This window comes from Brevibacillus choshinensis, assembly GCF_001420695.1.
Lineage (GTDB): Bacteria > Bacillota > Bacilli > Brevibacillales > Brevibacillaceae > Brevibacillus > Brevibacillus choshinensis.
In genome coordinates, this window is the sequence record NZ_LJJB01000013.1 from 1,457,731 (window position 1) to 1,514,828 (window position 57,098).

Sequence of the window (57,098 nt, forward strand, 5' to 3'; positions counted from 1 at the left end):
AACGATTATCTCTGAAATTGGTGAGATAGAGCGGTTTAATCACCCTAAAAAACTTGTTGCCTTTGCCGGAATCGATCCCAGCGTGCATTCTTCTGGCAAGTTCACTGCAACAATTAATCGAATCACGAAAAGAGGTTCCAGCAGGCTGCGACATGCCTTATATATGGCTGTCCTATGCGGTATCAGGAGTTCACGCAATAAGAAACTAAAAGAGTTTTATGACAGAAAACGCGATGAAGGAAAGCCATTTAAAGTCACGGTCGTTGCTTGTGCGAACAAACTGATCCACTGGATTTTTACCCTCTTAAAGCGTAAAGAAACTTTCCTTGATCTTGCTTAATACCAATAAGCAACAATAGAGATAAATCCTTCCATCATTGCGACGGATGGTTATTTGCCATGCTCAATTTCAGTATAACAATTAAACATAAACACGTTTAATGAAAAATGTTGACATCCTATTAGCTGGTTTAGCTTAACAAGGCTGTCGAATTATTACCGGTAGCCTCGTTTGTGTTTGTTCCGTTATCTGATACCCTATAGCTTAATACGTAACCCTTTACATTCTATATTTGGTTCTACATTTCAAAGGATTATTTCCAAATAATTAAGAATATAAGTAATAAAATCAAAAAAATTGGAGAGCGATAACATGATTCATGATATTAAGGAATATGTAAATTATTTAGATGGTGTTCATAAACGAACGATGCAATATGTTAAAGCAATACCTAATGAACTCTTAGACTGGAAGCCCTCTGAAGATAAATTTTCTACAGGTGATTTATTGCGGCATATCGCATCATCTCGATTGATGTTTCTTGGTATATTTGAACATGGTTCGTGGACCTACACTGGACATGATACTGATAAAGGGGCCTCTCTTGAGGATATTTCAAAATATTTAGAGGCATGTCAGATTAAACTAACAGAGGGTCTATTAAAAGTTGGCAACGATAAGTTGACAAAAAGGGTTTTAACAATGCATGGTCATGAAGTTAGTGAGTGGAGAATACTTATGGCAATTCCGGAACATGAAATCCATCATCGTGGACAAATCTCTACATATTTACAAATGAACAAAATTGAGCCACCTCAAATTTTTGGATTAAAAATTGAGCAAGTCAAAAAATTATAATTTTTATGAAGGTGCTGTGGTCATCATCATCCAAAGCTATTTTGTCGTGTTACACTAAACTGCCCGTTACTTTAACAGACAAAAACGGATGCCGCCGCAGCACCCGTTGTATTACGCTATCGATACCCGTTAGCGGAATTGAAAGATCTATGCCTTTATCTGGCTTAGAATTAACGGTACAGATTATCTGCATCCTTTTTACCCACTGATTTGCCCGGAGCTACACGTCCTCAGACTCTAAATTATTGCGGTCGCCCCTCCTTGAATACGCCTCGATAGAGGTTTTCTTATGGAGTGGCTTTGGCGCGAATAAGATTGAGTCCCATCCCGATGAAAATGATCCCAGTCAGTTTATTCAGTAGGGTGGAAACTCTCGGGTTTTTGCGGAGCTTATCTGTTGCCAAGGACGAACAGATAGCCAAAAGCATGCACCAGACTCCACCAGTTAGCGTAAAGGTCAGTCCCAAAATAACAAAAGGCAAAGCTCCACTGTGAGAGGTACTTACAAACTGTGGCAGGAAGGCAATGAAGAATAAAGCGACCTTGGGATTAGTCAAGCTGGTCAAGATTCCTTGCACATAGATTTTTCCATATTTTCGTTCCGAGGATACGCTAGCAAGCTGGTCGAGCGCTGCAGTTTTTGCCATGATCATCTTGATGCCTAAATAGACCAAGTAAATGATCCCAACTATCTTGACTAACTGAAAAAGCAACACAGATTTCGTCAAGATGACGGATAAGCCAAATGCCGCCAGTAACGTGTGAATGACCGAACCCGTGAGAATGCCGCAGACCGACAGGATTCCCGAGCGTCTGCCCTGAGAGATGCTTCTGGAAAGAATGTACATCGTGTCTGTCCCCGGAATGAGATTTAAAAGGATACCAGTGAGCAAAAACACTTCAAAATTGACTATCCCATACATGACTTCACCCTCTTCAGGTCGTATTTAACAAAGAATTGAGTATAGCTCTTTATTTGAGCAAGTTCAATACAAATCAAATAAAAAACTTCCGCCAGTCTTTGCAAACCAACGAAAGTTCTTTTTGCTTTTATGAAGTTGCCTGGGAAGCCTCGATCCAGCCTTCTTTTCCGTCAAATTGGATTTGGCACCAGCCGTTCAGATCCGTGATTACCTGGATGACTGGATGTACTGAATGAAAAGATGGCGATCATCCCGCCAGAATCTTCGATGAATCTGTAGTGGAAAGGTAAATTTCTGTTATTCCCCACGTTTTCTGAGGTCTTTTCATTTTATTTATCGACTTGTTTATGTGCCCCTGTCTTATTACACTATCCTGCCAGTTAGTTTAACGTCGCCGCCAGTCTACAACTTTAATTTCTAGTCTATTACTTTATTTCCTCGGAACAGTATCGCCAATTATCGCTTCAAATGATCGATCGTCATCACCTCAGCTGGTTTCTTCGGTGGCGGCTTGTGGTGACGTTTGACCTATTCCAAGTGCTCCGCAAGCTGATCGTTTCATTCTCTTTCTTTTTTTGAACTCTAATAGGTCTCGTATCTTTTCCATGGCTTGTCCTCCTTTCAGGAAAAATAAAAAGGACGCCAGGACACACCCTTCCATAGGTGTGCAACTGACGTCTTCCCGTTTCTCGGTATCAGGCTACTTTTTAATTTTTGATCTCCTATTAACTACGATATAAAAAGTGATGAACGACAACGCTCCAAAAAATTGTGGAAGATACACAAACCATTGGTATATCGTTAGTGGAGTAGTTGATTGATTCGCGTAGTAAAATCCTATCAAAGTGAAGACAAGCATTAAACTAGCTGCTGTAATACCGATACCAAATCTTAATTTGGACATTAAAACAACTCACTCTCAAGTGAAGGCAGTCAACATACTCCTCTAGGAGTGGGTTATAGATTTGTTCTCCTTCGCCTTGGCACATTGGACACAACACACATTTCACACGAACCACGTTCAGCTACCGTGCGAGGTTCCTGGTTATCAGACCAATGCTTAAAACCACGCCATTCGTTTGCCAATTCCCCGAGCTCCACTTGTAGGGCAAGAATCTTGTTTTGTAGTAGGTCCTGCCCCTCCAACCCCTTCTTCTTGATAATGTATTTATCAAGCTGCCTCTGCTTTTCGAAAAATGCTTTCAGATTCATCCTGATTCCCCCTTATCAAACGTAATGTTGTGTTAAATCTTCCTTCGCTATCTTTGAAATCTTCAAGGATCTCAACTGAAAATCTGATACTTTTTATTTGATGCTCGATTCTCGTGACATCTTTCGGAGGTAAGTCTCGTTGTCCCAAAAGCTTTTCGAGTCTTGTTCTTTCCTCCCATAAAACAAGGAGTGCGTGCTCGACTTGTGCCATGCCTTCTCCCTCTTAACAAATCGTGTGGTTTGTTTAACCATTAAATGAAACCTTTTTACTTCTAAATCGTCTCACTATTGTGCGCTTGCTGTACCTAGACACTCAAAAAGTGATGGAGGACTGCATGGAGAAGAAGATAAGCATTGTTCTAGGTTTTCTTACAGGTGTTTTTCTGGTTAACTGGAATTTTGATATTAGTTTCCTGGATGATTTGGGAATCAACGCTTACTACATAATTATTGCCATTAGATGGATTGGTTTTTTAGGAGCTCTGCTCTGTGCATTAACATTACTCTTTGATGCGTTGAAGGCAATTCGCTCTAGTTAGCAATAAGGATGCTGCTGCACTCTTTTTTTTTCTTATCACGATTACCGTTGTGTTAAGATATCGTTTCTAATGCGGCCAAGCAGATTGTTTTTTCTTCACTTTGCTTTATGCTAATTTTGATGTTGATGAGAGGTGATGAATCATGAAGGTACACAATTGTCCTTCGTGTAATACCTACAGTAAAGAATGTATAATCGTCATCCAGAATGCGCCGCATCTTTCGGAAGAGAGTCTAAAGTGCAGTATCTGTTCCTGGAGCGGAAAGTGGTCGGACATGGAAGTAAAAGAGTATGACATCCCATTCAACGAAGGGATTACCGACTATCATGTACTTCATTCAGATAAAGATAGAATTACATATACGGGAGGTCTTTGCCCTCATTGTGGGGGAGATGATCCTTTATGCTGGTGCCAAACAATCTCGGTACTTGGAGCATCCTGCCCGTTAGATTACTGACGTATTGTCAGTCTACGACTGTAATTTCAGTGAACAATATTCCTTCTCGCTTTCTTCCTCAATAGGTGGGATTAGACATTCAACACATTGCCCAACCTGGAAAACTGCTTCTTTGCTGCAATATTTACATAGCCTCCGTTTTCTTCCCTAACTATTTAGTAAAATTAGACTTGTGACCGCTTACGTATTCTAGTCAAAGAACCAAAAATCAAAAATTGTGGTGATGCCCTTGTCCACTACGTCACTTCCTGCATATTTTGGTACAAGGAGGTGACGTAACATGGCAACACAGCCTATTACAATCGGAGCAAATAGCATTGCACAGATCGGAGACCGATTTTTTCTAATTGTTGAAGTAGAAGCAAAGGCGCCTGGTGTTGAGATTGACCCCGTTTTTGCCGTTCGTACAACGCCCCAACAAGCGAGGGCGCTCATTAATGCAGGGGTAATGCGTACTATTATTCAGAACACACGACCGCGATCTCGTCCTGGATTGAAAGTTGAATTTAAAGGTGTACTGTTCGCTAATGGTCGGTTTTTCTCAGTCTTCGACGTTGAAAACTCAACCGATATTTCAGTACTTGTAAGAATCAGCCGTGAACGAGCGCAAAGACTTATCCGAAATGGAGCTCGGAGAATTAAAGTTATTAGAAGACCTTTCTAAATAATTCGGTTGGATTCTTTCAGAAATGGTTACCCTGCGGAGAAGGTCGCTGCTGCAGGGTTTTCTTTTTACACATTGAGGATACCACCACCCCATTTTATGGTAATATTTACACATAATAACGGAGGTGTGCTTGTTGAAAGAGAATCCTAACCTCGATCGTTTCCATGAAGATCCACCAACTCACCCATTCAACAGTGTAATTTATCACTATCAAAAGATTGCGGGTATGTCCTTTAGACTTATTAATACTAAAAAACTGTCGAAGCCAATTAGATGGTTTGGATTTTTTGTTATTGCTTGTATTCTTGCAGGTGTATCAATGTTGTTCGCAAAATTGGTCTTACAATTTTTCAAATGAGCATTTATCAAATTGAGCTTGTGTTAAATACGTTCGTTTCCCCATAATCCTGCCCAATAGCATAACGAGGCTGCCGGATCATCTCCAGCAGCCTCTGATGTTTTTGATAAGCTATCGAACCCGTTAGCTCAATGACGTAATGTCAGTCAAATAATCTGTCCAAAACATTATTTTCATAGTCTAACACTATATTTTTCGAGTCTGATACTTTATTTTCAATAGCAAACTGGCGGCAATAGTACTTTGCGCCAGTTTGCCATCAATTTGTACGAAGCCTTCTGAGCCTTTTAAAAAACCAGCTTTTTCAGCTATCAAAAGGTTGAGGCATTCCATTGGAAAAAGCCGGTTGACTCATTGAGTCAACTGGCTTTCTTGCTGGCAGACATTCTTTTTCTACTTTATCTCTATCGTAATCTCCGGCATGGTCACTTTTTTGTTTTCCCTGGTGCCCACAGGCGTTTCTTTTTTCTCTTTTCCGTTCTCATCAAAAGAAACCCCGCCTTTATTTTCCGAGATGTAGATGATTGGCGTAATCGTAAGCTTCGAGGCTTTCTCCTCCAACTTTCTGAAGGTCATGCTCCAGTTCATGATCCCCGTAGAGGCATCGCCATGTCCCCCATTATCCTCGCCCTCATACACATTGCCCAAATCATCTTTGACAATCAGATGGGCACTTACATCCTGCAAACGCTCCCGGTATTCATCGGGTACTTGCTGTGTATAGTCCGTTACGAATGACATCGGGGTTAGCTTTATTTTGTCAATCGTTACAACGTAGCCGTCTTTCTCAGTACGTTTGTGAACAAGCTTTACATCGCTTTCCACAGTTTGCAGCGTAAAGGCAAACGACCATTTTCCGTTGATCTTTTCATGCTGATTGTTTTCGATCTTTAGGATGTCGTTGATCGTCAGCTGGCACTCTACCTGTTCCATGTCCCCAGCAATACTGTAGTTTGCTTGACCGACGTAAGTGTTCGGCGCTACTTTCTCCACATGATCGCTTCCCGCCAGTCCGCCGGTATAGTTTTGAATACGCAAGGAAGGCCCTACACCGATTAACGGCGATTCCCCGAGATCTTGAGGAGACTTTACTTCGTAGGTATAGGAAATGGTTTTGCCATCGAAAACGGCATCCTTTACTGTGATCTGAATCCCGTTGCTCTCTTTGCTCACATTCACCTCATTGGAATTCACCTGGTACAAATCATACACGCCTGTCCTACCGTTATCCAAAAAGCGGAAAATATCACCGATAACCGGAATTCCTGCGGCGTATGCTGGATTGTTGATTCCCAGATAAGCAGTGCCTCCGACCAGAAGACCAGCGAACGCTGCCGCGATCACTTTCGTTCCGGCACATCCCTTCTTCTTTCTAACCGACTTCAGCAATCGCTTTTTCACTTTTGCTTTTTCTAGCATGGTAACCTTCGTCGCTTCCTCGATTTCACTCATTTCCATCTCATCAACCTCTACTTCTTTCAATAACCGATAAATATCCCGCATGGCTCTCTCTCCTATCTGTTCATTGTCGCCTGTTCGGCCAACTTTTTCTTTCCGCGGAAAACTCTATTGTCCACAGCCGTCCTTGTAAGCCCTAACTGATTGGCGATATCGTCTGATTTGACGCCCAGAAAATATTTCATAGCGAATATTTTCTGATCAATCGGCTGCAATGTATGGATGAACGCCGCAAGCTCCCGCTTATTCTCCTGCAGCACAACCTGATCTTCCGTCGATAAACCCTGTGCGAGACTTTCGGCTTCCAAGGAGACCTCGTCGCGCTTCCCTATCTTCCGGTAGTAGTCAATGGCTTGATATTTCGTTATTTTGTAGAGCCATTTTTTAAAATCCTCTCCGTCTCCTTCGAATTGATTGGCATGGTTCCATACCGCCAGGAATACATCGTTTATGCATTCCTCAATCTCCCCGGACTGGTATGTCGGGCCTAATACTTTGCAAACCGTACCTTTCACCAGCCCCAAATATTTGTCTACGATATACTCCAAGGCGTCTTCTTTTTTCTTTTTTAATCGCTCGATGTAATTCCGTTCATCACATCTCATTTCTATAATTCCTCCCAGATGTTCGTAAAGGCCTTTACACCATAGACAACGAATAAAATCCGATTTTCTCTCGCAAATTGCGCCTTTTTTTTTAAAAAAAATCATGAAGTATCTTCTTTAAGACGGTTTCACTTGGTATCCCGACACACAATAAACCACTCCAGATCATTGGAGTGGTTGCACTTTGCATGTTTCAAGATATTATTTGAGAAATGATTAGGTTTATAGCAACCTCATTGGGAGTAGGGAACAGTTTAGTTTTTATCGCATCTTCCAAGTGCTATTTAATGTCGTGAGAAACTATTCAAACTTAATCTCCACCTCTAAAATGAGATAACTACGTTAATCTGCCCGTTCGTATTATGAGGTCAGCCAGTTTTTACTGGTTGACCATTTTTTATATAGTTCTACGATTACGGTAGCCGGGGTAGAACGTCCCTGCCCGTGGGGCATTGACCCCGTCCGCTAAACTGTTCACCCCCTACTTGTAGAAACATGTTTGAGGCTGGTTGGGACTTAGATCTCGTATAACAAGCGAAGCTATGATACTACAAGCAGGACTAGGGGTTACCGGCAAATTATCTTGGAAAAGGAGCGATACAATGAATCCAGTCGTTGGTCTGGATGTATCTAAAGGGGAAAGTCAAGTTCAAGCATTTTTAGACAAGGGTCAGCCATACGGAAAAAGCTTTAGCATTTCGCATACTCGCGAGGGACTAGATACTTTTCTTCACTTTCTCAAGAATGTAGAAAGTATAACTAGTAAACAACCTCCGGTTGTTTTGGAGTCAACTGGACATTATCAGACTCCAATTACTCAGTTTCTAGAAGAACAAAACTACTTATATATTGTGATAAACCCACTCATCTCTTATCAAGCGAAAAAATCAAGCTTACGCAAGGTCAAAACTGATGCAATCGATGCTTATCATTTATGTGAGCTGTATTACAAGGAGGAACTACAACCTCATAAGAAGAGAGGGTTACAGCTGTTAAACCTCCGTAATCTTACAAGACAGCACGAATCTCTAACCGATCTTTGCACGCAAGCAAAATTACAGTTCCATGCCATTTTAGACCAAGTATTCCCTGAGTTCAGAAGTGTATTTGGGGACTTGTTTTCAAAGGTATCCTTGCACATTTTACTAGAGTTCCCTACCTCGGAAGAGGTCTTAAAAGCTAGGGAATCTGAATTGACGGAACGAATCGCAGCTATATGTATCAGTCGTTCCAACGCTTGGGCCAAAGAAAAGGCGAAAAAAATAATGGATGCAGCAAGCCGCAATCCATTTCAAAAAGTTGTGTACGAAAGTCATTTGATTAGTCTTGAGATGTATATTCGTATCATTCTTCAATATCAAGAGCATCTGTCCAATTTAGAGCACCGAATTGATGCTCTCGCATCAGAAATTGAAGAATATAAGATTATCCAATCTATCCCTGGTATCGGAGAAAAAATCGCGGCAACGATTATCTCTGAAATTGGTGAGATAGAGCGGTTTAATCACCCTAAAAAACTTGTTGCCTTTGCCGGAATCGATCCCAGCGTGCATTCTTCTGGCAAGTTCACTGCAACAATTAATCGAATCACGAAAAGAGGTTCCAGCAGGCTGCGACATGCCTTATATATGGCTGTCCTATGCGGTATCAGGAGTTCACGCAATAAGAAACTAAAAGAGTTTTATGACAGAAAACGCGATGAAGGAAAGCCATTTAAAGTCACGGTCGTTGCTTGTGCGAACAAACTGATCCACTGGATTTTTACCCTCTTAAAGCGTAAAGAAACTTTCCTTGATCTTGCTTAATACCAATAAGCAACAATAGAGATAAATCCTTCCATCATTGCGACGGATGGTTATTTGCCATGCTCAATTTCAGTATAACAATTAAACATAAACACGTTTAATGAAAAATGTTGACATCCTATTAGCTGGTTTAGCTTAATGAAGCATCGTCAGTCTAATACATTATTTTCAGTGAACAAGTGCAGAAGCCCTTGGAATAAATAACCGATAAAAAATGTTAGAATGCTCCCTGTGTCTATTTGCTATGCGATAATCGAGCTTTAGTGGAGTGAAGGAAAAGGGCGTTTCGAAAAAAAGCTGTGCCCCCCTACGGAAGCACAGCTGTTTATCATCCTGTTTCCCCATTCGGTTCTGTCGACCGATTTCCTTTTGCCAAAGCCAGCACCAGCAGCAAAAGACCTGCGCTAATCACAGCGAGCACATATAGACATAGCTGAAAAGCATCCGTGTAATTTTGTGCGTTAGCAGATTTGATACTTGCCTTGAATACGCTTTGGATCTCTGGTCGTTCAGAGTTGATCTTGCAGCTTGCAGACAATACGGAGGGATCGTTCGTCCGTACGAAATCCGCATAACAGCTGCGGAATTGCTGCACCGCCATCTCGTTTTGAGCGTCTGCATGTGAAATCGCGGATAGTTGTTGACGAAGCTGTTGCGAGACCTCGCCACTTACCGTGTCCGCATGATATCTCATCGTATTTAGAAAAATGACACCGATCAGGGCAATCCCCAACGCAAAGGCAACTTGCATGCCTGTTGTCAGGATACCCGAAGCAGAGCCAATATCGCTGCTGCGGATTTTGGCAAGCACCGTATTGGTCAGAGGAGCGGCAATCGCTCCTTGTCCGATTCCCAGAATCAGTAAGGCGGGAATCGATTCATATCTTTGAAAGGCAACCCCTGTCGCGTGAACAGTGAGCGCGAGGGACAAAAAGCCGATGATGCTCAGAACCGCTCCAAAAGTAAGTACATGCGCACCGTATTTGGCGACCGCTTTGGAAGAGAAGAGCGAGGCCAAAAAATATCCCATGCCCATTGGCAAAATAACCAATCCCGCCTGGAGTGCGGTAAAGCCGATTCCCATCTGGAGAAAATAAGCCGCTACCAGAAAGAAGGCTGCCTGTGAGCATAGCAGCAAAAAAACGATGAGCATGCCTGCCGTAAACACTTTCTGTTTGAACAAATCAACGTTCATAAAAGGAATGCCGCCACTGCGTGCTATCCTTCGTTCATACCAGACGAAGACGGCTAACACCGGTAACGACAAGATCAAGCATCCATCAAGCCATAGCGGCCACCCTTCCTTCTGTCCCTGCACGAGCGGAAATATCATCATGAGTAAGCCTATCGCCACACTCAGTGCACCTATCCAATCCAGCTTTGCTTTCACAGCACTCTTGGATTCTGAGATAAAAGGGAGCATACCCAAGATGATGATTCCGAAAGGCACGCTAAAGAAAAATACCGTTCTCCATTCAAGCCCCAGCGGATTCCAATGCAACAGCAAGCCTCCGATGATCTGCCCTGTAGATGCCGCTAGTCCCTGTGCTGCCCCATATAACCCGAACACGGCACCCCGTTTTTCAGGAACGTAATTGATCTGGATTAAGGCAAGCACTTGTGGGGCAATCATCGCGGCACTAAGTCCTTGCATAATGCGAAACAGAATAAGCATATTCACCCCTGAGGAAAATCCGCTCAATAAAGACGTGATCGTAAAGCCCGCTACTCCGTAGGCCAGCATCCTTTTCCGGCCAAACCGATCTCCCAGGCGCCCCCCGATAATGAGCGCGACCGCGTAGGCCAAGGTATAGCCTGTAATCACAAATTGCACACCGGAAAAGCTGGAATGGAGACCTCGCTGCAGCGATGGCGTCGCTACATTTACGATAAAGATATTGGCCACTGTCATAAAGACCGAGAGAAGCATGACGGCCAGCATCACATTTACCCTCGTTTTGAGACCTGCCCTCGTGACCAGCTGATCCGAGGAAATAGATTTTGCCGCTGTAGACATCGAATAAACACCCTTTCGCCCAAGTTTTTCGCATCCAAAAGGTAGGAATGTTCATTGACAGAAGAAGAGCAACTTGACTAAAATAGAAGTAGACAGATCTGTCTGTCTCGTTGATAACCAAATGATACAGACAGATCTGTCTCGTGTCAATCCGATTTTTGGATTGATTGGGAATATTTGAGGCGTTTTCTACCATTCATGAAGGAGCGATTCATCAATATGGATAAAAAGGAGTCAGCCAAAGAACGGATTTTGCAGGTTGCTTCTGAATTGTTTTATCAAGAAGGGATACGCGCTGTCGGCATCGATCGCATCATCGCGGAATCCGGAGTGGCAAAAGCCAGCTTTTACCGCAATTTTGCTACGAAGGACGATCTGATCGTGGCTTTTTTGGAGCAGCGTTTTCTCAGAAGTTTGGAGCGGATCGAGGAAGCGCGACAGCGTTTTCCGAATCAACCAACCGAACAATTACGCTTTCTCTTTCAATCGATATCGGATCGCATGATGGAACCCGATTTTCGAGGATGCCCCTATATGAATACCGCAGTGGAATTTCCCGACATCGAGCATCCTGCCCATGCGAAGGCAGTTGCGAGCCGTCACATCCTGTGGTGCCACGTCAAGCAAATGGCGACGGAAGCAGGAGCCCGAGACCCTGAAGCACTGGCCTCACAATTGGAAATCCTCCATAGTGGCGCCATCATGATGGCCTACATGAAAAAATCTATGTATAACGCTGATCATTTCTACAATGCCGCCATGCTGCTGATTAAGGATCAGGTTCCTTTCGTGAGCACATGGTGAATCACTTAGACGTAAAGAAAAACCGCTAGGAATACACCCGCGGTCATGTAATAAAACAAACCCTTCTTTTACTTTTGTTCCCAAGCTGAACGAGCAGCGGCCTTCTTCCAAATTGCCCGGTTTTGATCGGTAGCTGGAGGTTCTGAGTCTCCGAAGATGGCGCGTATCCAATGTCCGTCAGTCGGATTCGGCATGAGTATAAACTTGCTTCCATAGAGATCCTTATCCTGTTCCATCAGTTTGGTACGTTCATCAACGTCCTTCACGTAATAAACTCGACGGAAATCGTTCAGGTTATCACCAAGGTACGAAATCACATTATATTTTTGTGCAATCTCATTTTGGCGGATCTCCTTGTTCGATGTTTCTCTGTTAACTGTCAGATGAGAATTGTCGATATAGGGAAAATTGAGTTTGTTCAGTTGTGTCATTGCGTATTCGTAGGTGTTTGGTCCCTGGTCACGGTTGGAGACATAGAAAACCTCCACCCCTTTTTCCTTGCAGTATTGAAAGAACTCCAGCGCCCCCGGAGAGGCGACCATTTTGTACTGCGGAATCCACTTGTCCCAGATGGCATCGTCGAAGAAGTCTTTATTATTGTTGATAAGATATCCCCAATAGTTGATTGGGAGAATAATCGTGTCATCAATATCCGTGATAATCGCTAACGGTTTATCGCCTGGTCTGTGGTAGGCAAGAGCAAGATCAACTTGCAATCGGGCCATATTATAGGCTTGGTGATATAGCGCCTTATACTCTGCCGCGGTCTGCTTCCACGCAACAGCCATCGTCAGAATGTTGTTCAGCCCATCTCCTGTGGGCCCTTTTACATTTGTTGCTTTATCTTGCTGTACCGTTCCCCCCTGCACCTGTGTGGAAGGTTGATTGGATACTGCTGACGCAGAACTTGCTATTGTACTAAGTGCAACAATACTGGCCAGGATCATTGTAAGGTGTCTTTTCATTCTTAAATCCTCCTCTTTTTTATAGCAGAAAATACGATAATTGGAGTCATAGTACTTTTTGCAAAAATAGTTGAGCCCGTTCGCTTTTGGGCGTGGTGAAAAACTGATTGGGTGGAGCATCCTCAGCCAGGCGACCACCATCCAGAAACAAGATCCGATCTGCAACTTCCCGCGCAAATCCCATTTCATGCGTCACAATGGCCATGGTCATTCCAGTATGGGCAAGCGACTTCATGACCTCCAATACCTCTTTGACCATTTCAGGATCAAGCGCAGAGGTCGGCTCGTCAAAAAGCATCACTTCCGGCTCCATCGCCAACGAGCGGGCGATCGCCACACGCTGCTTTTGACCACCTGATAATCGAGACGGATAGGTGTCAGCCTTGTCCGCCAATCCCACCCGTGAAAGCAGCTCCATCCCTTTTCTTACAGCATCCTCTTTTGAGATGCCTTTTACCTGAATCGGCGCATACGTGATATTCTCCAGTACCGTCATGTGGGGAAACAGGTGAAAATGTTGAAACACCATCCCGATCTTCTGACGGACTTGCATAACATTTTTTTTCGTGTTGGCGATCTCTGCTCCATCAATAAATATCTGGCCATTTGTTGGTGTCTCGAGTTGGTTGATACATCGCAAAAGCGTTGATTTTCCCGAACCTGATGGGCCGATGATGGCAACAACCTCTCCCTTTTTTATTTCCGTTGAAATTTCATGCAGAACGTGAAGATTCCCAAACGATTTGGATACTTGCTCAATTTTAATCACTGCGTCTCAACCTCCTCTCAAAGCGGCGGGCTACGGCGGTTAATCCGATTACCATGAAATAATAGAGCAGACCGGCTAGCAGCAATGGTTCAAAATAAACAAATGTTTCGGCCGCTACGATATTGGCACGTCGCAGCACATCCGTCACCCCGATTACGGAAACCAACGCAGAATCCTTTAGTAAGTTGATGCTTTCATTTACCAAGGCGGGCAGAATGTTTTTTAGCGCTTGCGGAAAAATGATGTCGATCATCATTTTTCGGTAGGGAATCCCCAAGGCGATGGCTGCTTCGCGCTGCCCTTTGTCAACAGCAAGAATTCCTGCGCGAATTGTTTCCGAAGTATAGGCAGCCGAGTTTAATCCAAAGGCGATCACCCCAGCCGCTAACGGGGAAATATCATATCCCGTCAACTGTGGTATGGAGAAATAGATAAGCGTCAATTGTAAGATCAATGGTGTGCCTCTGAAAATCGATGTGTAGAAGACAGCGAATCCCTTAAGCGGTTTATTGTCTGAGATTTTGATTAATGCAAGCAGAGCTCCTCCCAGAAATCCGACAAGCGCGGAAAGCAAGGTAAATTGAACTGTGTCGATAACCCCTAGTAAAATATAATCCAGCTTGTCGCTGATTAGTGAAAAATCAAGGTCCACGGTCTGTTACGCCCCTCCTAGCTTATTTGTCAAACCATTTTTTCGTCAGCTTATCCAACTCACCGCTTTCCTTCAGCTTTTTGATTGCCTGATTGAACTTTTCTACATGGGCGGAACCGATAGGCAGCGCGACCGCGTACGCATTTTCTCCATTGTCCGCCATTGCGTTCATTTCCAGATCCTTGTTCGACACCACATACCCCTTGGCAACGGTATCCTCAATAATCGTTGCCTGCGCACGACCCGATTTTAATTCCTGAATCAAGTCTCCAATCTTATTGAGTTGAGTTACCTCAATACCCTTGATTGTTTTTGCCGCCTCTTCAACAGCGTTCTGTTGTGTAGAACCCAACTGGACAACAACCTTCTTGCCTGCCAGATCCTCCATCTTCGTCAAATTGCTTCCCGTTTTCGCAACAATCGTGTTCTTCGCTTCATAGTAGGTTTCAGTAAAAGCCACACTCTTTTTCCGTTCCTCTGTCGGTGTCATGCCAGCCATGACAAAGTCTGCACGATTAGCCTGAAGGGCAGGCAAAAGTCCGTTAAAATCCATGTCCTTGATTTCTAGCTCTACTCCCATTTCCTTCGCGATGTACTTGGCAATGTCGACGTCAAGCCCCACAATTTCGTCTTTTTCCCCCGAGGTATCGTGAAACTCGTATGGCGGATAATCTGCCGAGGTCGCCATTACCAGCTTTTTGTTCTGTTTGGACGCTTCTGCTTGGCCGCTTTCCTTTTGCCCAGCGCACCCGGCAAGTACACTACTGACAAACAAACCCACAATGAGTGCTTTTGTTACCCATGACCTTCTTTTTTTCATTTCCTCTACCCCCATACTGATCATGAATACTATTTTAGGTGGTGATTCTGACATGATTCTGACATTAGGAATAATTAAGAAAATTAAATAATCGAAAATAAAAAAGCGACTTGAATCGGATGCAGCTCCTTTTCAAATCGCTTTTCATACTTTATAGGGTTTTGAGTAGTTTCTCGTAGTGCTGTTCAATTTTTAGAGAGGGTTTACAGCCCATTTCTTTCAAATGATATTGACTATACTGCTGGTATATCCTCATGAGTGCTGGTTTGTCTTTCAGTTTTTCGTAAATGTCCATAACCAAAATACATGCCTTTTCCTCATAGGGAAATAACAGCAATACCTTTTTAAGGTGTTCCAACTCTTGTTCGATGAGTTGATTCTTATGAAAATATTCTGCCATCCGATATACTAGCCGAATATACATCTGGTTGATGCCTTCACCGCGGGCAGCGCTCCAAAGATAGGCTTTATTTCCAAATAGCTCTCCACGATAGTATTTTTCAGCTTTCATAAACATCGTCATTGTTTTTTCGCCAGTTGACTGTTGATTACTCCTTAACAAATCCAAGGATAGTCTTTCAAATTCCTGATAATCGATAAGACATTCCTCTAATTCCACCCAGTAGCCATTACTGCTGCTTTTTATCTGCAGTGGCACCTGTTCATTGGAAATTGATTTCTTTAACCGGTAAATAGACGTATGGAGATTGGTTATTGCCTTCTCAGGGTCTAGGTGGGGCCAAAGCAGATCACAGAGCTCCCACTTATCTACGGGTTTCCCTAGATGGATTATAAGGTAGGCTAAAAGCTCCTCCACCTTTGCTGTCATCCATTGTACCTTTTGAGTAGAGTTTTTCCCGTAGACTTCAAAATCCCCCAGACAAAGAATTTTTCCCTTAGGCATGAACTCGTGAGCCTCTTTGGCTGATTCAGGACTTTTTTGGCTCGTACGCTTTACTATTTTTCGAACAACTCGATTTAGTTCCTGTCCATCAACCGGCTTCAAAATATAATCCAAGGCGTTAACTTTAAAAGCTTCTATGGCATACTGACTGTAAGCTGTGACAAATATGATTTGTATTTGCCCATACATTGCCAGGATCTTTTCTGCCAACTCCAATCCATTCATGTCCGGCATTTCAATATCCAAAAACGCAACATCTGGATTTAACTCATGTATTTTTTCAAGAGCCATTTCAGGATGGGTAAACTGCTGAACCACTTCTAATTGACCATTTTGTTCAATGGCTCGCTTTAGAAGAATATGGTTTGGCCACTCGTCATCTATGGTTATAGCACGCAGCATAGGCATATCCCCCTTGATCTATGAAGGCAGCGTTCGTCTTCTGGTTATTGAAGTAGGTGATTCAGTGAGCGGTAAATAAAAGGTGACGATTGTTCCTTGTTCTTCTTTGCTTTCGATGGTGAGTTTCTTGTCTGCAAAATGCCCCAGCCTTTGATTGATGTTGGCGATACCTACCCCTAAAACGGCCTTCTTTCGGGATAAAATTTCTTTGATTTTTTGTTCTGACATCCCGACACCATCGTCTTTCACAGTGACTTCAATAGATTCCCCTTTTGTTTGGACGGAAAGCCTTACCGTGCCACCCTGCGCTTTTTTCACAACCCCGTGCCGGATTGCATTTTCCACTAAAGGCTGTATCATCAATGGCATGATCTCATGCTGTAAACAGGTTTCATCAATTTCAAAAATGGTTTGGAGTCGTTTTCCATATCTGGCTTGCTCGATATCCACATAGGATTGCACCAGTTCTATTTCCCGCTGCACTGTCACCAGCTCCCCCCGGTTATCCGTATTAAATACGATTCTTAGGTATTTGCTGAGACTGTTTAATAATTCTCCTGCTTTTTCTGGATCCGTATAGCAAAAGGCCATAATCGCACTTAAAGCATTGTATAAAAAGTGAGGTTTTATTTGTGATTGCAAATAGGCCATTTCGTTTATTGCTACTTCTTTTTCAAGCTTTTTCGAGAACTTTTTGGTTCTAACAAAACCAAATACCACTAGCGATAAAACTATCAATGCTATCAGTAAAATGAAAGCGATCAGATTACGATTTCTCTTTTGCGCAATATACCTGTTCCTAAGATCAACCTCACCAACCGTATACTTCGTTACCAGTTCATTGACATCAAAATAATTCATGGCCCGATCCATAATGCTTATTAAGGATTCCATCTCATCCGATTTTCGAAAAAAATAGGAGTAATCTTTAGGGGACTCTACAATTCGATAAACAGTAGTCAAATCAAACAGCTCATTTTCATAATAATCTTCCAAAAACACATGTTCATTTTGGAATATATAGTCAACATCGCCATTTTTCAATCCGCGATACATCTTTTTATCACTATCAAAATATGTGATTTGTTCTTTAGGGATGATTGTTTCAATAAATTCTGTGATTGATGTGCCCTTTACGATGCCTACTTTTTCATGAAGCAGTTCTTGCGCGTAATTGATCTTTTTATAGTTATCAGCTTTCGCAATCACAGAATAATTCGTGGAATAATAAGGTTTAGAAAAGTGACCAAACTTTTGTCTGGGTCGTGTAATGCTTAGTGGAAACAGGAGGTCTATATCCTTATTCTTCACTCGATCAACCTTATCAGACCAACTGAGTTCTCCATCACGTATAAAGGTATATTGTAATCCGATCATGTCTGCCATGTTTTCAAAAAGTTCGACGCTAGCGCCTGCATATTTCCCTTTTTCTTTATCATAAAAGGATAGGGGAGAAAAGTCGTCATCCACCATAACTCGAATTTCTCCAATTGAACGTATCAATTCCTTTTCCTTCTCCGTCATAAAGAAGTGATGATACATATATGCTTTTCGTATTTCCTTCTCATATTCTGTCACGAGTTGACCTAATAGACTGGAAGCAGCTTTGTTTATGATAGATAGTAATAGCGGGTTTGAGCTGCTAGTAATTGTACGATAGGTTTCATCATTCCCAGGATTAGGGACAGGAATCGCCAAGAGACCACGTTTAATAAGACTTCTGTAATTCTGAGTATTCGAGTAAATAAAATCGATCTTATTTTCCGTTAATGCAGCATAAGCAACCGAAATATCTTTGTATGGATAGTATTTGATATCACTTACATGATTCAGCGGTTGACTGTTTTCCTCCAACATGTATAGAATAACGATTCTTTTCCCTGCAAGTGTGTATCCAAGTGTGTCATAATTTATTTTTTTGTCATTCGAATAAAATATGTAATTCATATTGATGCTAATGGGTGAACTAAACAGAATATCAGGATCGTTCATTGCACGCCTTTGAATCATGGGTGACAAATCCAAAGAACCATTCGATATTTTATGGATTACATCCTCTGAACTGCTTACTGAAACATAAGATAGCTTTAACTCTAATACTTTTTCCAGGCAGGAGTAGAAGAATGTATTGATCCCATATTCCTTGCCATTATCGTTAAATTCATAGAATCCCCCCATGAAATCAAGATCACGAGGAACTTTCAACTCTTTTTTTCTGATTTCTTTCAGGTACTCTATTTCTTCCTCTGTGAATGGAATCGATTCTCTGGAAAAGGAGTCTGTAATGACACTATATTTTTCATAGATTTCATCATATCTATTTTGGGAGGCCGCGAAACCCGACGAAAGAAACCAAACCATAATCAAAAGTACGATCACTCTTTTTCCATACATTCTCACAACTCCTCATGCGCTAACGCCATCCCTTGTTTTTTCAAAGATTACGCCTCGCCCTCTCCCGGAAGTGCGTAATAAAACGAGTGTACCACCCGGTTTGAACATGCGCTAGAGATTAAGAAGGACATCCAGATTTTTCCGAAAACAACGCTTTTGCCGAACCGGATGAAGGCTACTGTTCGTTGAAAATAATGTTTTAGACTGACTCCACTAAATGAAACAGCGGCCACCTAAGACCTGAAAATAAAGTCTTAGACTAACCGCTGTTTTTATTGAACTAACGAACCCGTTAGCGTAACCGCTTGTGCGAACTATAGAACCTTAACCGTGGCAATCTCTCTTCCAGCCCATAATCTAAAGGTGTACCCACTGACAAGATCTCCCCAAGGCGCATCATCGACTGAAAATCGTACATCCGCATATGTTTGCCATGTTCCTTCAATCTGACTTATAATTCTAACGGGTACGGTCCAAGTATCCCCGGTAAACTGTTCATCCTCAAGATCTCCGTAGTTCACGATTAGTTCTTGCAACCAAATATTACAGGGAAACTTACTAGGATCTTTATCCCATATAATGAGCGCTTTGACTGAACGTATTGCTTCCATAATCGACCCCCTTGTTCAGAACAACATGCATCACGGGCCGATTGTTAAAAGGCTTGACGGCTTCTTTAGAATGGCTTAAGGACCATAAGCACGGTTATGGCAATCATCAGCAGCTGTGACGCCGTCTCGATTGGTGCGATCTTTTTCATCAATCGACCGAGCTCGGCGGGTACTTCATCCCCTTTGCCTTGACTTATAGATGCAATCTGCATGATCTTTTTAATGCGCGGCCCGATCAATCCGTCGATCGTGGCGACCATGAGCAGCGATAAAAGGACCGATATATTTAGCCACATTTGGGACAACCCTATCTGGGTTATGATCATTAGCCAAACCCCAGTAATAATAAGTACGGCTCCGCCAATTTTAGGCAGGATGGCAAGCTTGTTCGTTACATCAAAAGCAAAGCGCAACTGGCCGGGGGTGCTAGCGGACCTTCGAATGACGGGTACCACGAAAGAGGGACCGATTACCGCGATAGAAGCCAATATATGCAAAACGAGGAGCCATCCAAACAAACTGATCATCTCCTTCTTGCTCTTAGCGAACCGGAATATCGCTTTGATAGGCGAGACCGACCCTTTTTCTCTTAAAAGGCCCTCCGAGCTCGATATGGTCCAGCATGCATTTCACGACATCATCATAAGCAACATCCAGCTCTTGAAGCCGGCTGAACAAATAACCGGCTATATCGGCCTCGGAAAATTCCTTAATCGTCTTCGGAATTGATATGGGTAAGGTTTCCGTTGTCACATTTAGATGAACCGACGCCGGAGGCTCTATCGAATCAATCATAGTTCCCGGACACATAATTGACCAATCGAGCTCAGACTGCAGCAGTCGTTCAAAATTCCGGTTGTGATTTTTATACGCGGGTGGGAAGCCGGGCAGATTGTTGCCAATGAGATCAGTATATGGAATATCCAGCAGGCCGGCACCTCCCATTACCCATACCCTCCCAGAAAAACTAGGGTGGACTTCACATTGGCTTATAATGTTATCAACGAGACGAATGAACTCATCTCCTTGACCTGCATGGCCGGCAGCAATAATAGCGGCGTCTTGATGCGAGAGCGCCTCGCCGACGCTTACTGGGTTTATGATATCGTCCACGATCACCTTCACATGTTTTGCGGAACGCTCGCCTTGCTGTTCATAAAACTTCTCAGAGTTTCGCACGAATGCTGTCATTTCATGTCCCATTTTACCCCCTTGCTCCAGTGCTCTTCTCCCTGTATTTCCCGTTGCTCCGAAAACAATAATTTTCATCATTTTTTCCTCCTTTTATAAATGCTCCCGATATTTCATTTTTGGATTGACTCAAGCGTAGCATCGTTTCAAAATCTTGATAAGAACCCACTTTAATGTAGGGTACTTACTTAAAAGTAAGCATAAGCAGAAAGGGACAGGAATGCTGACTGTAAATGAGAAAAAGCTGCCAGGTCAAATCCCGTGGCAGCTTTTGTTATGAGTGCTTGAATTAGTGTACAAATTAATTGAACCATCTTTAAGAAGCAGGTTCTTCATATTTCCGCTTATTATGGTTTTCTCCCCAAGCACACATGACTTCTGCTACAGGAATCAATGTTTTGCCATATTCACTAAGGGAATATTCTACTTTTGGAGGGACGGTGGGGTAGACCGTTCTATCGATAATGCCCTCTCGTTCCAAGTCCCGTAGATGTTGTGAAAGCATTTTTTGAGAAACATCAGGTATAAGCTTTTCCAGATCGTTGAATCGCTTATTGGATTGTATCAAATGCCATAAAATCATTGGTTTCCATTTGCCACCTAGAACATGAATGATTGTCTCCACTGGACATTCAAGCTGATGAATCATTGATAAATCATCCCCTTACCTTTAAGTAAGTTCATTACCTTAAAGTATACACTTAACAAAAATTTACAGGATGTTTGCAATCCGGTCAACCAAATAAAGTTAATTCGAAACAGATGTCAGCAGAAAATAAAGTGTTAGACTGGATGTCTTTATACTTTATTTTTCCGGAACAGCTATTGTTGAGTGTGTGAATGCAGCTTACAACCTGTACATTGATATAATGGGGAGAAGACCTGCCCCTATGCTTGCAGATTATAAAGAACTTATCTCAAATAATTTTGTATTTATAGTCACAGACAGGGATGAATTAAAAGGTCTGATTGTAGGTCTGATTGTGCTAATTCCGAAGGATAATTACTTGTTGATCGAAAATGTGGCAGTCCACCCCACTTTCCAAGGACAGGGAATCGGACGCAAATTAATTGAGTTTGCTATGTCCTTTGCTAAAGAGGCATTATTTCAGGAAGTTCGCCTATACACAAACGAGTTTATGACTGAAAACCTCGCGTATTATCCCAAACTCGGATTTTTTGAATTGGGTCGCCGAACAGAAGATGGTTATAGACGTGTATATATGTCAAAACCTCTAATTCCTTATTAAACTAAACTACCCATTAGCGTAGAAAAGGCAGCCTGTTGTTAACGGCTGCCTTTATGTTTGAATAGTTGAGCTATCGAAGCCGTTAGCGTAACGGCATTCACGATTTGACGCCTACTTCAAAAAAAGGGAACAGGCCACCCTTGGCAGTCTGCTCCCTGGTTCTCTTTATTCCCTATTACTTTGACATAAAGGAGTAATAGAACATCACTTCGCTGCGACTTAATACCTGCAAACATTAAGTTGCTTTCCGTTTGTACGCGCGCATTGCAAATATATAAGCTACGAGCATAATTCCGACGCACCACGCAAGTGCGATCCATATATTATTGCCCACAGGCTGACCTGACAGAAGCGCACGGATTGCTTCCACGATTGAAGTCACCGGCTGGTTATCGGCAAAAGCGCGAACTACCTTCGGCATCGAATCGGTCGGCACAAAGGCCGAGCTGATAAACGGCAGGAAGATAAGCGGATAGGAAAATGCGCTTGCACCTTCCACCGATTTTCCGGACAATCCGGCAATCACCGCGATCCAAGTCAAAGCCAGTGTAAACAGCACGAGTATACCGGTTACGGCGAGCCATGGCAGGACCCCTGCCGACGAGCGAAAGCCCATAATGAGCGCTACGATAATGATGACGACAAGAGAAATGACGTTGGATACCAGCGAGGTCAGCACGTGCCCCCACAGCACGGCGGAACGCGCAATCGGCATGGAGTGGAACCGCTCAATGATGCCCCGCTGCTTATCCATAAACAGGCGGTATGCCGTATAGGATATACCGCTTGCAATCGCAATCAGCAAGATGCCGGGCAACAGGTAGTTCACATAGTTATCCGTACCGGTTTGGATTGCGCCACCAAACACATAGACAAAAAGCAGCATCATCGCAATCGGAGTGATGCAGACCGTGACGATGGTGTCCATGCTTCGGAAAATATGACGTATGGAACGTCCAAGCATCACGCTTATGTCGCTAAAAAAGTGACTCTTTACCGTCTCCATTTACATTGCCTCCTTTTTACCGATAATTGCGAGGAAAATCTCTTCCAATGAAGGTTGTTTTTCCACATACTCCACCTTTGCGGGCGGGAACAGCTTTTTCAGTTCCTGAAGCGTGCCATTGGCAATTATCCTGCCTTCATGCAAAATGGCAATTCGATCGGCTAGTTGTTCAGCCTCATCCAAATACTGAGTGGTCAGGAAAACCGTCGTTCCACCGTTGGCAAGCTCTTTAACAATCTTCCAGGCTTCAATGCGTGCCTCGGGGTCAAGCCCGGTGGTCGGCTCATCGAGGAAAATAAGCGGCGGTTTTCCGATCAGGCTCATGGCAATGTCGAGCCTGCGGCGCATACCGCCCGAATAGGTGGACACCTTGCGGTCGGAGGCGTCGTTCAAGCCGAAGCGATTCAGTAAATCATCCGCGACATGACGCGGATTTTTAAGGTGTCGCAGTTTGGCGATCATGATCAGATTTTCCCGCCCGGTCAATATCTCGTCCACGGCGGCAAATTGCCCGGTCAGACTGATCGCATGCCGCACATTCTCGGGTCTTGACGCGACGTCAAATCCGTTTACGGTGGCGGTGCCTCCGTCATGCTTGAGGAGCGTGGTGAGGATTCTGACAATCGTCGTCTTGCCCGCGCCGTTGGAGCCAAGCAGGGCGAAAATCTCACCTCGCTTCACTTCAAAATCGACGCCCTTTAGGACTTCTATGTCCTTGAAAGACTTTTGCAGCCCTTTCACTTGAATTGCTTTTTCCATCCCGATATCCCCCCTTTTACTTTTTTTTATCCGTAACCTTTTTCATTGCCTTGTTAACTTCTTGGTTAACAGATTCTTGATAGATGTCAGCATAAGTTTTTGAATCTTTGATTAGTTCGTCGCAAAAAGCCGCTACGTCACTGCCCGTCACATCGAGCACGCCTTTCCCCAAGGCCGCGCCCTCTTCAAAAAGATCGACAATCCCCGAGAGCAAACCCGTGCCGTCGGTTAGATCAACAGGGCCGACCTTAAAAAGATATTTTTGAATCTCTTTATAAACAATCTGATAATCCTGAGGGAGCGCTTTGACACGCGCTACGTGCGCTCGCCACTCTTTTTTGCCTTCGATGATATCTCGTATTTTCATTGTATCCTCCTCCTATTTACCTAATTTTTTAGCGATATTATTGTTGAGTTGTTCGCGCCACTTGTCGCGAACAGACTTAGCCCCTTCTTCGCCGGCCAGGGCTGAACAGAACCCTTTGATATCGTCACCCAAAACCTCTTGGACACTCTGACCGTCTGCAGCCGATTCTTCCAGCAGGCCAAGCACACCGTCAAGAATTGACATGAGGTTGCGACCGGTGAAATCTGCGTGCGGCCAAAGATTTACATTAATTTTTTCCCATGCCGATTGATAATCAGCCGGCAGCTTTTTGACTCGCGAATCAAAAATCTTAAATTCTTTAGTCATGTCGCTGCCGGTGATTTTTTCCCAGAAATTCATTATTCTTTCTCCTTTAACTCGTTAATTTTTGATGATACGAACTCCCATTTTTCCCAGAACCTTCGCAGCTCCTCACGCCCTGCGTCGTTGATTGCGAAAAATTTTCGCGGCGGTCCCATGTCGGAGGGTTTCTTGGTGATCTCCACCAACTTGTTTTTTTCAAGCCGGATCAGGATGGTGTATACCGTCCCCTCAACAACATCTGTAAAGCCTAGGGCGTTCAGCTGCCGAGTGATTTCGTAGCCGTAGGTTTCTTTGCGGCTTATAATTTCAAGGACACAGCCCTCAAGCACGCCTTTGAGCATTTCCGTTAGGTTTTCCAGCACAATCACCCCAAGCTATTCTGTATGACAGGTATGCAGTATTACTTACTACCGCTATAAAGTAACACGCAGTAGCTGGTTTGTCAATGGCGTTTGCTCTGGCACGGATTTTACATTTTCACTATCCTGCCCGTTCGTATTATGAGGTCAGCCAGTTTTTACTGGTTGACCATTTTTTATATAGTTCTACGATTACGGTAGCCGGGGTAGAACGTCCCTGCCCGTGGGGCATTGACCCCGTCCGCTAAACTGTTCACCCCCTACTTGTAGAAACATGTTTGAGGCTGGTTGGGACTTAGATCTCGTATAACAAGCGAAGCTATGATACTACAAGCAGGACTAGGGGTTACCGGCAAATTATCTTGGAAAAGGAGCGATACAATGAATCCAGTCGTTGGTCTGGATGTATCTAAAGGGGAAAGTCAAGTTCAAGCATTTTTAGACAAGGGTCAGCCATACGGAAAAAGCTTTAGCATTTCGCATACTCGCGAGGGACTAGATACTTTTCTTCACTTTCTCAAGAATGTAGAAAGTATAACTAGTAAACAACCTCCGGTTGTTTTGGAGTCAACTGGACATTATCAGACTCCAATTACTCAGTTTCTAGAAGAACAAAACTACTTATATATTGTGATAAACCCACTCATCTCTTATCAAGCGAAAAAATCAAGCTTACGCAAGGTCAAAACTGATGCAATCGATGCTTATCATTTATGTGAGCTGTATTACAAGGAGGAACTACAACCTCATAAGAAGAGAGGGTTACAGCTGTTAAACCTCCGTAATCTTACAAGACAGCACGAATCTCTAACCGATCTTTGCACGCAAGCAAAATTACAGTTCCATGCCATTTTAGACCAAGTATTCCCTGAGTTCAGAAGTGTATTTGGGGACTTGTTTTCAAAGGTATCCTTGCACATTTTACTAGAGTTCCCTACCTCGGAAGAGGTCTTAAAAGCTAGGGAATCTGAATTGACGGAACGAATCGCAGCTATATGTATCAGTCGTTCCAACGCTTGGGCCAAAGAAAAGGCGAAAAAAATAATGGATGCAGCAAGCCGCAATCCATTTCAAAAAGTTGTGTACGAAAGTCATTTGATTAGTCTTGAGATGTATATTCGTATCATTCTTCAATATCAAGAGCATCTGTCCAATTTAGAGCACCGAATTGATGCTCTCGCATCAGAAATTGAAGAATATAAGATTATCCAATCTATCCCTGGTATCGGAGAAAAAATCGCGGCAACGATTATCTCTGAAATTGGTGAGATAGAGCGGTTTAATCACCCTAAAAAACTTGTTGCCTTTGCCGGAATCGATCCCAGCGTGCATTCTTCTGGCAAGTTCACTGCAACAATTAATCGAATCACGAAAAGAGGTTCCAGCAGGCTGCGACATGCCTTATATATGGCTGTCCTATGCGGTATCAGGAGTTCACGCAATAAGAAACTAAAAGAGTTTTATGACAGAAAACGCGATGAAGGAAAGCCATTTAAAGTCACGGTCGTTGCTTGTGCGAACAAACTGATCCACTGGATTTTTACCCTCTTAAAGCGTAAAGAAACTTTCCTTGATCTTGCTTAATACCAATAAGCAACAATAGAGATAAATCCTTCCATCATTGCGACGGATGGTTATTTGCCATGCTCAATTTCAGTATAACAATTAAACATAAACACGTTTAATGAAAAATGTTGACATCCTATTAGCTGGTTTAGCGTAATGCCCCATCGTCAGTCTAATACTATATTTTCTCAGTCTAAGACATTATTTTCTTTGAACAAATGGAGGATCAACTCTTAAGCCTTCTTTCTTACGTAGCTGAGCAAGAACGCAAAAAAAAATAGACAACGTCAGGTTGAAGGAATTGCGGTAGCAAAAAATAACATTGTAAGGTTCGGAAGGCGAAAACAAGAGATCAACGCTGATTTCATACAGGTATATGCTGAATGGAAATCGGGAGCAATAACTGCAACGGAAAGAATGCAACGTCTTTCTAAAAGGCCAAACACCTTTTACAGACGGGTAAAGGAATATGTGAACAAGAACCTGGATAAGAAATTATAGTCAAGAAGCCGGTTAACCCCTATGGGTAACCGGCTTCTTTATTTGTGTTGCATCAATAGAAACACGCCAGAAGTAACATTCTGTGACTTGAAACGATTATCACCAGTATAAAAAAGACGCCCATGGCATCTCTAACATTTTCAAAGTGTATGCCTGTTATCAACTAACGATCCTGTTAATGCAGTAGTTCAATTTCCTTCTCCTAGATATACAGAAACTATATTTGAGTGTCCTCCAAACTTCGCGAGCAATTGTTCACGCATCTGTAAAGGATAGATATGATAATTCATCACATCAGAAATAGGTAACCACTCAATTCCGATCTGGTTTGGATCTGGAATTTCACTCTTGATGTCTATGATTTTCCTGTGGGGAGTACACTCAAAAATGAATTCGATTTGGTGAATACACAGTTCTTCGTCGATCCACTCACGTACAAAAAGTAGTTCACCAATCTTGACATGGATCCCTAATTCCTCCTGACATTCACGTTGAAGGTTTATATGGAGTGACTCTCCTTCTTCCTGACCACCACCTGGTAACGCGTAATATACTCTGTCCTTCTCCTTGTATTTCACAGCAAGAAAATGATCATCTTGGATCAATAGCGCTCTAGCAGCACTTCTAATCATATGGTCTCCTCACCCCGAATCTAAGCTACCGGTCCTTTAGTTAAGTATTGGCTACGGTATTACTTCCGGCAACCTCTTATTGTTTTTGTTCCGCTATTGAACCCCGTTAGTTCAAAGCTCCTTGTCCTCTATATATCAGCCGCTACTGCATTATTTGCGTTTTCATGCTCACATCATTTAATGCGACTAACCTTGCCTGTAAGACCTCATGTCCGGATTTTCCCCGATTTCTTTCTCCAGATCTTCCTCATTTAGAATATTTGGTCTCCAAAGTGATAAACCTATGTCTCGGAAATGATAGGTCCAACCTAGTTCTCTATCATCCCGATCATACTTTGATATCGTGTCAATCACGGCAACAAGTTGTTCTGCTTTCGTGTTAAATACATCGATAAAGTTAACCTTTTCATTGGAGTCATATTCTACCATAAACATATGCGTGAAATAGTTTCCAAACCGATCAGTTTGATGATAATCCTTTTTGTATTTCGCGTCATACTCTTCGATACACTCATTCACTTCGGCTATGGACGTGCCAAGCTTTATAGTTCCAATTCCTTGCCCTGGTTCGATTATTAATTTGCCCACCGATATACTCCTATCAGATTTCCAGACAATTTCATTCATCCAATTCTCTTCTAAACATACGCCATTGTTATTAAGCTATCCTTCCCGTAACTTAAGGCGGGGCTTCGATCAAATAAATTCAATATAGGTAAACAGCATAAGAAAGGAGTATACTATCATAAATGGTAAGAAAAACCACAAGCTGAGTTTCGTACGTTTTTATCAATTAAAAAACGAATGATCAACTCATGAAAGAGAGAACGATATGAAGAAAAATCTCCTGATCGCAATAAGCTTGTTCATCATGATTAGTGTATTGACAGGTTTCGATTCTGAATCAACCAACACTCTGCAACAGTCAGTAAAATCTAATCTTGTTCCTGTTTCAGAAATGGAGCTTCCTTCGAAAACCATCATCGGGTTTGGAGAAGCTACACATGGTAACAAGCAATTTACTACGCTAAAGTCAGATATTTTTAAGTATCTGGTGGAAGAACAAGGATATCGAGTATTTGCCATAGAAGGCGATTTCGGCGGAGGACAAAAGGTCAATGAATACATTTTAGGGGGCAGCGGAACCGCCCAAGATGCAGCAAAAGCTATCGGATTTACCATTTACAATACGGAAGAAATGGCTGCCCTTCTATCCTGGATGCGCTCCTATAATGAGCAGCAGGAAGCAAAAGATAAAATTCATTTTTATGGATTTGACATGCAACGCTATGACCATAACAAAAACGGGCTATTCTCCTATTTAAAAAAGATTGATCCGGCACTTGCTTCCAAGTATGGAATTTCACTTGCGAATCTGAATGATAAAACCGTGTATGATCAAAAGCAGGCCCACGTACAGGAGGGGCTCTCCCATATTATCAACTTGATAGAACGGATGAAAGAAAACAAATCCGTTTATATTGCAAAAAGCTCTGAGAAAGATTATGAGTTGGCTCTAGCCTTTGCCGAGGCTATCAAGCAAAATGCTACACTGCGCGGAACAAACGCGAATTATAACAATACCCGTGATCGCTTTATGGCGGAAAAAGTGCTATGGATTCTATCATTTGAAAAGAAATATTACAGTCGCGAAAACATATTCATAGCAGGACATAATGGACACATTGAAAAAACCTCCACTTCCATGGGAATAACGATCTGCATGGGAGCGTATCTCGCAAAAACCTTAGGGGATCAATATTATTCAATAGGAAGTGAATTCTACGAAAGCTCCTTTATTGCCAATGATGCCACTACCAATGAGCGAAAAGAGTTTTATGTAAAAAATAGTGGGAACGATCGGCTAGCTTTACTGTTTGCACATGCAAACATGAAGGATGGATTCCTGGACTTTGCAAAGGTAAGTCATGATGAAAATTTCACCGCATATCTGAATAGAGCTCAACCCATTAGTGCAATAGGGGCAGTCTTTAGTGGGTTGTATGGGAAAATGGAAAAGATGTATACGCTGCAGATGATTCCAGCAAAAGCTTTTGATGCAATCATTTTCGTGCGGACAGCTACTCCTTCGGTCATGATAACGGATTAACGGTGCCAATTGTCAGGCTTATGGGCTGATGGACCGCCATCCACGCCAGAAACCGCCGTTTTAAAGTAAACAGGATCGTTGCCCACCTACACCACTTTTGGGAAAGTAGACACTTTCGATGAGCCGGTCCATCTTCTTTCTTGTAAAATTGTTCGGAACACTTCTGCTTGGCCTTTTGCTTTACGCCGGTTTTTATCTGCTTCGTCATGCGGTCTCGTACCGCCTTGATGGACACATGCTACTCGGGGGATCGTCCTGTTTCTTTTTTCCGCTTCACTTCTCCTGCTAATGTGGGTTCCGGATGAGAAAAAACGGTTTAAAAAGCTTCTTGGCTTCTTGGAGAATTCAGGCTTGGTCCTCTTTTTTCTCTTCGCTTCGATCTTGATGGGATCGGGCACCTATCTGGCGATAAAAGATGGATCCTACGGACTCGCTGGAGGCGCGGCTGTGTTGTTTTTGGGTTCGGTCGTGTTGTTCGCCATGGCTGTGCTAGGCTCCTTCCAGAAGAAAACCGACGAGAGCGCGAAAAAATAGACCCAGGCGTTTCCAATCAAGAAAAAACCGGCTACTCACTGAAGTGCACCCCTTATAGTGGACATTGGAAAAAACACGAGTGTTTTAAACCGATGATTCCTATAGGGGGTGTTTTTCGTTATGGCAAAAATGGGGCAAAAGTTTACGAATTATAGTCATGAAATCAAGATGGAAGCAATTCGCTTGTACATGGAGGAAGGATGGTCTAATCGAAAGATAATGGAACATCTAGGGATCCCAGACAGAGGCCGAGTCACTACATGGACAAAGAAGTTCAAGCAGTTGGGTGAATTCGGCTTATTGGATCAGAGAGGTCGACGTGACGAATACATGGATCAAAATCGATATGTCCAAAAATTAGAGAGGGAGAATTCGATGCTAAAAAAGTGTTTACAAATTTGGATGCGGGAGGTGTCCAAGAGAAGTACAATGCCATCGTGAAATTGACTGAGTGGTACCATGTAACAGAGTTATGTAAGCTATTCGGGGTCTCTAGAAGTGGATTCTATGCTTACAGAAAGCGGAGTTCACAAGACAAAGACCTTGTAATTAAGGAGTTCATTCAAAAGATCTATAGCAAATATGATGGGAAATACGGATATCGTCAAACGCAGCTCTTTCTACTTCAAGACTACAAGATATGGGTTAACCACAAAAAGGTCCTACGCCTCATGCAAGAGATGGGACTACGCTCCCGAGTACGCCGTAAACATCGATGCAACTATGCTTCTTCTATAGGGACACGTGTAGTTGAAAACTTATTGCAACGGAAATTTCATGCCAACTTACCGAATCAAAAGTGGGTTACTGACGTAACCCAATATCGTATCGGAGATACATGGTTGTACCTGTCTGCCGTCAAGGATTTGTTTAATAACGAAATCGTGGCCTACCATCTAGCGCAGCGCAATGACAATGATCTTGTTTTGCAGACTTTCAAGAAAGCCTTTCAAAATAAAGAGGACATGTCTGGACTGATCGTTCACAGCGATCAGGGATTCCAGTACACGTCCTATGCGTATCACGACATGCTGCCAAAGGTTGGAGCCCAAATCAGCATGTCACGCCGAGGCAATTGTTACGACAATGCCTCTATGGAGAGCTTCTTCTCGCATCTCAAAACGGAAGCGCTCTACCCTTATGATATCCGAACAGTAGACGAGGCACAAAGGAGAATTGAGGAATATATCCATTTTTACAACTCTACGAGGCCACAAAGAAAATTAAACAAGCTGACGCCGATTGAGTACCGGCGCCAGCTTGCTGCTTAGCTCTTTTTTTAGTGTCCACTAAATGGGGTCTTGACCACACGTGTCCGGTTTTTTTTCTTGCAGAGATTACTCGATCAAGCAATTGGTCTTTATTCAGCTATCGAACCGTTGCGTAAGCCTGCTACATGGTTGTTTGCTTATACTCTACGGATCACTTTTTTGTTTTTTCCATTTTTAATTATTTGATTGAGTGTTACCTGCGATCCAAAAAGGAGTTCGAATGAACGCAAAGTGAGGTAATATCTTAAAGTTTGATTATTTTATTTTCTCATCGAATATACTAATCATTTAATCCCTTGCCATTGAGAATCTGCTGCATACATTTTTCAACCCTTGACTCTCGAGTTTTGGATTGTTTGGGTTCAGAAAAATAATGAATGTATGCTCTTTGCCGTCCCGGCGTCAATGCTTCAAAAGCAGTTTTTAAGGCAGGGATTTCATCGAATTTATTTTGAAATTCTTCAGGAATTATGAATTCTGTCGTCTTCTTAAAATTCACTTCCAAACCAGCTTTTTCAACTTCAATGGCTTCATAAATATAGGCTTTAAGGATGGTTTCCATTTCAACTATTTCTTGAACATTGGTGAACCGAATCTGGCGCGCCGCTTGTACATTCTCCGTCTGTTGGATTAGAATCCCATGGGCATCCTGTAACAAGGCACCTTTGTGAAACAGAAGCGCACAATATTCTTTAAATCCATGTATTAAAACTATGTTTTTTTTCTCAAACGTGTAACAAGGATGCATCCACTTAAATTCTTCGGTCAGCTCACAGTCAAGAACAATATTTCTCAACTTCTCATATTCTACCTTCCACTTTTTGGATTTACTTAAAAATTCATCAACCTTAGGATTCATTCTACTATTTGTCATCAAGGAACACTCCTCTTCCATTTTTCGATCAGCTGACAGTCAAGAATGTCTAGTCCTATTAAGTCTTTATTTTGTTGCATCAATAACTTTGAAATCAATCCGATCCAAATAATCTTTTGATCTTAACTTGGACAGTTCTATCATTTTAGGACTATAATCAAATGCAATAACATGTTTGCCTAATTCTGCCCAACCTTCTCGAAAGTTTTTGTTTCCGCACACGATCCCTAATATCGTTTGGCCTTTAACAGGATTTAGTAATTTTTCGATTTATGGCCTTATTAGTTCTCGGTGGAATTGGTTGCTTTTGTCACCTATGTAATTATCCTAATATTCCGCAATTTCATCCCATCTGGTTGGCGATTCGTCCGTTAACTCTTTCCACTCAGCCAAAAATGATTCACTCCTCTCATTACGACGATGAGTCACTAAGTAGTGAATTTCAACAACCCTCCATTACTATCCTTCCCTTTAGTTGAGTAAATGCCGTTCTTAAGGACAAACTGCCATCACTCATTATTTCGAGACTCAAGAAGAGCCCTTTCCCTTAGCGAGTGAGGAATGCGCTTATCCATTTTAGGTTCGTGTCATTTCAGAGGAATTTGAGGTTAAATATGTTTCTTCATAGGCAAAGCGGAAGAGGGAACGAACAAAACGAATACGGTGTCCTAAGCTGCTCGGCTTCAACTTGCTCAGATTGATTCGCTAAGTATTCCTTCAGCAAAGTGAAAGTAACCTCTGAAATAACCAGGTCGCCAAGTTCCGTCGCTAGCATCTTGTGTTGTAGAGCATATTCTTTTAATGTATTCGGACTAAACCTTAGGATTCGTTTATCAGCTTCATACAGTCGCCACAACTTACTTAAAATCATGACAAAACCTCCCATTAGAGCATTCATTCTAGTTTGCTTCAAATGGAAGGTTTTCAATTTGTCTAAAATAAAGTTCTCCAATAATTTAGCATTGGGAAAGGAGATGTTTTTGTACCGAATGCGTTTTTTGTACCGAATGCGGTTATTGTTCCAACACCTTTTCAAGCTCGGCGCACCATTTACCCCAGCCATACTTAGCGCCTTCGAATCCTTGAGCATTTGAGAATCCGGTTTGATCGAGATGAAGGTTAACCTTTCCGTCCCCTAAATCCTGCAGCGTCCAAGTTACCGTGTGCTTCTCCCCTCCGCTGGCCCAAGTATAGGACAAACGGTTTGGTGCGTCCACGATGAGCACTTCGCCGTCAATAATCCCATTCCACCATTCGGTTGGCTGCGTGCGGAACTGAAAACGGTGTCCTACGACGGGCTTAAAATCATTATCCATCGGCTGACCCGTGTGGATGTTGGCTACCCACTTGGCAAGCTTGCTTGAATCGGTTAAGGCGGACCAAAGCTTCTCGATCGGTGTCGTGTACTGAAAATCCAAGGATAATGTTAAACTCATTCTTCTTCCTCCTCTAATAGTTGGTTCAAGCGCAGCATATTCGCACTCCAGAACTTGCTGTAGAAAGCCACCCAATCTTGAATTTCTCTGAGCGGAGAGGCGTTTAGCCTAAACCGCGTTTCTCTACCGACTTTTCGGTCAAGCACCAGTCCGGCCTCTTTAAGGATTGTCAAATGCTTGGAAACCGCTGTACGGCCCATTTGAAAATGTGCCGTTAACTCATGAAGCGGTATCTCCTCTGCCTCTGCTAACAGATGAATCAGTCGGCGCCTAGTTGGATCTGCAATCGCGTCAAACACATCCCGCAACTGGTTGTTCTCGCTCATGGCACCCCCTCCAAAATATTATTTTCTGTAGTAGGAATCTTTACGTGGTACGAAGGGACAGCCGTTAATTTCACCACCTCCTTAAAGTATACGGCTCTTCGGACGTAGCGCCCACGAGGCGATATTTAGTGCAGCATATGAAAGCGGAAGGATAATATGAAACCCGTAATCACCATAATCGTTAGCAAACGCATGAGATAAAGCCGCACCAGTCATTAAAAAGAAGATACCAGCGTGAACCCATTCTTTAAGCCGCGGAAAACCTGGCACGACGAGAGCGATGGCTCCAAGCACTTTCCAAATCCCGAGAATGGTCAAGACGTATAATGGGTAACCAAGATTCGTCACTAACTCGAGGTTTCCCCCATATTGCATCAGTTGCCCGATACCACTTAACATAACAGCTGCTGTGAGTAGTAATGTGACTGACCAATAGGCAATTATTTTTCCTCGGGGCTGGGTTTCTACTCTCGCGGTTGTATCCGCACCGATAATCTTACTCATTTGTTTCCCCCTCATAATTGTTTCAAGTGAAACTTATTCAGGTTCCAAACTTTCCAAATGACTAACTCCTAATTGGACACCATTTGGTGTTGCTTTGATAATACGACACCATTCAGTGTCCTGTCAACATCATCTTTTAGTACCACATGAAAACCTAAGTCAGTGTATTTGTCCCCTGACTACATGCTAAAAAGCCTCGGCGCGTTAATGCCGAAGCTTTACGATTGTGACTCGGTTTTCTTTCTTCGATTAACTTATCATCTTGTATAAGGCTAAGGCCTGTTTTGGGGGGAAGCACCCCATTTCCAAATTCCACTTAATAGCGCTATTGCTTTGTTCGGACAAGCTTTAATCGTCCAAGTTATGCTTGTCCTTTTTCATTTCGAAAAAGGAGGATTGTCTTACTGAAGTCAGCGAGACAACCCATGATCATTCGACTTTTTGCCAATTTAATCGCGAACTTTTATCCCGCTCCAAATCTCTAATTCATTCCTTTCTGTTCGGAATTGACATAACCTGTCGTGATGAACAGAATGGACGATCGCTCTGTATTCTCCTTTCTTGGTTACGGCTCATCGCACTCCTCTAGACTTTATCGCTCTTTTCGCACTTGGTTTATTTGCTGCATGTCTGTTCAATTTCTTGCTAGGTGCAGGAACCTTGGTGTACGTATGCTTGGTGTTGGACGTAGTCGTTTTTTTGGTTTTATTCCCTACAGCTACTGTTCGTCTCGTTGAATTCGCAGGTTGTTTGGCAGACGATGCATTCACCGCTTTAATAGCCTGCTTTGCGATCTTTGCTATTCGTTGTAGCAAAGATGTAACTTTAGAAGAAGTGACATTCCTTTTCTTTCGTGCCTGCTGTTTTATTTGTGTAAGTGGTAGCGTTTTTTTTCTGGCGGAAGTTCTACTCGTACTCGCTGTTTTCTTTCGTACAGCCTTCTTGTTCGGCTTGGTCTGTTTGGCAAGATAAGGGGTAAGATCAATGACATTTTGTATAGGCGTCCTACGAGTTCTTACCTTGCTTCCTTCCGATGAATTGTTTACTCCTACGTTTGGTGACTCAGTAGTTGTTCTGCTCTTCCCAATGGATTGAGGATATGCTGTTGAGGGGTTTGCTTTATGTGATGCAGATTTGGACTTATCTTTTGTTGATTTTGCTTCTTTGGCTGATTTTTCTTCTTTAGCTGACTTTACTTCTTTAGCTGACTTTACTTCTTTAGCTGACTTTACTTCTTTAGCTGACTTTGCTTCTTTGGCTGATTTTGCTTCTTTAACTGACTTTACTTCTTTAGCTGACTTTGCTTCTTTGGCTGATTTTGCTTCTGTGGCTGACTTTACTTCTTTGGCTAAATTTGCCTCTTTAACTGACTTTACTTCTTTAGCTAAATTTGCTTCTGTGGCTGACTTTGCATCTTTTGGAGCAGATTTAGATTCAACTTTTACCGCTTTCGTTTCGGTTCCAGAGGATTTAGTGTCTTTAACATTTCTCTCTTTACTTGTATTTTTATCGAATGCTCCAGAATCAACATGGGGCAGTCTTACATCTTTGACTGAGGTACGACCATCTCCATCTGATTTCGGCTGCTCCTTCTTTTTGACCCTGATCTTCTCCGTTCGTTTGGTTGATTCCTCAGAGGCTGATATCGCCTTTTTTGATGCTGATCTTGATTCAACTTTTACCACTTTTTCTTCTTTGTCAGATGATTTAGCATCTCTTTGCTCTTTACTTGTTTGTTTATCGGATGTCCCTGAATCGCTGGGGGTCTTGCTAGCATCTACAACTGGTGTATGATCTTCGGCAGTAGATTTCGACTGCTTCTTTTTAACTTGGAATTTCTCTGTCCTTTTTTCTTCGGTTACGATCGTTTCCTCGTAGTTGGCTTTCTTTTGCGGTTCCAGGCTCCAGCTGTTTGGATCCCACTTGCTCTCGGAAGCCACTCGCTCTGGTTGCTCGGCTGCGACTTTTTGCTCGTAATTGCCTGGCATGTATTTACCTATATCGGATGCAAGCTCTGCTAAGGCTTGCGCTTTTGATTGATCGGTCGCGACCACCCGCTGCAGGATTGCATCTGCTTCTGTATTTAAAAAGGTGATGGGGTCGAAAAACATTTCCTTTAGATGCTTATAAAATTCATTCGGTACGGCCATGTCGATAAGCAGGACCTCGTAGGACTCGGCATCAAGAGGATTAGCCTGGTGATACGCATCGATCATGCCGCGCATCCAAGTCAAATCCCAGACGCCCATATCATCCATCGTGCTCGTAATCAGCTTGCGTAAATCTCGAAATGGCAGGTCGTATGACACACCGTCCAGATCGATGACCCAAAGTCCACCGGGACCATTCTGCCCGTTTGACCATCCATAATCTTGGTGGACCAATCCCCAGTAAGGTTCTCCCATTGCAACCATTCTCGGGTAGGCTGAGGCCCTCAAGCGATTCAATGCTTCCGCTGCCTGTTGCTCGTACTTGTCGACGACTGCCAGGATGGATGGGCTTGCGACAGTATCGCGGTAAGCATTTGCCATTTCTCTCATCCAGCCGATTTTTTTTGTGATCTTTGAGTAGTAATTCGGCCATCGATACAGACGGGAAGAGTTTTTGGCGCCAAAAGGAGGCACGTATCCCTTGGTATGCCGATGAAATTCACCAAGCCCGTAACACAACTCTTGCGCACCTATCAAATCTACTTTCGTTGCCGGCGTAAGATTGATCCAATCCGTAACGATCCAAAGCTTTCCACCCATCTCTACAAATAGTTTACCGTCTTTGGCCGGAATCAGAGTTGGTACCCGAGCACCTTGCTGCACCACATACTCTTGCAGTCCCACACTGAACAAACTTCGCTCTGGATTACGATGCAAAAGCTTCAGACTGCGAGGTCCCTTATCGGTCTCGATCCGCCAAATGGCTCCTCCTTTATCTGGCTTGGACGTAATCAGTGTACGAGAAGTAACCGTCATGTCGTATTGCTGGATGACCTGCTCTGCAATCGCATCTACTTCAGTCGGTACCTGCATATCCCAATCCAAAGGAGTCGGTTCAGAACCCACGCGAGTATCCCACGGTGTAATCAGATACTGTTCCATTCCATTCCCCCCCGGTACAAGTGGAAATACCTTACGAATTCCTAATAAAATATTCGCGCTATTGTGAACACGATACGGACAAATATCGTTGGGGATAAGCCAATTAAATTTGGTTTATTGACCTATAGAACCCGTTAGTTGAATAACATACGTAGCTCTCTGCTTTTCTTAATTTCTCTTTTGATAAGACACACTAGGCTCAGCTTTAAGGAAAGCAAGAGATTGGGCTTGTCTTAATTGTTTTTTTTTGGCAAGCGCCCATTCGTGGTAATGGGCAAACGCATAAGTATAAATCGTGTTCAATTGACAGAGCCAGAGTCTATATTTTTGCATTCTTAAAATAACGCAGATCTGTCTGCAGATCTGTATTGTACACCCCTAAAACACTCAATTGGAGGTACTGTATGACAGATGAATCCTTCGAGGTAGCACTTACCACTACAAAGTAGTACCCTCTCTCATGAATGATTAATTGACATCCCCACACGTTGAGGAATGAAAATACGAAGGGGCGTTCAAGTTGAATGATAAACACAGTCATTCATTGCGTTTTTTGAGAATTGCCGATTACCCAAGCCATACACACAGTTATGACACTCAAACGACCGTAAGTGGTCATCATCGCCATCGATTGTTTGGAAGAACGTCGCTTCCACAAGGATTCGAATATCAACACACGCATTATTATGAAGGCACTACATCGTTTGACGACGGACACATTACGGCCAGGTTTTCGTCTTGAAAATAGATTAGCTTCGTGCCCCCGCTTTACATAATTTCATTACTGATCGACTCCTTTTTAGCAAATCGTGTGTTGTGTTAAATCAGCTGTTAATAGTGCGTCATACTATCACCTGATCACAGTTTGATTTCCTTAAAACTAGGCGATAATGAAAAAAGTGATCGGAATACTACTGGAGGAATTACCATGACTAACTATCAAGCTGGAAAAATTGCTTTTACGGATTTTGGAGGTCACTTGATCCTAAATATGTTAGAGTATGAAGACTGCTCCCCTCCCAAAAAGCCTATCAGCAAGACTCCTCCTGAAAGAGAACACAAGGGAAGTAATCGTGTTTCATCCGAATTACCGATGTGTTAATCTGTCGAAGCCCATCATAAGATTCCATCTTTAGTGGAATATCTAAATCAATGTCTTTACACCAAGGAGGTCAATGATGGGTACGTTTTACGAAAAATATGGTGGAGAAGATACAATCTCTAAGGTGGTTGACTACTTTTATGACTTGGTTTTGGCTGATGATACCGTGAACCATTTTTTTAAGAACACCGATATGGATAAACAGCGAAGGCATCAAACAAAGTTCATCAGCTATGCCCTAGGTGGTCCTAATAAATATTCCGGCCAGTCGATGGCAAAGGTGCACGAAGGAATGAATCTGCAGCCAGCTCACTTTGATGCAATTGTTAAGCATTTGCATTCGGCCCTTACCCACTTTGGTGTAAGTGAAGGAGATATTGACGATGCTTTAACCAAAGTCGGATCGTTAAGGGAAGATATTCTTTACAAATAATTCTTTACAAATAATGCTTTACCAATCATCAGGCCTATTTAAGGGCCTTTTTTTAATAACTACTGAGTTAAATACCGTTTTCAATGTGGTAGAATGCCGATATACCTTTAATAGAGTGATTAGTAATGATACAAAAACATGAGGTTATCGACTTATTCATAACTGCATGTCCCTCCTATAAAGAACGATGGCTCCAATATGTTAGTGAATCTTACGAAGATGTTGAGGAGCATCTACTATATGTCGATTACCTTGTCCTTTCTTCCATTGCACTCCATCTAATTTGGACATACTTCAAATAGTTAGGAGGTTGAACCATATGGAACAAGATGAGTCAAAGAAAACAATGCGCTTTTGGATATTTACAGGCATAGTTGCAATTGCAGCCTCTCAGATACCGATGTTATTGAAAAAGGGAAACCACCAGGAAGATGACCAAACACAAGAGCAACAAAAGAAAAAACCTAAATGGACGCTGATCCTAATTGGGGTAGTTTTACTTTGCCTTCTTCTCTGGTTATTCGATTACTTGATTTAGTGCTCAAAAGTCCATACGAAATTATAGTTACCCTCATACGTTGATAAAAAGCCGATTATAAGGAGATGTGGCAATGAGTGAATTTCTCCGTCAGCTAGATCTAATTACCGATATCAGCGTATTGGAAACGATGAGAGAAGAATTAGCCACTAAGGCCTACACTGCTGAATTGACTTGGCAAGATCGGATTTTTATTAATGAAAAAATTCAAGTAATAGTTTGTCGGTTAATGAATCTCGAACGAAATTAACGCTCATTACACTCGCCCTTGCATAAACAGCAAGGGATTTTTTGAAGATAACTTTGCTTTAACCTTGGTGCTCTTCGTCCTTTTAGTAATTGTTGCTTGTAGTTGCGAGTAATTTTCAATGTTTATGGGCGGCTTTATAAGCTGCCCTTTTTTTAAAACAGAAAAGTACTTGGTACCGCCTATTTAACATAATTTAGCTTGTGTTTAATACAAACGTTTTTCATTTGTCCTCGTTAGAGATAAGCAAAGGCTGCCGTAATAATACCGGCAGCCTCTGTTTGTTCCGCTATCGAACCCGTAATTTAAGATATAAGCAAGTAACCCTACCTATCAGATATGCCTGGTTTCCATCCTACTTCCTGAGACCAAGCATATGCTTTTTTTATAATACTCCAAACGATTGGCCCTTTTCCTTCAACATATTTCGGGCGTTCATTCCTATAAAGCTCCATTAATTGATGTTTTTCTTTAGCGTACGTTAAACAATCCGAAGGGTGTAACCGTAAATAATCTCTAAAGAGTAAAGTGATTTGTTCTGAAAAACTACCGGCTTGTCTTACGTGAATATGAGTTCTTCGATTGCCCGGTAGCTCCCGAAAATACCTCTTAGTTTTGTCCGGATTCTCTTCCCGTAAAATGAACCCTACTTTTTCAATATGGGTCTTATAAGCTAATATATCATCGTAATTCAATACAGATATTTGGATGTCAATGATTGGCTTTGCATCCAAACCAACAACCGAAGTTGAGCCTACATGATCAATTCGAATAGCCGTATCTCCCAAAGAAGATCTTAGCTTTGAAGCGATATCATTGAACAGACTTTTCCATTCAGGGTCATGCTTAGATATCCTCCATTGATCCTCCATAGTAATCTCCTTTGATTGTAGATGTTTTTAGAAACTCATATCAAATTTACCATAAATCGGTGAACCTTATTAAGCATAGCTGCCCGTTAGCGTAGAAAAGGCAGCCGGTTGTTAACGGCTGCCTTCATGTTTGGATTGTTGAGCTATCGAACCCCGTTAGCAAAATAAATGGCTATGTTAAACCTTAATGTTGATTTTGGGTATAAAGTTAACCGCCTTCTGAGGAGGGCGGTTAATTGAGCGTCTCGTTAGTTGAGTCCACAATGGCTTTCTATTGAGACAACTTCAGGATAAATTCTTCAACTTCCTCAGCTCGTGAATTGGAGTATCCCTTGTCTTCCCCTTTTATCTCAAAGCCACACTTTTCTAATACGCGAATGGAAGCAATGTTATCCTTCGCCGCACGAGCATAAAGGGGGCGAATGGTTATACAATCCAGAAATTGAGAGAGTGCTTCAGTCGCGACACCTTTCCCCCAGTATTCACGTCCGATCCAGTAGCTGACTTCCCGTTCACCGAACTGTTCAAAGCTTGAGACATGTCCAGCCACATTTCCACTATAAATTACCGTCTTTTTTATTATCGTCTCATTGTTTAAAATCTTCTCCCAATGTGCCTTAAAAGCGACCTTATCCGACGGGTCCTTAGCAGTAAAGGCGGCCATAAAATTTGCAGTCGTGTCCAACTGCTGTTCAAAAAAAATCGACAGGTCATCTTCGATTACGTCACGCAACATCATCATGATTTCCATATTACACCTCATTAAGGTAAAAATTTTTACAATCCACAGATTAATTTAGACATTTATATTGAAGTATTCTCCCGTTTGTTCAACAAGAAAAAGCCGACCGTCGAAGTTTGCTATTCGTTTCTTTCACTGTTAACAGGCAAGAAATGACCAACATATTTTTCTTATTCGACGTAGTATTCTCATATTCCTTGCTGTCCAAATAACGAAACCACGCTAAATAATGTTGCAAATACTTGGTTGCAACTCCATAAAATCGGTCAATCCAACGCTTCAATCGGCTATGATAGCTGTTTACATTTTGAATATGATAGACTCCTTTAACACGTTGTTTCCCATCGGACTTAAATCGGTAGTGGTCTAAACCTTTCGATTTTGCATAGGAGCTGAATGCCCGCCATGAATCGGTACAAAGCACATTTGATTCGGACAAATAATTACCAATTGAATCATTCAATTTGGGTGTACGTATACGTCCACGACCAAGTACGCCAGAGAAAGTCATCTTCTGACGGTCACGGGCAACCAATACACATATTTGATCGTTACTGATGCCGCGGTATTTAGCCTTGCCACCACGTTTACGGGGTTTACGGTCGGAGATGTTCCTTTTACCCTTTTCAGAAAACAAGATATAAGTTTCATCCATTTCGACGATTCCCTGAAACGGTTCTGTCGGAATTTGTTTCAATGCGGCAAGAATCTTATGCCGCCAGTAAAACAAATTTACATGTGTTACTTCATCATGCAATATCTCGGCACATTTTCTTAGCGAAAAACCCTCAATCATACATTCGATGAATCGAACCCAAAGGTGTGGTTTTCTGGTGCGTTGAAGAGGAGTGTTAGTAAAATCGTTAAACGTTTGTTGGCATGATTTACAACGGTAACGTTGCCTTTTGACTTCTCCAGTACGTGTTTTAATCACGTATTTTCCAAATCGCACAACCGAATGACTGTTGCAATGGGGGCAAATCAGACCTTCTTTATGTTTCTGTTCCTGAATTTCATCAATTACATGGATTGGTGTCGTCATTCCCTTGGTACGGGATTGCAGAAAGTATATAAGTTCTTGTTTGCCGCTATCGTCCAAAGCGTCAGCTAGTTTCTTCAATTGCTTTAGATCCAAAGGTTAATCATCTCCAAACCAAGATGTTAACCTATTATAGAACAAACGTTCGTAATTTTCAAATATCAACAGCGTAATTTAACATAGCCAAATAAATAAGACTTTTTGATACGTAAAACCGAAATTATTTCATTAGCACATTTCGAGGTCTTGTAATTGTTGGCATCAACAACCCATCGTAAAAATCCTCTTCTCCGAAAGCTGTATTCCACGGACGCAAAGCATAATATGCTTCTGCTAAATCAGTTAAAATACCTGTCGAAAACGAACGTGCACCCACCATACTTTCCCCACGATGAACGTCAGGAACATCAAGTTTTGTAATTTTCACAGGGGCATCCCCGATGATTTTCCATATAAAACTATCTAGACACTCGGAACCCACGTTTAGGACTGAAATAACAGGTGAAGAAATGACTTTTTCTATGGGGAGGTTTTCTCTGCTCTTGCAATCAAACAGAGCACAATTAGGACTTCTGTACTTTTCCCATAGAATTTGCCCGAAGGAATAAGTGTCGTCGGATAAGGGAATGGAAAAAACATCGCCCACTTTCCATTTCTGTGGTTTAGGTCGTTTCCAATTCAGCAATGTGTGTCTAATTTTATCTATGTATTCCTGGTCAATTTCATTGCGATTTTCGTCTATTGCAAGTTCATTGATAATAAGTGCTACTTGAAGAATTTCTTCTCCTCTTTTTGAGCTTGCGTGGATAAACACACAGCCACTTTCATAATCGGTTTTGACCTTTTTAGACAAATCATTATTCAAACCTTTTAGCCTTGCTCTAAGTTTTTTTATCGCTTGTTGGTTAGTCTCAACTCCGAATTCATCCGCCAAACTTTGTGCAATCATGAAAGTTGACATAGTATAATCAGGTAAATGAATCTTAACAAAGCCAATTTCAACAGATAATTCTTGAATTAACATCCTATCCAAATTATTTCCCACCTAATATTTAAGGTTTTCAATTATTAATATCCGAAGTGAAGTCAACCTTTATTCAACTCTCCTGCTAGTTAGCGTAGAAAAGGCAGCCGGTTATTAATCAGCTGCCTTTTCTCATTGATATTAAACTATCGAACCCGTTAGCGTAACAAGGTATTATGAATAAAATCCCTTATTGCTATTGCAATTTGTTCAGGCTGTTCTTCCGCTGAAAAATGTCCGCAATTTTCGATGATCTTGGCATTGATATTTAGCAGTCCGTTTTCTCTAAATCCGGCAAGGTATTTTTCAATATTTGTGTATTCATCCGATCCTCGCAAGTAAAGAACCGGCGTTGACACCATAACATTTTTTGACGCGGCATTATCCTTTTCATCCTCAAGGAAACTTCTGTATAAATCAAACCCTGCTTTCAATGCGTCTAAACGGGAATAGGCTTCGACATATGATTTCCTGCGGGCATCACTCATTCTCTTGCCTTTTCCGGCTAACACATCATAGAAAAAGGAGAAATAAGGGAGTTCTTTGCCTGAAATCAGTATCTCTGGCAATTCAGGTACGTTATGAAATGCAAAATGCCAGATGTAAGGATTACTTTTCACCTCGTTCCACGGATCAACACCGGGAATGGCAACATTCATAATCACCGCGCGAGCAAGCTTGTCAGGAAAGCTTTTTAAGAAAGCATACGTTACCTGGCCTCCAGCATCACACCCGACTAAAGTGACATCACGCAAATTCATATAATCCACAATCCCTCGAACATACTCGGCTATATTGCGTTTGCTGTATGACTGCAAAGGAATTACTGAATCCCCGATACCGGGGATGTCAATAGCGATAACATGATACTCTTCGGCAAGCCTATTCATCACGCCTTCAAATTCAAGCCAGCAAGTCGGCCAACCGTGGATAAAAAATACTGTCGGCTTTGATATGGAACCGGCTTCGACCACATGGATCGGGACCTCTTTGACAATTACTTCACGGTGTGTGAACAAACCTTCTCACTCCTTTTATATTTCCTGATCACCTCACGATCTTAGCATTCAAAATATGACAACAGAGTGTCATGGTATAGGTTGGGTATGGATTGTTTTTATTTCTTCTATTTTTTGAAGAAGATTTTCATTGACATATTGCGGTTCCAAAATGCGGACAGCCGTTCCAAAGGAAAGAAGAAAGCTATATAACCATTCGTCATCCGGCAATCTTGCGGATACAAGAAGAGATCCATCTTCATTTCGGATAATGTCCTTTTGATTAAATTCATCATAAACTCTGTACGCCACTTGTGAAGCAAAATGCATTTTCAAATGAATATGGGAGTACGCCGCGTCAGCCGAAAATTGAATGGGTGGAAGTTGAATTTGTTTATCCGCAAAGCTTTCTGGCAATATCTCAATATGTTGCATTCTGGTGATTTTAAAAGTTCTGTAGTCTTCTTTTGAAAGACAATATCCCTGCAAATACCATGACTTCGCTTTAAAGATCACTTTTAACGGATACGCTTTCCTTTTTGTAATGTCACCGTAGGGATTTAAATAGGAAAATGAGATGGCTTGCTTTCTGATTATTGCTTCTTTTAACGTTTCAAATCTTTCGTGGTCCGGTTCCCGGTTAGCCCAATGCGAGAAATCAATCTGAATCCAACTATTACTTGATTTATCAAATAGAGTACTGAGCTTCGAAAGAATACCGCTGACATCAATATGATCTGTGGATGACAAGCTTTGTAGTGCAAATAAAACGTGATGCTGTTCTTCCTCGGTAAGCATAGTCTTATTCAAAACATAATGATCAAGGATCGATATTCCTCCGCCCTTTCCCTGCAATGTATAAATGGGAATACCTGCCGCCGATAAAGTCTCAATATCGCGCAGTATCGTTCTCACAGAGACCTCAAAATGTTCCGCTAATTCTTTTGAGGTTGCTCGTTTCTTATCCAGTAATAGATATATGATTCCAAACAGTCTATCAATCTGCATGATGTTCCTCCAAAATTAGATGTTCTAAATCTCCTCCTCTAGAGAGAAACGAACGATTTTATGCAACGATTTAGTTCAACAGTTAACCGCGTTATTCTGCCCGTTAGATTAATCAGCTATTGTCATGCACGAATAAATAATTCAAGAAGACTGTCATCTTGTCACTCTTTCATATTTGATTTCGGCCATGCCCGTTGCAATGCCGGACCGGATCACGAGCTGCTGATCGTTTACTCTCATCGTGATGTTTTTGTTCGGATCTCCATACCCACCGTATTCACGGGCGATGCGGAAAAATTCATCCTGGTTGATAGTGATCCCGTGAATCTCCAATAATCGTACAGCAAAGCGTAGGCAATCGTCCGAAGTGGTTTCCCATAATTCCATATGTCCCTGTTCATGACCAAACGTAAGCATGGGCATTCCGCCGTTGTATATGGTAAATCGTTCATGTTCCTGCCGGGTATTATATTGAAGATCCTGTGCAACGATGATCAACTCATCGATGGACTGGGCCGTCTGCAAAGTGGGATAAGGGCCGTCCTCCTCGAAGTACCACTGTTCGGGGAGGCTGTCGCTTACCGTTTCATGAATATTTCCAATGTGATTGATACCACGGTACCACGCCGTATTCGTTTGGTTGTTCTCGCTTCGGTACGTCACTTTATAGACAGTGTTTGCTTTGCCTCTTCGCATAGGGTATTCATTGGACATAATCGCTTCAATATCAAGAACACTTCCCTCTCTGCTGGCGATCATTTTCTCGATTTCGGCCTCGTGTTCCGATCTCAAATTCAGCAACAGCGGCAAGGACAACGTGAACATGATCGCCAGTGATCCAACGAGGAGATGAGGGGTCCATTTTTTGCGGCCAGACAAATGAAAATAGATTGTCATACCAATTGTGCCGAGCAGAATGATTACGATGAGCGCCACGCATAAATTTTCGATGACTCCCATATTCACCCCTCCCAATAAAATATTAGGCTGACGATATGTTATTAAGCTAACGATCCCCGTTAGTTGAGTTCAATTAGGATCAATTCAACAATTCGTTTTATCTTACTCTTGCTGTACTTATTACAAAGATTAATGACTGCACGGTCCTGTTCACAATCCTCTAGTAAAAGAGTTTGTTTAATCTGTTTCGCCTCCAAGAGTAACTTAGACTTCATTGAATTTGAGTCCATCTTAGAAAAAAGTTGTATAAGTTCCACAAGTGTAAAAGTTCCACCACCGTTTATCTCGTCATGATAATGACTCATGAAATATTGAAAAGTGGGATATTCCATATTCTCATCCTTACTCTTTTATCGGTATTAACATATTCTTGCCAATATGAGGTCAGGCCTCTATTGCTATTGTACACTACACTATCCTGCCCGTTCGTATTATGAGGTCAGCCAGTTTTTACTGGTTGACCATTTTTTATATAGTTCTACGATTACGGTAGCCGGGGTAGAACGTCCCTGCCCGTGGGGCATTGACCCCGTCCGCTAAACTGTTCACCCCCTACTTGTAGAAACATGTTTGAGGCTGGTTGGGACTTAGATCTCGTATAACAAGCGAAGCTATGATACTACAAGCAGGACTAGGGGTTACCGGCAAATTATCTTGGAAAAGGAGCGATACAATGAATCCAGTCGTTGGTCTGGATGTATCTAAAGGGGAAAGTCAAGTTCAAGCATTTTTAGACAAGGGTCAGCCATACGGAAAAAGCTTTAGCATTTCGCATACTCGCGAGGGACTAGATACTTTTCTTCACTTTCTCAAGAATGTAGAAAGTATAACTAGTAAACAACCTCCGGTTGTTTTGGAGTCAACTGGACATTATCAGACTCCAATTACTCAGTTTCTAGAAGAACAAAACTACTTATATATTGTGATAAACCCACTCATCTCTTATCAAGCGAAAAAATCAAGCTTACGCAAGGTCAAAACTGATGCAATCGATGCTTATCATTTATGTGAGCTGTATTACAAGGAGGAACTACAACCTCATAAGAAGAGAGGGTTACAGCTGTTAAACCTCCGTAATCTTACAAGACAGCACGAATCTCTAACCGATCTTTGCACGCAAGCAAAATTACAGTTCCATGCCATTTTAGACCAAGTATTCCCTGAGTTCAGAAGTGTATTTGGGGACTTGTTTTCAAAGGTATCCTTGCACATTTTACTAGAGTTCCCTACCTCGGAAGAGGTCTTAAAAGCTAGGGAATCTGAATTGACGGAACGAATCGCAGCTATATGTATCAGTCGTTCCAACGCTTGGGCCAAAGAAAAGGCGAAAAAAATAATGGATGCAGCAAGCCGCAATCCATTTCAAAAAGTTGTGTACGAAAGTCATTTGATTAGTCTTGAGATGTATATTCGTATCATTCTTCAATATCAAGAGCATCTGTCCAATTTAGAGCACCGAATTGATGCTCTCGCATCAGAAATTGAAGAATATAAGATTATCCAATCTATCCCTGGTATCGGAGAAAAAATCGCGGCAACGATTATCTCTGAAATTGGTGAGATAGAGCGGTTTAATCACCCTAAAAAACTTGTTGCCTTTGCCGGAATCGATCCCAGCGTGCATTCTTCTGGCAAGTTCACTGCAACAATTAATCGAATCACGAAAAGAGGTTCCAGCAGGCTGCGACATGCCTTATATATGGCTGTCCTATGCGGTATCAGGAGTTCACGCAATAAGAAACTAAAAGAGTTTTATGACAGAAAACGCGATGAAGGAAAGCCATTTAAAGTCACGGTCGTTGCTTGTGCGAACAAACTGATCCACTGGATTTTTACCCTCTTAAAGCGTAAAGAAACTTTCCTTGATCTTGCTTAATACCAATAAGCAACAATAGAGATAAATCCTTCCATCATTGCGACGGATGGTTATTTGCCATGCTCAATTTCAGTATAACAATTAAACATAAACACGTTTAATGAAAAATGTTGACATCCTATTAGCTGGTTTAGCGTAATGACGTATCGTCAGTCTAATACTATATTTTCTCAGTCTAAAACATTATTTTCACGGTCTAACACTTTATTTTCTGAGCCTACAACATTATTTTCTTCGGACAAATATATCAACAAACAAGCAGGGCGATTAACCCTGCTGTAGATTTTTAAGATTTCGTCTTTTTATATTTTGCTTTTGTAGATTTCGTCTCTTTAGATTTCGTCTCTTTAGATTTCGTCTTTGTAGATTTCTTTTTTTGAGATTTCGTTTTTTTAGTTTGCGTCTTCTCTTTGTGGTTGCTCGATTATTCGTGCAGTTACACCACCCATTTAGACGCGCAGCCAGTCCTTGTGGACCATATGCATCATGTGGTCCATATGCTCCATGTGGTCCATATGCTCCATGTGGTCCATATGCTCCATGTGGACCATCTGCTCCTTGAGTTCCATATGGTCCTTGTCCTCCACATGGTCCTTGAGCTCCATATGACCCTTGTCCTCCATATGGTCTTTGTCCTCCACATGGTCCTTGAGCTCCATATGATCCTTGTGGTCCATATGGCCCCGGATATCCACCTACACTCTTATTGGCATATTGTGACGAACCACTATATGCATTGTTGTATCCCTGATTTTTCTTATTCAAGAAATACTGCCCCCCTTTCTTTTATGTAGACAGGTTATGAGAAGAAGTTTCCCACCGCTTGGACGTGTGTATGGAAGCGAGAAAAATGTGCGACACAATGGAGACAGCACTTATTTACTATCAATTGGCAATAATCGGGCGGTCGTTACAAGTGCTTTTTCTATGCTCCTGGGATTTGCGATAGAACTTTCCTTGTAGAAAGAACTAACTAGCTATGTAACCAGCCCATTCTATACTTGTCGACTAAGTTTTTTTTGTAACCCTTGGAAGTGCAATTTCATCTAAGGCTATGAGCATTTATCGTCTCACCAACAAATCGCAACAGGAAAGGGTGCACAATGAAGATGAACAAATTCAAAGCGGCCATGCTGGGAATCTTGGTGGTTTGCCTGTTCGCTGGGGGGACCGCCGCATTTTCCAAAACAGTTACGGAAAAAATTTCGGCCCGGTTTGCCAACATCAAACTGATCGTCAACGGCAATGTGATCCAGACCAAAGCAGAACCGTTCATTTACAACGGCAACGTCTACGCCCCGGTAGCCACGGTGGCAAATGCGCTCTCGATACGCCAGGAATGGGACAACAAAACGCCAGCCGTTCGCTTTTCCAATGGAGCAAGCTCGATACCGGACGCCATCGCGCAGCAGGCAAAGCGAACCTTGCCTCTCCCCTGTGACGGATCCGATCCAAAAGGCAGTGCATACTACTGCTCTCCGGATACCGAAATTTTAACCAAAGGCTATGTCAATCTGACAGGAGCCGGCAACCAGGAGTTTCTCGTTCTGTACCGCTATAAGTCGGTCGAAGGCATTCCTTTTGAAGCGTACCTGACGCTCTTCCGCCAAATAAACGGAAAAGCGGTTCCGGTCAACACCGTCGAGCTGTACAAAGGAGAATCCACCGCCGAGCCGGGCGACGCCGTCTACGATCCGGGGCTAAAAAAAGTGTACATGCACCGGTACGAGTTCAAGCTGATCACAGAAAACAACACGACCCGCTTCGGCAAAGGCGAACTGCTGGAAGCCGCCATCGTGGAAGTGCAAAACGGTAAGCTAGTCAAAACTGGACAACTCGCCAAAAAATAACCCTTTATGCGCACAAGAAAAACCGTCAGACTGGATTCTGACGGTTTGTTTCTTTAGGCTGTTTTAGGTTGCCAAGATGAAGGGATTACAGCACGAGACGGTCAACGAGCGACAAAGACAACGTGTAAAGAAAGGTATCTATCACATCCAACACGTTAATAACTTCCACAGCCGTTTAAAATCGTGGATGGAACATTTTCAAGGAGTTGCAACAAAATATTTGGATAATTACCTTTATTGGTTCCGTTGGCTTGAACTTGGTAAAAATCTGGCATTTGAGAATCGAGTTGAACAAATGCTTATTTCAGTGTGTCAGATATCGAATTATACAACAAGAGAAATGTTAAGAAGTGCATAATAAAAGACCCCCTATTGAAAGGTCTTGAAACACATATCTAATATTGTACCCTTTTTCTCTTGAAAAGCGACAGCATTGCTAATAGCAATAGCACAATTCCAATAATCAAATACCAGCCTTGACCTTCGTAAGACAACATCAAGGTAAGTTCCCAAAAGTTTGACGGACCAGAATTGGCACAACTATTACAGTACGGATAAGCAAATATAAAAGGCAGTATCCCAATAAATGTAACTATTATTCCTAAAAACAATAATAACATAGAGATTTTTTTCATGGTTTTTCCTCCTATCTTTATTTTATTATTTTGTTTTAAAAAGCAACAATTTTTTAGAAAACATGAAGGGCATTCAGGAAGAGTTTCTCTGTGCGGAGTCGTTGGCCAAATGACTGTTTTACTCAATTCTTCTGCTGCTCGAACTGTTCACAGCAATGATCGACTCATCCGTTACAGAAGATGGATACTACGTATTAGCAGGTCTTTAAAAATTGCCGGTAGGAATTGTGGTTTCCATGCGCAATGAATCGAGCAGGTAGTCTCCACTGACACGAGAAGCATTAGTGATTGAGTACACGATAATTTCGTTCTTAATAAAACGCAAATCGATTCTTGAACGGGGTTTTTAAATGCAAATGTTGCAAGCCATTCCAGCTTTACCAGTTAAGGACGTTACACTAAGCTTGGATTTTTACCGAGATAAACTTGGTTTCACAGTAGTCCACCAAGAGGGAGGTTTGGCCGTCCTTGTATGTCATGATGTTCAAATCCATCTTTGGGTCGCTAACGATGACAGCTGGAAAACTCGCAGTAACCCATCACCGGTTTGCACTGGAGCCGAATCGTTCATTGCTGGTACAGTAAGCTGCCAGATAAGAGTAGAGGGTGTGGACGAACTTCATGATCGTATGAAACCAATGGGTATAGTACACCCCAACGCCCAGTTATGTGATCAGCCGTGGGGAGTTCGTGATTTTGGTGTGCTTGACAGACAACAACTTGATTACATTTTATGAGCGCTTCATAAACAATGAGCCATTTTCATAATCTGTGGTATAGCTCTGCTGCCTGCATTACTAACAGGTTAGAATGGAGAAGTAAAAACGAGGGGTGCTGTCTAGTAGTTGTTTGACCATAGATAAATTACCAAATGAAAAAAGAGCGCGTATCAGCGCTCTTGAAGTGATAACCAAGACGTTAGCTTTGTAGAGAATGGGAGAACACATGTTAACCTTGTTGCATATTTTGTATCACAGGCCACGGGCTTTAAAGTGAGCAGGGAAGTGTAGGTGACACTACAATCCTTGCTTTCTTTTTACAGATCGATCTGGCTGCACAGTTCCCCATGCCTTTAAGCTTCTCCTGGCAGATGGATAGTTTTCAAATGCCGTAAATTCCATAGCAGGCTTTTCCCGTTCGCTGTTATCAATTTGATTGTGTTTCCCTCTATTGTTTCAAGTAGCCCAATTTTATTGTGATCTTCGCCCAAATCAAAGACCACTAAGTTGCCTGATAGCCTATTACATTGTTGCGCAAATGTGCGGGACAACGGAATCGCAGTTGGATTCACAGGGAAATGTTGATGCGCTAATGAGTAGGGAGTTACATTAGGTGGAGACGGTATGATCCATTTCACATGATCAAGAGATACGAAAAGTGATTTATAGACTGGTGAATAGAATAGGAAGTAATCATTCATGATACTTGTCACATATCCGTGGACAGATTTGTTGCCAGTTACGTAAATTTCCACGAATCGCCCTTTAGCATTATCCAGTACTTTTCGATAGGAGATATTTTCTGTTTGTTGATCGATTGGTACATCAGGGATAGTTGCAAGTTCATCCATTTGCTTGGAACTTAGTTCTAAATGTTGGACATTAGTTAATGTTATATAAACAAAGTCTGGGTCTTTGTAGATGACGATGATATCTAATCCAGCGTCAATAAGCACCCCAGTAAGCTGATTTCTTCCGGAAATCTCCACATCTATATATTTCCCCATCAATTGATTCAGTTGTTGCAATGGTTTGAACCTCCCCTAATTAGAAAATCCACGAAACCCAATAAGCCAGAATGACTAGCGTGAACACGACAGTGATCGGGATGATGAACCAAGTTGCCTTCAGGTAATCGCCCCAAGTGATTTTCACATTGCCTTTTTTGACGATATGCATCCACATGATGGACGCCAGCGTTCCAATAGGTAAGAAAAGGGAACCTATGTCGCTGCCGATGATACTTGCAAGATAAGCTACTTTAAGTGTGAGTGGATCAAGACCCATACTCGTTAAGGTAATGGTTCCGACCATCAAGGCAGGGTGATTGTTAAATAAATCTGAGAGGACGGACACCATAATCCCCATCATGAGACTGGCATTCAGCATACTTCCGTGAGCAATGGGTTGGAGGATCTGGATCAGCAATTGGGTTAATCCAATGTTGTGCAAGCCATAGATAATCACGTACATACTGAACGCAAACACAATGATATACCATGGAGTTTTTTTCAACATATCCACAGGTGAAATCTTTAAACGATACCAACGCCAACCAAGCAGGACTAGGGAGCCGAAAATAGCGGCGATGGCAACGGGAATTCCCAAGTAGGATGCGACGAACAAACCGACACGCACCGAAAACACAAAGATCAAGATATTGCGCATGAGTTTACCGCGATTTTCCTTGGGGATGGTTAAAGGTTCGGATTTCAATGGATGCTTTCCATTGAAGGCATTAGAGTTCCATATTCCGGATACGGTGGTAGGAACGGTGCGCGGCAAAGTCTTGCGGAAGTGGAAATACAACAACGTCACCATAAGCAACAACCCGATGGTAGCCGGAATGAACATCATTGCCGTGTGCATATAAAGGGTCATGTTTACGATTTTTAAAGCAATTAAATTTACGATATTACTAACCCCTATAGGTGCGCTGGAAGCTGTGGCAACTAAAGCACCAGATAAAAGATAGGGGATTTTTTGATGATTTTTTAGACCCATATGGCGGAGTAACATAAGCAGGATCGGTGTGGTAATTAAGATACTTCCATCATTATTGACGAACAGGGTCATGAGGAAACACAGAAGGTTTACCAGCCAGAAAAGGCGTATGCCCGATCCTTTTGCTTTTTCTACTACGATTTCAGCCGCCCACTGAAAGAATCCAAAACTCTCCAACACAATCGCCATGACGATCGTTGCCATGATAGTGATGGCTGCTCCTCCTATTGTGCTAGTGATGACCCCCAAATCGGAGAAGGTTACACTTCCACTCAAGAGCACTACAGCTGCACCCACCGTTGCAGGAATTGCCTCATTTACATTGGGTCGCCAAAAGATAAACCCAATGGTACAGAGGAAGGATAGGATGGTAAGCGGGATCATTAATTCGGCCACGCATAAAATCTCCTTTCTACACAAAAGCAATAGTTGATGGTTCGTGCTGAAATAAGTTGTGATTTATCCCCTCCCCCCTTTAGTAAACTAGAATACATGGTCACATCACCCTCCCTTACATATGTCATTGAAGTGCTTGTATAATGTATCAATACGCGATTCCAAACAATGTGGACCAAGCATTCGACTTATTTCTCTCAATTTCCACTGAAATGTAGCGACTGGTGTCGATGAATAGCAGATGTACCTTATCAATAAATAACTAGTTATTTCTTCGATGTAGTATCGGAACATATGACAAAAAACCGTCGAGGAAGGACTCCTGACAGTTTCTCTCCACACGTTGTGACAATTGGTGGGACGGGATGAAGGCATAAAATGCTGATTATTGGGACCAAAAGAGCTCTTATCAGCGCTCTCATTGATACCGTATCGGCTATCGACTACAACAGCCAAACGTCCTCAGGCATACGACTAGCTTTTCCTAAAAGGTTTCGTATGCCTACTCAATTAAGATAATGGAATAAAATGAGCGTTGATTCAAACGGGTTCCCGTTAGTTGAGCGATACCTCAGACCCGTTCCACTGGTAGCCTCGTCGGTTCTGCGAAAATAAAGACTTAGACTGATGTTATTAATTCTATGCGGTCTTGAAGTTACTTTACTGGCAGCTTCAGTTCAATAAAGTCCTAGACTATTGTTGTTGTCCGTGTTCAAATATCTTTTTAAGCTTTGCGGCGGCTTGATCAAATTCTTCTCGGGATATTTCCGGATCGTCGACGACACTCGGGAAATCGAGATCAAATTTGCTAAAGTACAAACTGCTCACTAGTATCATGAAGTATCTTTCACTACCGTTTTTTGCTTTGTTCCGTATTGTGAAATCAAGAAATGATTCCTGAAACTCATAAGTTATCTTTTCGTTCCTACGGTCCATATTAACAAGAGCTGAATAGTAGTTATAGGCATCGTCCAACATTACTTTTCTTATTTCACTTTTGACAGGTGGGATTGTTGGCGACTGTTCTGTGTCAACTTTGCCCGACTGAGTAAAGCTCGAGCCTGTCATTAAAGAAAGAACCATCCCAAGTGTTAATATTGCTTTAAACATTCTGCACATCCTTTATAAAGGGTTTTTACAAATTATAACAGATGCGCAGAGGTGTTGAGTTTGAACACATTCCAAAAATTGTATTTTTCATCCCTGCCGTAGAAGAATGTTAGTTAAATAGCTGATGGTCTAAGACTTTATTTTTCTGTCTACTACTTTATTTTCTTCGAACACCCACAATTTTGTTTAGCCTTTTGACCAAGCCTTGTACAAAGTATTAGCATCACATGTAAATACTTTTTTGTAACATATCCTGTTAATCATTTATATAATTCCACCTATTGGCTGGTATCGCATTCGTCCAGTGCCCAGCCTTTCGTAGTGCCTACTGCCTTTTTCCACCCCTGATAAATTGATTGGCTGGCTTCTTCACTCATTACTCTCGTAAAAGTCTGATCACCCTTCCAGCTTCGTTTGATTTCATCTACGTTTTCATAGAATCCGACCGCAAGACCAGCCAGATACGCCGCGCCCAACGCAGTCGTTTCCTTTATTTGCGGTCTGACCACTTTTCTTCCGAGAATGTCTGCCTGAAACTGCATCAAAAAATCGTTCATAACCGCGCCGCCATCTACGCGTAATTCCGCCAGTTTGATCCCAGCATCGTGTTCCATCGATGCAACAACATCCTTCGTTTGATAAGCGATTGCCTCCAGTGCCGCACGTACGATGTGTGCACGATTGGATCCGCGGGTTAAGCCTACAATTGTTCCACGGGCATAAGAATCCCAATATGGCGTACCTAGCCCCGTAAAGGCAGGAACGACATAGACACCATTCGTATTCTCTACGGTTTTGGCCACTGCTTCCGATTCCGAGGCACTTTGGATTAAGCCCAATTCATCCCGCAGCCACTGCACGACTGCACCGGCTATAAAAATACTTCCTTCCAGTGCGTATTCCACTCTGCCGTGAAGTCCCCAAGCAATAGTTGTCAGCAAGCCATGTTCCGAAGAAACCGGACGCTCTCCCGTATTCATTAACAGGAAGCATCCCGTACCATATGTATTTTTCACCATGCCCTCTTGAAAACAGCACTGCCCAAACAGTGCAGCTTGTTGGTCCCCTGCACTTGCCCCAATCGGTATTTCGCCGCCAAGCAACGTTGTCGTACCATATACTTCGCTGGATGGTCGGACGTCGGGTAACATACTTATAGGGATTGACAATTCTGCGAGCAAGTCATCATCCCACTTTAACGTATGGATGTTAAATAACATTGTTCGGGCAGCATTGGAATAATCCGTGACATGAACCCTACCATCGGTTAAATTCCAAATTAACCAACTATCAATGGTCCCAAATAATAGCTCCCCTGCGTCTGCTTTTGCTCGTGCACCGGGCACATGTTCAAGAATCCAGGCAATTTTCGTACCGGAGAAATATGCATCAATTAATAAACCTGTTTTCTCACGTACCATTGCTTCCAATCCCTTATTCTTTAACTGATCACAGATGCCTGCTGTTCTTCGGCATTGCCATACAATCGCATTTGCAATGGGTTTGCCCGTTGACCTCTCCCATACGACTGTTGTTTCACGTTGGTTGGTTATGCCAATCGCTGCGATTTCTGCTGTATCAATCCCCGTTTTGGTTATCACCTCTCGGGTAACTTCCAACTGTGTGGACCAGATTTCCAGCGGGTCGTGCTCCACCCAACCAGGTTCTGGATAATGCTGGGCAAATGCTCTGTTCTCTTGATAGAGCGCTGTTCCAGAATGATCAAAGAGGATAGCCCTTGACGTGGTCGTTCCTTGATCAAGCGACAATATATACTTTTCTTTCATCGGTATTCCTCCCACATCATCGGGCAATACAAGAAAAAATGAAAAGAACTCATCTGACTTTTCGCTGTGTACACACGATCTTTTAACAACCACAGCTAGCAGATTAAGTTCTTTAAGAAGCAATCGTATCTTATTACTGGTAACCTACTTCTGCCG

General features: G+C 42.3%; 65 protein-coding genes and 4 pseudogenes (1 of these 69 running past the window's edge). 24 read left to right on the plus strand and 45 right to left on the minus strand.

The genetic code is table 11. The features are described 5' to 3' along the window. A partial coding sequence (locus tag AN963_RS27320; RefSeq protein WP_152985658.1) for a transposase occupies positions 1–340 on the plus strand: 340 nt, incomplete at its 5' end. A 312-nt stretch (positions 341–652) separates the two neighbouring features. Next, positions 653–1,138: a DinB family protein gene (locus tag AN963_RS27325; RefSeq protein WP_055747636.1), complete on the plus strand. Its 486-nt coding sequence runs from the start codon at positions 653–655 to the stop codon at positions 1,136–1,138. 287 nt (positions 1,139–1,425) lie between these two features. Here AN963_RS27325 and AN963_RS27330 read toward each other — a convergent pair whose 3' ends face one another. From AN963_RS27330 to AN963_RS31280, 4 genes are all read right to left on the minus strand, one after another. Then, entirely contained in the window at positions 1,426–2,061 is a 636-nt protein-coding gene (locus AN963_RS27330) for a LysE family translocator (protein WP_055747637.1), read from the minus strand. A 127-nt stretch (positions 2,062–2,188) separates the two neighbouring features. Continuing rightward, positions 2,189–2,278 (minus strand): SH3 domain-containing protein, encoded by a 90-nt coding sequence (locus AN963_RS30630; RefSeq protein WP_083497114.1) that lies wholly within the window; start codon positions 2,276–2,278, stop codon positions 2,189–2,191. A gap of 740 nt (positions 2,279–3,018) precedes the next feature. Then, on the minus strand, positions 3,019–3,273 hold the full coding sequence (locus AN963_RS27335; RefSeq protein WP_055747638.1) for a dUTP diphosphatase: 255 nt from the start codon (positions 3,271–3,273) through the stop codon (positions 3,019–3,021). After that, positions 3,233–3,484, minus strand: a complete 252-nt coding sequence (locus AN963_RS31280; protein WP_055747639.1) for a hypothetical protein — start codon at positions 3,482–3,484, stop codon at positions 3,233–3,235. Before AN963_RS31280 ends, AN963_RS27335 begins: the two co-directional genes overlap by 41 nt. A gap of 124 nt (positions 3,485–3,608) precedes the next feature. Between AN963_RS31280 and AN963_RS27345 the strand changes: the two genes are divergently transcribed. Continuing rightward, positions 3,609–3,812: a hypothetical protein gene (locus tag AN963_RS27345; RefSeq protein WP_055747640.1), complete on the plus strand. Its 204-nt coding sequence runs from the start codon at positions 3,609–3,611 to the stop codon at positions 3,810–3,812. A 737-nt stretch (positions 3,813–4,549) separates the two neighbouring features. Then, positions 4,550–4,933 carry a hypothetical protein gene (locus AN963_RS27350; protein ID WP_055747641.1) on the plus strand — a complete coding sequence of 128 codons (384 nt, stop codon included), beginning with the start codon at positions 4,550–4,552 and terminating at the stop codon, positions 4,931–4,933. Positions 4,934–5,687: 754 nt separating this feature from the next. On the opposite strand, the gene AN963_RS27360 is transcribed toward AN963_RS27350, so the two are convergent. After that, positions 5,688–6,797, minus strand: coding sequence for a DUF4179 domain-containing protein (locus AN963_RS27360; RefSeq protein ID WP_055747643.1), 1,110 nt, complete (start codon positions 6,795–6,797; stop codon positions 5,688–5,690). Between the two features lie 11 nt (positions 6,798–6,808). Next, positions 6,809–7,357 (minus strand): sigma-70 family RNA polymerase sigma factor, encoded by a 549-nt coding sequence (locus tag AN963_RS27365; RefSeq protein ID WP_055747904.1) that lies wholly within the window; start codon positions 7,355–7,357, stop codon positions 6,809–6,811. 602 nt (positions 7,358–7,959) lie between these two features. On the opposite strand from AN963_RS27365, the gene AN963_RS27370 reads away from it, so the two are divergent. Beyond that, the gene (locus AN963_RS27370; RefSeq protein ID WP_055744536.1) at positions 7,960–9,162 is read left to right on the plus strand and encodes an IS110 family RNA-guided transposase; all 1,203 of its coding nucleotides are present in this window, start codon (positions 7,960–7,962) and stop codon (positions 9,160–9,162) included. A gap of 328 nt (positions 9,163–9,490) precedes the next feature. Here AN963_RS27370 and AN963_RS27375 read toward each other — a convergent pair whose 3' ends face one another. Beyond that, positions 9,491–11,179, minus strand: coding sequence for an MFS transporter (locus AN963_RS27375; protein WP_055747644.1), 1,689 nt, complete (start codon positions 11,177–11,179; stop codon positions 9,491–9,493). A 219-nt stretch (positions 11,180–11,398) separates the two neighbouring features. Here AN963_RS27375 and AN963_RS27380 point away from each other — a divergent pair, with 219 nt between their 5' ends. After that, entirely contained in the window at positions 11,399–11,983 is a 585-nt protein-coding gene (locus AN963_RS27380; RefSeq protein ID WP_055747645.1) for a TetR/AcrR family transcriptional regulator, read from the plus strand. A 68-nt stretch (positions 11,984–12,051) separates the two neighbouring features. On the opposite strand, the gene AN963_RS27385 is transcribed toward AN963_RS27380, so the two are convergent. The 10 genes from AN963_RS27385 to AN963_RS27430 all read right to left on the minus strand — a co-directional run bounded on the left by AN963_RS27385 (position 12,052) and on the right by AN963_RS27430 (position 21,340). Then, entirely contained in the window at positions 12,052–12,948 is an 897-nt protein-coding gene (locus AN963_RS27385) for a 5'-nucleotidase, lipoprotein e(P4) family (RefSeq protein ID WP_083497075.1), read from the minus strand. Positions 12,949–12,994: 46 nt separating this feature from the next. Then, positions 12,995–13,717, minus strand: a complete 723-nt coding sequence (locus tag AN963_RS27390; protein WP_055747646.1) for an amino acid ABC transporter ATP-binding protein — start codon at positions 13,715–13,717, stop codon at positions 12,995–12,997. Next, positions 13,710–14,369, minus strand: coding sequence for an amino acid ABC transporter permease (locus AN963_RS27395; RefSeq protein WP_055747647.1), 660 nt, complete (start codon positions 14,367–14,369; stop codon positions 13,710–13,712). Before AN963_RS27395 ends, AN963_RS27390 begins: the two co-directional genes overlap by 8 nt. A gap of 22 nt (positions 14,370–14,391) precedes the next feature. Then, positions 14,392–15,189, minus strand: coding sequence for a transporter substrate-binding domain-containing protein (locus AN963_RS27400; RefSeq protein ID WP_055747648.1), 798 nt, complete (start codon positions 15,187–15,189; stop codon positions 14,392–14,394). Positions 15,190–15,340: 151 nt separating this feature from the next. Then, positions 15,341–16,495, minus strand: coding sequence for a response regulator (locus AN963_RS27405; RefSeq protein WP_055747649.1), 1,155 nt, complete (start codon positions 16,493–16,495; stop codon positions 15,341–15,343). A gap of 18 nt (positions 16,496–16,513) precedes the next feature. Then, on the minus strand, positions 16,514–18,889 hold the full coding sequence (locus AN963_RS27410) for a histidine kinase (RefSeq protein ID WP_055747650.1): 2,376 nt from the start codon (positions 18,887–18,889) through the stop codon (positions 16,514–16,516). Positions 18,890–19,203: 314 nt separating this feature from the next. Then, positions 19,204–19,500 (minus strand): hypothetical protein, encoded by a 297-nt coding sequence (locus AN963_RS27415; RefSeq protein ID WP_055747651.1) that lies wholly within the window; start codon positions 19,498–19,500, stop codon positions 19,204–19,206. Between the two features lie 65 nt (positions 19,501–19,565). Continuing rightward, entirely contained in the window at positions 19,566–20,027 is a 462-nt protein-coding gene (locus tag AN963_RS27420) for a DUF2269 family protein (protein ID WP_055747652.1), read from the minus strand. A gap of 13 nt (positions 20,028–20,040) precedes the next feature. After that, positions 20,041–20,769: an NAD(P)-dependent oxidoreductase gene (locus tag AN963_RS27425; protein WP_055747653.1), complete on the minus strand. Its 729-nt coding sequence runs from the start codon at positions 20,767–20,769 to the stop codon at positions 20,041–20,043. A 238-nt stretch (positions 20,770–21,007) separates the two neighbouring features. Then, on the minus strand, positions 21,008–21,340 hold the full coding sequence (locus AN963_RS27430; protein WP_055747654.1) for a winged helix-turn-helix transcriptional regulator: 333 nt from the start codon (positions 21,338–21,340) through the stop codon (positions 21,008–21,010). 241 nt (positions 21,341–21,581) lie between these two features. Here AN963_RS27430 and AN963_RS27435 point away from each other — a divergent pair, with 241 nt between their 5' ends. Beyond that, positions 21,582–21,941 carry a GNAT family N-acetyltransferase gene (locus AN963_RS27435; RefSeq protein WP_055747655.1) on the plus strand — a complete coding sequence of 120 codons (360 nt, stop codon included), beginning with the start codon at positions 21,582–21,584 and terminating at the stop codon, positions 21,939–21,941. 235 nt (positions 21,942–22,176) lie between these two features. Here the strand turns inward: AN963_RS27435 and AN963_RS27440 are convergent, their stop codons facing one another. From AN963_RS27440 to AN963_RS27460, 5 genes are read right to left on the minus strand one after another with little or no spacing between them, the layout of a single operon-like run. Beyond that, positions 22,177–22,947, minus strand: a complete 771-nt coding sequence (locus AN963_RS27440) for an ABC transporter permease (RefSeq protein WP_055747656.1) — start codon at positions 22,945–22,947, stop codon at positions 22,177–22,179. Next, complete coding sequence (locus AN963_RS27445; RefSeq protein WP_055747657.1) at positions 22,948–23,706, minus strand: ABC transporter ATP-binding protein; 759 nt, start codon at positions 23,704–23,706, stop codon at positions 22,948–22,950. Between the two features lie 16 nt (positions 23,707–23,722). Next, positions 23,723–24,073 carry a DUF1048 domain-containing protein gene (locus AN963_RS27450; protein ID WP_055747658.1) on the minus strand — a complete coding sequence of 117 codons (351 nt, stop codon included), beginning with the start codon at positions 24,071–24,073 and terminating at the stop codon, positions 23,723–23,725. A gap of 12 nt (positions 24,074–24,085) precedes the next feature. Then, entirely contained in the window at positions 24,086–24,433 is a 348-nt protein-coding gene (locus AN963_RS27455) for a DUF1048 domain-containing protein (protein ID WP_055747659.1), read from the minus strand. Further along, complete coding sequence (locus AN963_RS27460; RefSeq protein WP_327980569.1) at positions 24,433–24,738, minus strand: PadR family transcriptional regulator; 306 nt, start codon at positions 24,736–24,738, stop codon at positions 24,433–24,435. Before AN963_RS27460 ends, AN963_RS27455 begins: the two co-directional genes overlap by 1 nt. 104 nt (positions 24,739–24,842) lie before the next feature. On the opposite strand from AN963_RS27460, the gene AN963_RS32185 reads away from it, so the two are divergent. The 3 genes and pseudogenes from AN963_RS32185 to AN963_RS32610 all read left to right on the plus strand — a co-directional run. Further along, positions 24,843–25,004 carry a hypothetical protein gene (locus AN963_RS32185; RefSeq protein ID WP_236708108.1) on the plus strand — a complete coding sequence of 54 codons (162 nt, stop codon included), beginning with the start codon at positions 24,843–24,845 and terminating at the stop codon, positions 25,002–25,004. Positions 25,005–25,137: 133 nt separating this feature from the next. Further along, positions 25,138–26,340 carry an IS110 family RNA-guided transposase gene (locus tag AN963_RS27465; protein ID WP_055744536.1) on the plus strand — a complete coding sequence of 401 codons (1,203 nt, stop codon included), beginning with the start codon at positions 25,138–25,140 and terminating at the stop codon, positions 26,338–26,340. A 200-nt stretch (positions 26,341–26,540) separates the two neighbouring features. After that, positions 26,541–26,823, plus strand: a pseudogene (locus tag AN963_RS32610) (recombinase family protein); the annotation flags it as partial. A 188-nt stretch (positions 26,824–27,011) separates the two neighbouring features. Here the strand turns inward: AN963_RS32610 and AN963_RS27470 are convergent. Together AN963_RS27470 and AN963_RS27475 are read right to left on the minus strand one after the other, a co-directional pair. Next, a complete protein-coding gene (locus AN963_RS27470) occupies positions 27,012–27,455 on the minus strand; it encodes an NUDIX domain-containing protein (RefSeq protein ID WP_055747661.1) in 444 nt (147 codons plus the stop codon). Positions 27,456–27,641: 186 nt separating this feature from the next. Further along, entirely contained in the window at positions 27,642–28,082 is a 441-nt protein-coding gene (locus tag AN963_RS27475; RefSeq protein WP_055747662.1) for a hypothetical protein, read from the minus strand. A 205-nt stretch (positions 28,083–28,287) separates the two neighbouring features. Here AN963_RS27475 and AN963_RS27480 point away from each other — a divergent pair, with 205 nt between their 5' ends. From AN963_RS27480 to AN963_RS27500, 4 genes are all read left to right on the plus strand, one after another. Beyond that, positions 28,288–29,565 (plus strand): erythromycin esterase family protein, encoded by a 1,278-nt coding sequence (locus tag AN963_RS27480; RefSeq protein ID WP_055747663.1) that lies wholly within the window; start codon positions 28,288–28,290, stop codon positions 29,563–29,565. A gap of 351 nt (positions 29,566–29,916) precedes the next feature. Next, positions 29,917–30,099, plus strand: coding sequence for a hypothetical protein (locus AN963_RS27490; RefSeq protein ID WP_055747665.1), 183 nt, complete (start codon positions 29,917–29,919; stop codon positions 30,097–30,099). Between the two features lie 168 nt (positions 30,100–30,267). Next, positions 30,268–30,540, plus strand: a complete 273-nt coding sequence (locus AN963_RS27495; RefSeq protein ID WP_269084401.1) for a helix-turn-helix domain-containing protein — start codon at positions 30,268–30,270, stop codon at positions 30,538–30,540. After that, entirely contained in the window at positions 30,537–31,370 is an 834-nt protein-coding gene (locus AN963_RS27500; RefSeq protein WP_161827248.1) for an IS3 family transposase, read from the plus strand. The genes AN963_RS27495 and AN963_RS27500 overlap by 4 nt, the downstream gene beginning before the upstream one ends. 280 nt (positions 31,371–31,650) lie before the next feature. On the opposite strand, the gene AN963_RS27505 is transcribed toward AN963_RS27500, so the two are convergent. The 7 genes and pseudogenes from AN963_RS27505 to AN963_RS32620 form a co-directional block, all read right to left on the minus strand. Continuing rightward, positions 31,651–32,244 (minus strand): YdeI/OmpD-associated family protein, encoded by a 594-nt coding sequence (locus AN963_RS27505; protein WP_055747666.1) that lies wholly within the window; start codon positions 32,242–32,244, stop codon positions 31,651–31,653. Positions 32,245–32,310: 66 nt separating this feature from the next. Next, the gene (locus AN963_RS32615) at positions 32,311–32,466 is read right to left on the minus strand and encodes a methyltransferase domain-containing protein (protein WP_161827309.1); all 156 of its coding nucleotides are present in this window, start codon (positions 32,464–32,466) and stop codon (positions 32,311–32,313) included. Between the two features lie 400 nt (positions 32,467–32,866). After that, complete coding sequence (locus AN963_RS27510; protein ID WP_236708109.1) at positions 32,867–33,115, minus strand: integrase; 249 nt, start codon at positions 33,113–33,115, stop codon at positions 32,867–32,869. Between the two features lie 142 nt (positions 33,116–33,257). Then, a complete protein-coding gene (locus tag AN963_RS27515; protein WP_055747667.1) occupies positions 33,258–33,680 on the minus strand; it encodes an SRPBCC family protein in 423 nt (140 codons plus the stop codon). Continuing rightward, the gene (locus AN963_RS27520; protein WP_055747668.1) at positions 33,677–34,006 is read right to left on the minus strand and encodes an ArsR/SmtB family transcription factor; all 330 of its coding nucleotides are present in this window, start codon (positions 34,004–34,006) and stop codon (positions 33,677–33,679) included. The genes AN963_RS27515 and AN963_RS27520 overlap by 4 nt, the downstream gene beginning before the upstream one ends. An 81-nt stretch (positions 34,007–34,087) precedes the next feature. Next, entirely contained in the window at positions 34,088–34,510 is a 423-nt protein-coding gene (locus AN963_RS27525; protein ID WP_055747669.1) for a DoxX family protein, read from the minus strand. A gap of 1,966 nt (positions 34,511–36,476) precedes the next feature. Continuing rightward, a pseudogene (locus tag AN963_RS32620) lies at positions 36,477–37,602 on the minus strand (CotS family spore coat protein); the annotation flags it as partial. A gap of 520 nt (positions 37,603–38,122) precedes the next feature. Between AN963_RS32620 and AN963_RS32405 the strand changes: the two are divergent. From AN963_RS32405 to AN963_RS30640, 6 genes are all read left to right on the plus strand, one after another. Beyond that, positions 38,123–38,344 carry a YmaF family protein gene (locus tag AN963_RS32405; RefSeq protein WP_330218859.1) on the plus strand — a complete coding sequence of 74 codons (222 nt, stop codon included), beginning with the start codon at positions 38,123–38,125 and terminating at the stop codon, positions 38,342–38,344. A gap of 186 nt (positions 38,345–38,530) precedes the next feature. Continuing rightward, a complete protein-coding gene (locus tag AN963_RS31285) occupies positions 38,531–38,704 on the plus strand; it encodes a hypothetical protein (protein ID WP_161827310.1) in 174 nt (57 codons plus the stop codon). A gap of 76 nt (positions 38,705–38,780) precedes the next feature. Next, the gene (locus AN963_RS27535; protein WP_055747670.1) at positions 38,781–39,137 is read left to right on the plus strand and encodes a group I truncated hemoglobin; all 357 of its coding nucleotides are present in this window, start codon (positions 38,781–38,783) and stop codon (positions 39,135–39,137) included. Between the two features lie 319 nt (positions 39,138–39,456). Further along, positions 39,457–39,675 carry a hypothetical protein gene (locus tag AN963_RS27540; RefSeq protein WP_055747671.1) on the plus strand — a complete coding sequence of 73 codons (219 nt, stop codon included), beginning with the start codon at positions 39,457–39,459 and terminating at the stop codon, positions 39,673–39,675. Positions 39,676–39,748: 73 nt separating this feature from the next. Then, positions 39,749–39,925 carry a hypothetical protein gene (locus tag AN963_RS31290; protein ID WP_161827311.1) on the plus strand — a complete coding sequence of 59 codons (177 nt, stop codon included), beginning with the start codon at positions 39,749–39,751 and terminating at the stop codon, positions 39,923–39,925. A gap of 22 nt (positions 39,926–39,947) precedes the next feature. Next, complete coding sequence (locus AN963_RS30640) at positions 39,948–40,037, plus strand: YjcZ family sporulation protein (RefSeq protein WP_152985745.1); 90 nt, start codon at positions 39,948–39,950, stop codon at positions 40,035–40,037. A 211-nt stretch (positions 40,038–40,248) separates the two neighbouring features. On the opposite strand, the gene AN963_RS27545 is transcribed toward AN963_RS30640, so the two are convergent. The 7 genes from AN963_RS27545 to AN963_RS27575 form a co-directional block, all read right to left on the minus strand. Continuing rightward, entirely contained in the window at positions 40,249–40,794 is a 546-nt protein-coding gene (locus AN963_RS27545; RefSeq protein WP_055747672.1) for a GrpB family protein, read from the minus strand. Between the two features lie 271 nt (positions 40,795–41,065). Further along, complete coding sequence (locus tag AN963_RS27550) at positions 41,066–41,545, minus strand: GNAT family N-acetyltransferase (RefSeq protein WP_236708110.1); 480 nt, start codon at positions 41,543–41,545, stop codon at positions 41,066–41,068. 79 nt (positions 41,546–41,624) lie between these two features. Continuing rightward, positions 41,625–42,671 (minus strand): IS1595 family transposase, encoded by a 1,047-nt coding sequence (locus AN963_RS27555; protein WP_055747674.1) that lies wholly within the window; start codon positions 42,669–42,671, stop codon positions 41,625–41,627. A 124-nt stretch (positions 42,672–42,795) separates the two neighbouring features. Continuing rightward, complete coding sequence (locus AN963_RS27560; RefSeq protein ID WP_236708134.1) at positions 42,796–43,599, minus strand: Imm26 family immunity protein; 804 nt, start codon at positions 43,597–43,599, stop codon at positions 42,796–42,798. 158 nt (positions 43,600–43,757) lie between these two features. After that, positions 43,758–44,618 (minus strand): alpha/beta fold hydrolase, encoded by an 861-nt coding sequence (locus tag AN963_RS27565; protein ID WP_055747676.1) that lies wholly within the window; start codon positions 44,616–44,618, stop codon positions 43,758–43,760. A gap of 69 nt (positions 44,619–44,687) precedes the next feature. Beyond that, positions 44,688–45,605 (minus strand): helix-turn-helix transcriptional regulator, encoded by a 918-nt coding sequence (locus AN963_RS27570; protein WP_055747677.1) that lies wholly within the window; start codon positions 45,603–45,605, stop codon positions 44,688–44,690. Between the two features lie 153 nt (positions 45,606–45,758). Next, on the minus strand, positions 45,759–46,565 hold the full coding sequence (locus AN963_RS27575) for a hypothetical protein (RefSeq protein ID WP_055747678.1): 807 nt from the start codon (positions 46,563–46,565) through the stop codon (positions 45,759–45,761). A 673-nt stretch (positions 46,566–47,238) separates the two neighbouring features. Here AN963_RS27575 and AN963_RS27585 point away from each other — a divergent pair. Beyond that, complete coding sequence (locus tag AN963_RS27585; protein ID WP_055744536.1) at positions 47,239–48,441, plus strand: IS110 family RNA-guided transposase; 1,203 nt, start codon at positions 47,239–47,241, stop codon at positions 48,439–48,441. 449 nt (positions 48,442–48,890) lie between these two features. On the opposite strand, the gene AN963_RS27590 is transcribed toward AN963_RS27585, so the two are convergent. Continuing rightward, positions 48,891–49,118 (minus strand): hypothetical protein, encoded by a 228-nt coding sequence (locus AN963_RS27590; protein WP_055747680.1) that lies wholly within the window; start codon positions 49,116–49,118, stop codon positions 48,891–48,893. A 432-nt stretch (positions 49,119–49,550) separates the two neighbouring features. Between AN963_RS27590 and AN963_RS27595 the strand changes: the two genes are divergently transcribed. Further along, positions 49,551–50,291: a stalk domain-containing protein gene (locus tag AN963_RS27595; protein ID WP_161827312.1), complete on the plus strand. Its 741-nt coding sequence runs from the start codon at positions 49,551–49,553 to the stop codon at positions 50,289–50,291. A 70-nt stretch (positions 50,292–50,361) separates the two neighbouring features. Then, a pseudogene (locus tag AN963_RS27600) lies at positions 50,362–50,649 on the plus strand (IS1595 family transposase); the annotation flags it as partial. A gap of 37 nt (positions 50,650–50,686) precedes the next feature. Here the strand turns inward: AN963_RS27600 and AN963_RS27605 are convergent. Beyond that, positions 50,687–50,926 carry an LPXTG cell wall anchor domain-containing protein gene (locus AN963_RS27605; protein ID WP_055747682.1) on the minus strand — a complete coding sequence of 80 codons (240 nt, stop codon included), beginning with the start codon at positions 50,924–50,926 and terminating at the stop codon, positions 50,687–50,689. A gap of 350 nt (positions 50,927–51,276) precedes the next feature. Between AN963_RS27605 and AN963_RS27610 the strand changes: the two are divergent. Continuing rightward, a pseudogene (locus AN963_RS27610) lies at positions 51,277–51,694 on the plus strand (bleomycin resistance protein). Between the two features lie 304 nt (positions 51,695–51,998). Here the strand turns inward: AN963_RS27610 and AN963_RS27615 are convergent. The 5 genes from AN963_RS27615 to AN963_RS27635 all read right to left on the minus strand — a co-directional run. Then, positions 51,999–52,673 carry a DUF2642 domain-containing protein gene (locus AN963_RS27615; RefSeq protein ID WP_152985731.1) on the minus strand — a complete coding sequence of 225 codons (675 nt, stop codon included), beginning with the start codon at positions 52,671–52,673 and terminating at the stop codon, positions 51,999–52,001. Positions 52,674–52,692: 19 nt separating this feature from the next. Then, on the minus strand, positions 52,693–54,033 hold the full coding sequence (locus tag AN963_RS27620; protein ID WP_055747907.1) for an arsenic transporter: 1,341 nt from the start codon (positions 54,031–54,033) through the stop codon (positions 52,693–52,695). Positions 54,034–54,738: 705 nt separating this feature from the next. Next, on the minus strand, positions 54,739–55,155 hold the full coding sequence (locus AN963_RS27625; RefSeq protein ID WP_055747684.1) for a hypothetical protein: 417 nt from the start codon (positions 55,153–55,155) through the stop codon (positions 54,739–54,741). Between the two features lie 278 nt (positions 55,156–55,433). Further along, positions 55,434–56,942 (minus strand): glycerol kinase GlpK, encoded by a 1,509-nt coding sequence (gene glpK, locus AN963_RS27630; protein ID WP_055747685.1) that lies wholly within the window; start codon positions 56,940–56,942, stop codon positions 55,434–55,436. Positions 56,943–57,075: 133 nt separating this feature from the next. Beyond that, a protein-coding gene (locus AN963_RS27635) for an ABC transporter ATP-binding protein (protein WP_055747686.1) crosses the window boundary here: on the minus strand, positions 57,076–57,098 show its 3' end. The gene runs 976 nt beyond the window's last position; only the last 23 of its 999 coding nucleotides appear in the window; the start codon falls outside the window, past its right edge — the gene reads right to left on this strand; its stop codon occupies positions 57,076–57,078.

Coding starts and splice junctions, on each gene's coding strand:
- AN963_RS27325 (WP_055747636.1), top strand. CDS start 653: ATGATTCATGATATTAAGGAATATGTAAATTATTTAGATGGTGTTCAT.
- AN963_RS27330 (WP_055747637.1), bottom strand. CDS start 2,061: ATGTATGGGATAGTCAATTTTGAAGTGTTTTTGCTCACTGGTATCCTT.
- AN963_RS27335 (WP_055747638.1), bottom strand. CDS start 3,273: ATGAATCTGAAAGCATTTTTCGAAAAGCAGAGGCAGCTTGATAAATAC.
- AN963_RS31280 (WP_055747639.1), bottom strand. CDS start 3,484: ATGGCACAAGTCGAGCACGCACTCCTTGTTTTATGGGAGGAAAGAACA.
- AN963_RS27345 (WP_055747640.1), top strand. CDS start 3,609: ATGGAGAAGAAGATAAGCATTGTTCTAGGTTTTCTTACAGGTGTTTTT.
- AN963_RS27350 (WP_055747641.1), top strand. CDS start 4,550: ATGGCAACACAGCCTATTACAATCGGAGCAAATAGCATTGCACAGATC.
- AN963_RS27360 (WP_055747643.1), bottom strand. CDS start 6,797: ATGCGGGATATTTATCGGTTATTGAAAGAAGTAGAGGTTGATGAGATG.
- AN963_RS27365 (WP_055747904.1), bottom strand. CDS start 7,357: ATGAGATGTGATGAACGGAATTACATCGAGCGATTAAAAAAGAAAAAA.
- AN963_RS27370 (WP_055744536.1), top strand. CDS start 7,960: ATGAATCCAGTCGTTGGTCTGGATGTATCTAAAGGGGAAAGTCAAGTT.
- AN963_RS27375 (WP_055747644.1), bottom strand. CDS start 11,179: ATGTCTACAGCGGCAAAATCTATTTCCTCGGATCAGCTGGTCACGAGG.
- AN963_RS27380 (WP_055747645.1), top strand. CDS start 11,399: ATGGATAAAAAGGAGTCAGCCAAAGAACGGATTTTGCAGGTTGCTTCT.
- AN963_RS27385 (WP_083497075.1), bottom strand. CDS start 12,948: ATGAAAAGACACCTTACAATGATCCTGGCCAGTATTGTTGCACTTAGT.
- AN963_RS27400 (WP_055747648.1), bottom strand. CDS start 15,189: ATGAAAAAAAGAAGGTCATGGGTAACAAAAGCACTCATTGTGGGTTTG.
- AN963_RS27405 (WP_055747649.1), bottom strand. CDS start 16,495: ATGCTGCGTGCTATAACCATAGATGACGAGTGGCCAAACCATATTCTT.
- AN963_RS27410 (WP_055747650.1), bottom strand. CDS start 18,889: ATGTATGGAAAAAGAGTGATCGTACTTTTGATTATGGTTTGGTTTCTT.
- AN963_RS27415 (WP_055747651.1), bottom strand. CDS start 19,500: ATGGAAGCAATACGTTCAGTCAAAGCGCTCATTATATGGGATAAAGAT.
- AN963_RS27420 (WP_055747652.1), bottom strand. CDS start 20,027: ATGATCAGTTTGTTTGGATGGCTCCTCGTTTTGCATATATTGGCTTCT.
- AN963_RS27425 (WP_055747653.1), bottom strand. CDS start 20,769: ATGAAAATTATTGTTTTCGGAGCAACGGGAAATACAGGGAGAAGAGCA.
- AN963_RS27430 (WP_055747654.1), bottom strand. CDS start 21,340: ATGATTCATCAGCTTGAATGTCCAGTGGAGACAATCATTCATGTTCTA.
- AN963_RS27435 (WP_055747655.1), top strand. CDS start 21,582: ATGCTTGCAGATTATAAAGAACTTATCTCAAATAATTTTGTATTTATA.
- AN963_RS27440 (WP_055747656.1), bottom strand. CDS start 22,947: ATGGAGACGGTAAAGAGTCACTTTTTTAGCGACATAAGCGTGATGCTT.
- AN963_RS27445 (WP_055747657.1), bottom strand. CDS start 23,706: ATGGAAAAAGCAATTCAAGTGAAAGGGCTGCAAAAGTCTTTCAAGGAC.
- AN963_RS27450 (WP_055747658.1), bottom strand. CDS start 24,073: ATGAAAATACGAGATATCATCGAAGGCAAAAAAGAGTGGCGAGCGCAC.
- AN963_RS27455 (WP_055747659.1), bottom strand. CDS start 24,433: ATGAATTTCTGGGAAAAAATCACCGGCAGCGACATGACTAAAGAATTT.
- AN963_RS27460 (WP_327980569.1), bottom strand. CDS start 24,738: ATGCTCAAAGGCGTGCTTGAGGGCTGTGTCCTTGAAATTATAAGCCGC.
- AN963_RS32185 (WP_236708108.1), top strand. CDS start 24,843: ATGGCGTTTGCTCTGGCACGGATTTTACATTTTCACTATCCTGCCCGT.
- AN963_RS27465 (WP_055744536.1), top strand. CDS start 25,138: ATGAATCCAGTCGTTGGTCTGGATGTATCTAAAGGGGAAAGTCAAGTT.
- AN963_RS27470 (WP_055747661.1), bottom strand. CDS start 27,455: ATGATTAGAAGTGCTGCTAGAGCGCTATTGATCCAAGATGATCATTTT.
- AN963_RS27475 (WP_055747662.1), bottom strand. CDS start 28,082: ATGAATGAAATTGTCTGGAAATCTGATAGGAGTATATCGGTGGGCAAA.
- AN963_RS27480 (WP_055747663.1), top strand. CDS start 28,288: ATGAAGAAAAATCTCCTGATCGCAATAAGCTTGTTCATCATGATTAGT.
- AN963_RS27495 (WP_269084401.1), top strand. CDS start 30,268: ATGGAAGCAATTCGCTTGTACATGGAGGAAGGATGGTCTAATCGAAAG.
- AN963_RS27505 (WP_055747666.1), bottom strand. CDS start 32,244: ATGACAAATAGTAGAATGAATCCTAAGGTTGATGAATTTTTAAGTAAA.
- AN963_RS27510 (WP_236708109.1), bottom strand. CDS start 33,115: ATGATTTTAAGTAAGTTGTGGCGACTGTATGAAGCTGATAAACGAATC.
- AN963_RS27515 (WP_055747667.1), bottom strand. CDS start 33,680: ATGAGTTTAACATTATCCTTGGATTTTCAGTACACGACACCGATCGAG.
- AN963_RS27520 (WP_055747668.1), bottom strand. CDS start 34,006: ATGAGCGAGAACAACCAGTTGCGGGATGTGTTTGACGCGATTGCAGAT.
- AN963_RS27525 (WP_055747669.1), bottom strand. CDS start 34,510: ATGAGTAAGATTATCGGTGCGGATACAACCGCGAGAGTAGAAACCCAG.
- AN963_RS31285 (WP_161827310.1), top strand. CDS start 38,531: ATGACTAACTATCAAGCTGGAAAAATTGCTTTTACGGATTTTGGAGGT.
- AN963_RS27535 (WP_055747670.1), top strand. CDS start 38,781: ATGGGTACGTTTTACGAAAAATATGGTGGAGAAGATACAATCTCTAAG.
- AN963_RS27540 (WP_055747671.1), top strand. CDS start 39,457: ATGGAACAAGATGAGTCAAAGAAAACAATGCGCTTTTGGATATTTACA.
- AN963_RS31290 (WP_161827311.1), top strand. CDS start 39,749: ATGAGTGAATTTCTCCGTCAGCTAGATCTAATTACCGATATCAGCGTA.
- AN963_RS27545 (WP_055747672.1), bottom strand. CDS start 40,794: ATGGAGGATCAATGGAGGATATCTAAGCATGACCCTGAATGGAAAAGT.
- AN963_RS27550 (WP_236708110.1), bottom strand. CDS start 41,545: ATGGAAATCATGATGATGTTGCGTGACGTAATCGAAGATGACCTGTCG.
- AN963_RS27560 (WP_236708134.1), bottom strand. CDS start 43,599: ATGTTAATTCAAGAATTATCTGTTGAAATTGGCTTTGTTAAGATTCAT.
- AN963_RS27570 (WP_055747677.1), bottom strand. CDS start 45,605: ATGCAGATTGATAGACTGTTTGGAATCATATATCTATTACTGGATAAG.
- AN963_RS27575 (WP_055747678.1), bottom strand. CDS start 46,565: ATGGGAGTCATCGAAAATTTATGCGTGGCGCTCATCGTAATCATTCTG.
- AN963_RS27585 (WP_055744536.1), top strand. CDS start 47,239: ATGAATCCAGTCGTTGGTCTGGATGTATCTAAAGGGGAAAGTCAAGTT.
- AN963_RS27590 (WP_055747680.1), bottom strand. CDS start 49,118: ATGGACCACAAGGATCATATGGAGCTCAAGGACCATGTGGAGGACAAA.
- AN963_RS27595 (WP_161827312.1), top strand. CDS start 49,551: ATGAACAAATTCAAAGCGGCCATGCTGGGAATCTTGGTGGTTTGCCTG.
- AN963_RS27605 (WP_055747682.1), bottom strand. CDS start 50,926: ATGAAAAAAATCTCTATGTTATTATTGTTTTTAGGAATAATAGTTACA.
- AN963_RS27620 (WP_055747907.1), bottom strand. CDS start 54,033: ATGATCCCGCTTACCATCCTATCCTTCCTCTGTACCATTGGGTTTATC.
- AN963_RS27625 (WP_055747684.1), bottom strand. CDS start 55,155: ATGTTTAAAGCAATATTAACACTTGGGATGGTTCTTTCTTTAATGACA.
- glpK (WP_055747685.1), bottom strand. CDS start 56,942: ATGAAAGAAAAGTATATATTGTCGCTTGATCAAGGAACGACCACGTCA.